The sequence below is a fragment of the Stenotrophomonas testudinis genome (assembly GCF_024499815.1).
Classification (GTDB): Bacteria; Pseudomonadota; Gammaproteobacteria; order Xanthomonadales; family Xanthomonadaceae; genus Stenotrophomonas.
Genome location: NZ_JAMOKY010000030.1, coordinates 1 through 47,774, shown reverse-complemented (window position 1 = coordinate 47,774; position 47,774 = coordinate 1). Strand labels below are relative to the sequence as shown.

35 protein-coding genes are annotated in these 47,774 nt (G+C 66.3%); 15 read left to right on the top strand and 20 right to left on the bottom strand.

From position 1 onward, the window contains the following. Nucleotides 1-67: 67 nt before the first annotated feature. Nucleotides 68-901 (bottom strand): DUF3025 domain-containing protein, encoded by an 834-nt coding sequence (locus NQ204_RS14915; protein ID WP_256644287.1) that lies wholly within the window; start codon nt 899-901, stop codon nt 68-70. Further along, entirely contained in the window at nt 898-2,259 is a 1,362-nt protein-coding gene (rimO, locus tag NQ204_RS14910; protein WP_256644286.1) for a 30S ribosomal protein S12 methylthiotransferase RimO, read from the bottom strand. The genes NQ204_RS14915 and rimO overlap by 4 nt, the downstream gene beginning before the upstream one ends. 205 nt (nt 2,260-2,464) lie before the next feature. Between rimO and NQ204_RS14905 the strand changes: the two genes are divergently transcribed. From NQ204_RS14905 to NQ204_RS14895, 3 genes are read left to right on the top strand one after another with little or no spacing between them, the layout of a single operon-like run. After that, the gene (locus NQ204_RS14905; protein WP_079222645.1) at nt 2,465-3,136 is read left to right on the top strand and encodes a dienelactone hydrolase family protein; all 672 of its coding nucleotides are present in this window, start codon (nt 2,465-2,467) and stop codon (nt 3,134-3,136) included. Continuing rightward, nucleotides 3,133-3,555, top strand: a complete 423-nt coding sequence (locus tag NQ204_RS14900) for an HIT domain-containing protein (protein WP_256644285.1) — start codon at nt 3,133-3,135, stop codon at nt 3,553-3,555. Before NQ204_RS14905 ends, NQ204_RS14900 begins: the two co-directional genes overlap by 4 nt. Nucleotides 3,556-3,570: 15 nt before the next feature. After that, on the top strand, nt 3,571-3,738 hold the full coding sequence (locus tag NQ204_RS14895; protein WP_165835665.1) for a LiaI-LiaF-like domain-containing protein: 168 nt from the start codon (nt 3,571-3,573) through the stop codon (nt 3,736-3,738). Nucleotides 3,739-3,822: 84 nt separating this feature from the next. On the opposite strand, the gene dcd is transcribed toward NQ204_RS14895, so the two are convergent. Next, nucleotides 3,823-4,395, bottom strand: coding sequence for a dCTP deaminase (gene dcd, locus NQ204_RS14890; protein WP_079222647.1), 573 nt, complete (start codon nt 4,393-4,395; stop codon nt 3,823-3,825). Between the two features lie 79 nt (nt 4,396-4,474). Continuing rightward, the gene (gene apbC / locus NQ204_RS14885) at nt 4,475-5,371 is read right to left on the bottom strand and encodes an iron-sulfur cluster carrier protein ApbC (RefSeq protein WP_305888434.1); all 897 of its coding nucleotides are present in this window, start codon (nt 5,369-5,371) and stop codon (nt 4,475-4,477) included. Nucleotides 5,372-5,514: 143 nt separating this feature from the next. Here apbC and NQ204_RS14880 point away from each other — a divergent pair, with 143 nt between their 5' ends. The 5 genes from NQ204_RS14880 (at nt 5,515) to NQ204_RS14860 (ending at nt 18,439) form a co-directional block, all read left to right on the top strand. Then, entirely contained in the window at nt 5,515-7,536 is a 2,022-nt protein-coding gene (locus NQ204_RS14880; RefSeq protein ID WP_256644283.1) for an alpha/beta hydrolase family protein, read from the top strand. Between the two features lie 188 nt (nt 7,537-7,724). Next, a complete protein-coding gene (locus NQ204_RS14875; RefSeq protein ID WP_256644282.1) occupies nt 7,725-10,604 on the top strand; it encodes a TonB-dependent receptor domain-containing protein in 2,880 nt (959 codons plus the stop codon). Between the two features lie 379 nt (nt 10,605-10,983). Then, nucleotides 10,984-13,956, top strand: coding sequence for a TonB-dependent receptor plug domain-containing protein (locus tag NQ204_RS14870; protein WP_256644281.1), 2,973 nt, complete (start codon nt 10,984-10,986; stop codon nt 13,954-13,956). A 187-nt stretch (nt 13,957-14,143) separates the two neighbouring features. Beyond that, complete coding sequence (locus NQ204_RS14865) at nt 14,144-16,249, top strand: M13 family metallopeptidase (protein ID WP_256644280.1); 2,106 nt, start codon at nt 14,144-14,146, stop codon at nt 16,247-16,249. Nucleotides 16,250-16,432: 183 nt separating this feature from the next. Next, nucleotides 16,433-18,439, top strand: a complete 2,007-nt coding sequence (locus NQ204_RS14860) for a M13 family metallopeptidase (RefSeq protein WP_256644279.1) — start codon at nt 16,433-16,435, stop codon at nt 18,437-18,439. Nucleotides 18,440-18,565: 126 nt separating this feature from the next. On the opposite strand, the gene NQ204_RS14855 is transcribed toward NQ204_RS14860, so the two are convergent. The 3 genes from NQ204_RS14855 to NQ204_RS14845 form a co-directional block, all read right to left on the bottom strand. Continuing rightward, the gene (locus NQ204_RS14855) at nt 18,566-21,604 is read right to left on the bottom strand and encodes a TonB-dependent receptor (protein WP_256644278.1); all 3,039 of its coding nucleotides are present in this window, start codon (nt 21,602-21,604) and stop codon (nt 18,566-18,568) included. A gap of 465 nt (nt 21,605-22,069) precedes the next feature. Further along, entirely contained in the window at nt 22,070-25,099 is a 3,030-nt protein-coding gene (locus NQ204_RS14850; RefSeq protein WP_256644277.1) for a TonB-dependent receptor, read from the bottom strand. Nucleotides 25,100-25,412: 313 nt separating this feature from the next. Beyond that, nucleotides 25,413-27,068 (bottom strand): saccharopine dehydrogenase family protein, encoded by a 1,656-nt coding sequence (locus tag NQ204_RS14845; protein ID WP_256644276.1) that lies wholly within the window; start codon nt 27,066-27,068, stop codon nt 25,413-25,415. A gap of 135 nt (nt 27,069-27,203) precedes the next feature. Here NQ204_RS14845 and NQ204_RS14840 point away from each other — a divergent pair, with 135 nt between their 5' ends. Beyond that, nucleotides 27,204-27,686, top strand: coding sequence for a VOC family protein (locus NQ204_RS14840; protein ID WP_116862728.1), 483 nt, complete (start codon nt 27,204-27,206; stop codon nt 27,684-27,686). Further along, the gene (locus tag NQ204_RS14835; protein ID WP_256644275.1) at nt 27,683-29,269 is read left to right on the top strand and encodes a phytoene desaturase family protein; all 1,587 of its coding nucleotides are present in this window, start codon (nt 27,683-27,685) and stop codon (nt 29,267-29,269) included. The genes NQ204_RS14840 and NQ204_RS14835 overlap by 4 nt, the downstream gene beginning before the upstream one ends. Nucleotides 29,270-29,332: 63 nt before the next feature. Here NQ204_RS14835 and NQ204_RS14830 read toward each other — a convergent pair whose 3' ends face one another. The 6 genes from NQ204_RS14830 to NQ204_RS14805 form a co-directional block, all read right to left on the bottom strand. Then, a complete protein-coding gene (locus NQ204_RS14830; RefSeq protein ID WP_116862726.1) occupies nt 29,333-30,007 on the bottom strand; it encodes a rhomboid family intramembrane serine protease in 675 nt (224 codons plus the stop codon). A gap of 93 nt (nt 30,008-30,100) precedes the next feature. Then, the gene (locus NQ204_RS14825) at nt 30,101-30,529 is read right to left on the bottom strand and encodes an MGMT family protein (protein ID WP_488192368.1); all 429 of its coding nucleotides are present in this window, start codon (nt 30,527-30,529) and stop codon (nt 30,101-30,103) included. Continuing rightward, entirely contained in the window at nt 30,436-31,356 is a 921-nt protein-coding gene (locus tag NQ204_RS14820; RefSeq protein ID WP_116862725.1) for a DMT family transporter, read from the bottom strand. The genes NQ204_RS14825 and NQ204_RS14820 overlap by 94 nt, the downstream gene beginning before the upstream one ends. 188 nt (nt 31,357-31,544) lie before the next feature. Continuing rightward, entirely contained in the window at nt 31,545-32,903 is a 1,359-nt protein-coding gene (gene gorA / locus NQ204_RS14815; RefSeq protein ID WP_256644274.1) for a glutathione-disulfide reductase, read from the bottom strand. A gap of 111 nt (nt 32,904-33,014) precedes the next feature. Beyond that, the gene (locus NQ204_RS14810; protein ID WP_116862723.1) at nt 33,015-34,259 is read right to left on the bottom strand and encodes a DUF418 domain-containing protein; all 1,245 of its coding nucleotides are present in this window, start codon (nt 34,257-34,259) and stop codon (nt 33,015-33,017) included. Nucleotides 34,260-34,358: 99 nt separating this feature from the next. Next, complete coding sequence (locus tag NQ204_RS14805) at nt 34,359-34,841, bottom strand: FKBP-type peptidyl-prolyl cis-trans isomerase (protein WP_116862722.1); 483 nt, start codon at nt 34,839-34,841, stop codon at nt 34,359-34,361. Nucleotides 34,842-34,952: 111 nt separating this feature from the next. Here NQ204_RS14805 and NQ204_RS14800 point away from each other — a divergent pair, with 111 nt between their 5' ends. From NQ204_RS14800 to NQ204_RS14790, 3 genes are all read left to right on the top strand, one after another. After that, entirely contained in the window at nt 34,953-35,492 is a 540-nt protein-coding gene (locus tag NQ204_RS14800; RefSeq protein ID WP_116862721.1) for a C40 family peptidase, read from the top strand. Nucleotides 35,493-35,623: 131 nt separating this feature from the next. Next, nucleotides 35,624-36,394, top strand: coding sequence for a C40 family peptidase (locus tag NQ204_RS14795; RefSeq protein ID WP_116862720.1), 771 nt, complete (start codon nt 35,624-35,626; stop codon nt 36,392-36,394). Nucleotides 36,395-36,634: 240 nt separating this feature from the next. After that, nucleotides 36,635-37,987 (top strand): sigma-54 interaction domain-containing protein, encoded by a 1,353-nt coding sequence (locus NQ204_RS14790; protein WP_116862719.1) that lies wholly within the window; start codon nt 36,635-36,637, stop codon nt 37,985-37,987. Between the two features lie 127 nt (nt 37,988-38,114). Here NQ204_RS14790 and NQ204_RS14785 read toward each other — a convergent pair whose 3' ends face one another. From NQ204_RS14785 to NQ204_RS14755, 7 genes are all read right to left on the bottom strand, one after another. Beyond that, entirely contained in the window at nt 38,115-39,410 is a 1,296-nt protein-coding gene (locus NQ204_RS14785) for a transporter (RefSeq protein WP_256644273.1), read from the bottom strand. Between the two features lie 45 nt (nt 39,411-39,455). Further along, on the bottom strand, nt 39,456-40,205 hold the full coding sequence (locus tag NQ204_RS14780; RefSeq protein WP_256644272.1) for a hypothetical protein: 750 nt from the start codon (nt 40,203-40,205) through the stop codon (nt 39,456-39,458). 13 nt (nt 40,206-40,218) lie between these two features. After that, the gene (locus NQ204_RS14775; protein WP_116862716.1) at nt 40,219-40,923 is read right to left on the bottom strand and encodes a C39 family peptidase; all 705 of its coding nucleotides are present in this window, start codon (nt 40,921-40,923) and stop codon (nt 40,219-40,221) included. Nucleotides 40,924-41,062: 139 nt separating this feature from the next. Next, on the bottom strand, nt 41,063-42,445 hold the full coding sequence (locus tag NQ204_RS14770) for an adhesin (RefSeq protein ID WP_256644271.1): 1,383 nt from the start codon (nt 42,443-42,445) through the stop codon (nt 41,063-41,065). Between the two features lie 45 nt (nt 42,446-42,490). Continuing rightward, nucleotides 42,491-43,114, bottom strand: coding sequence for a hypothetical protein (locus tag NQ204_RS14765; RefSeq protein WP_116862714.1), 624 nt, complete (start codon nt 43,112-43,114; stop codon nt 42,491-42,493). Beyond that, nucleotides 43,111-43,650 (bottom strand): hypothetical protein, encoded by a 540-nt coding sequence (locus NQ204_RS14760; RefSeq protein WP_108769515.1) that lies wholly within the window; start codon nt 43,648-43,650, stop codon nt 43,111-43,113. The genes NQ204_RS14765 and NQ204_RS14760 overlap by 4 nt, the downstream gene beginning before the upstream one ends. 232 nt (nt 43,651-43,882) lie before the next feature. Continuing rightward, nucleotides 43,883-45,217: a dicarboxylate/amino acid:cation symporter gene (locus tag NQ204_RS14755; protein ID WP_116862713.1), complete on the bottom strand. Its 1,335-nt coding sequence runs from the start codon at nt 45,215-45,217 to the stop codon at nt 43,883-43,885. A gap of 153 nt (nt 45,218-45,370) precedes the next feature. Here NQ204_RS14755 and NQ204_RS14750 point away from each other — a divergent pair, with 153 nt between their 5' ends. Both NQ204_RS14750 and NQ204_RS14745 read left to right on the top strand, forming a co-directional pair. Then, nucleotides 45,371-47,077, top strand: coding sequence for an alkaline phosphatase (locus NQ204_RS14750; protein WP_256644270.1), 1,707 nt, complete (start codon nt 45,371-45,373; stop codon nt 47,075-47,077). Further along, nucleotides 47,074-47,619 (top strand): WG repeat-containing protein, encoded by a 546-nt coding sequence (locus NQ204_RS14745; RefSeq protein WP_116862711.1) that lies wholly within the window; start codon nt 47,074-47,076, stop codon nt 47,617-47,619. Before NQ204_RS14750 ends, NQ204_RS14745 begins: the two co-directional genes overlap by 4 nt. The last annotated feature ends 155 nt before the right edge of the window (nt 47,620-47,774 follow it).

The window sequence follows — 47,774 nt, the reverse complement described above, 5'->3', positions numbered from 1 at the left end:
CCCCCCCCCCCCCCCCCCCCCCCCCCCCCCCCCCCCCCCCCCCCCCCCCCCCCCCCCCCCCCCGACTCTACAAAGGCAACAGCGGCGGCGGGTACTGGCGGCCGGCGCGCAGCGGGCGGAAATAATCCGCATTCCCGTAGAAGGCGGCATCCTGCACCTCATGCCAGCCGGGAATACCGGCCAACGGCAGCGGCCGCAGCTGCAGCGGATCGCCCAGCACCCTGCCCTCGTCGATGGCTCGGGTGACCGTCTCGATGCATCCCGCTTCACCATCGCCCTGGACCACCACGCACTTGCCGACCAGCAGGCGCCCGGGCAGCAGCGCCTGCTCCATCAGCGCATGGCCGAACACGGCCACCACGGAAACATCGCCGTCGCGCCAGTGCGATGGAGCGAACAGTGCGCGCCAGTCATGCGCGTCCCACGCAGCCAGCACGGCAGCATCGCGCACCTGCACGACCACGCCGGTTTCATCGAACTGGGTCAACGCGGCCTGCGCGCGGTTGCGCTGGCCGGGCGCCATCGCCGCGATGTGCAGGCACTGCCGTGCATTGAGCACGCGCTTGAGCGGCAGCAGGCTGGCCCAGACCAGAGCGTTGAACAGGTCGTGCCAGTTGTCCGCGCGGGTCGCGAGGCGGCCTTGGGCGATGCGGGTTTCGTAGTGCAGGCCATCGGCCAGCAGCGCTGGATCCTGCTCGACCAGTTGCAGCCCAGGCAGGGCCAGCCGGGCATCGAGCGCAGCGACGGTCGGCCAACCAGGCCCTGCCAGCAGATCGGCAAAGCCACGCACGCCATCGAACAGCGGATGCTCGAACACCCTCGCATCGACCGCCGCACGCAGCGGCGGGATGAAGCGACGAGGGCCGCCTGCGTCGCCGCCGGCGGCCGTCGCTGCGGTCACAGCACCTTGAGGTCGAACGCCGGACGCGTGGCGCTGGCCAGCGCGTCACCGTACAGATCGTGCTCGTCGCTCTCGGTGATCTCCACGTCGACGAACTCGCCCACGCGCAGCGGCACCTGGTCGGCGTTCTGGATGTGCACCAGGCCGTCGATCTCCGGCGCATCGGCCTTGGAACGGGCCACGGCGATATCGCCTTCGATGGCATCGACCAGGCACTGCTGCACGGTGCCGATCTTGGCTTCCAGGCGCGCGGCGGAGATCTGCGCCTGCTTCTCCATGAAGCGCGCCAGGCGCTCCTGCTTCACTTCTTCCGGCACGGCGTCGGGCAGGTCGTTGGCGGTGGCACCCTCGACCGGCGAATAGGCGAACGCGCCCACGCGGTCCAGCTGCGCTTCGTCCAGGAACGACAGCAGTTCTTCGAACTCGGCCTCGGTCTCGCCCGGGAAGCCGACGATGAAGGTCGAACGCAAGGTGATGTCCGGGGCGATGCGGCGCCAGTTCTGCACGCGCTCGAGGGTCTTCTCGACCGCGCCCGGGCGCTTCATCAGGCGCAGGATGCGCGGGCTGGCGTGCTGGAACGGGATGTCCAGGTACGGCAGGATGCGGTTCTCAGCCATCAGCGGCACCACTTCGTCCACGTGCGGGTACGGGTAGACGTAGTGCATGCGCACCCAGGCATCGAGCTCGGACAGGCCTTCGCACAGCGCCTTCAGGCGGGTCTGGTAGGCCTTGTCGCGCCACATCTTCTCGGCGTACTTCACGTCCACGCCGTAGGCCGAGGTGTCCTGTGACACCACCAGCAGCTCGCGCACGCCGCCGCGCACTAGGCGCTCGGCTTCGCGCAGCACCTCATCCACCGGGCGCGAGACCAGCTTGCCGCGCATCGACGGGATGATGCAGAAGCTGCACTTGTGGTTGCAGCCCTCGGAAATCTTCAGGTAGGCGTAGTGGCGCGGGGTCAGCTTGATGCCGTAGTCGGGCACCAGGTCCACGAAGGGATCGTGCTTGGGCGGCAGCGCTTTGTGCACTGCTTCCATCACGCTCTGGTAGTCCTGCGGGCCGGACACCGCCAGCACGTTCGGGTACGCCTCGCGGATCTGCTCCGGGCGCTTGCCCAGGCAGCCGGTGACGATGACCTTGCCGTTCTGGTTCATCGCCTCGCCGATGGCGTCCAGCGATTCGGTCACCGCCGAATCGATGAAGCCGCAGGTGTTGACCACCACCACGTCGGCCGAATCGTAGGACGGGACGATGTCATACCCTTCCGAACGGAGCTGGGTCAGGATGCGCTCGGAATCGACAAGGGCTTTCGGGCAGCCAAGGCTGACGAAGCCGACTTTGGGGTTCAGCTGGGACATGGAAATCGCGGGACTCTGGGGGCCTGGGCCCCTGCCAGCATGGCAGGGGGTCCTGGGGGCCGGGGCCTGAAAGGGCGCCAGTATAGCGGGGTTGGTGGCCGGGCTCTGAACGGCCAGCCGCCTGATCGCGCACAGCCGCTGACACGCCGCTAACCCGGACAGCGTCGACAATGCAGGCCTGTCCCCTGCAACGAGGTACCCGACGATGTCCGAATGGATCACCCTGGATACGCATCATGGCCCGGTCCGCGCCTGGCAGGTCCTGCCCGAGGGCAAGCCGCGCGCGGCGCTGGTGGTCATACAGGAAATCTTCGGGGTCAACGCCCACATGCGCGGGGTGGCCGAGCGCTTCGCCGCCGAAGGCTACGCGGTGCTGGCACCGTCGTTCTTCGACCTGGTCGATGGCCCGGAATCCGACCCCGATGCCCTGCCCTACAGCCCCGAGGGCGTGAAGGACGGCCTGGAGCGGGTCAACACCCTGGGCATGGAGAAGGCGCTGGAAGTGGTGCGCGCCGCGGCGACGCGCCTGGCGCCCTACGGCAAGGTCGGCACCGTCGGCTACTGCTGGGGCGGAAGCGTGGCCCTGCTGGCGGCGATGCGCCTAGGCCTCCCCTCGGCCAGCTACTACGGCGGCCGCAACGTCAATTTCCTCGACGAAACGCCCAAGGCCCCGGTGATCTTCCACTTCGGCGCCCAGGACAAGAGCATCCCGCCGGAAGCCGTGCAGGCCCACCGCGAAAAGCTGCCGCAGATGGCCACCTACGTCTATCCGGCCGACCACGCCTTCAACCGGGAGGTCGGACATGCGTATGATCCAGACAGCGCCGCCCTGGCGCTGCAACGCACCCTGGACTTCTTCACGGAGCATCTTGGATGAGCGATTTCGAACTGGATTCACGCCTGGCCACCGACAGCGTCCTGATAGCAGAAGGCCCGTTGTCGCAAGTGCGGTTGATGAACGACGAACGATTCCCCTGGCTGGTGCTGGTGCCGCGCCTGGCCGGGATCACCGAATGGATCGAGCTGGACGGCGAGCAGCAGGACAAGCTGCGCACCGAACTCAACCGCGCCTGCAAGGCCCTGCACGGCACGGACGGGGTAGAGAAGATCAACATCGGCGCGCTGGGCAACATCGTGCGCCAGCTGCATTTCCACGTGATCGGCCGCCACGACGGCGATCCGGCGTGGCCGGGCCCCGTCTGGGGCAGTGGTCCGGCGCACCGCTACGAGCCGGCCGCACTGGACCAGCATGTCGCCTACTGGAAGGAACGGCTAGGATATCCGGCCCACCCCTGAGCCTTTGACGACCCGATGCGCTTCAATCTCGTCGCCGCCATCCTGCTGATCCTGATCGGCTTGTTCATGCTCGCCAGCAACCTGGGCTGGACGCACCTGAACCTGTCCAAGCTGTTCCTGACCTGGTGGCCGGTCGGCCTGGTCGGTGTCGGCATCGCGATGCTGTTCGGGCGCGGCAAGTAAGGCAGCGCCGGGCCATGCCCGGCGAATGCACAACGCGACCCATACGAAAACGCCGGGCATGGCCCGGCGCTACCCATCTGTTGCTCAGGTGCGCGGCAGGGTCACGCCGGTCTGGCCCTGGTACTTGCCGCCGCGGTCCTTGTACGAGGTCTCGCAGACGTCATCGGCCGCCGCCTGGAAGAACAGCATCTGGGCCACGCCTTCGTTGGCGTAGATGCGCGCCGGCAGCGGCGTGGTGTTGCTGAACTCCAGGGTCACGTGGCCTTCCCACTCCGGTTCCAGCGGGGTCACGTTGACGATGATGCCGCAGCGGGCATAGGTGCTCTTGCCCAGGCACACCACCAGGGTGTCGCGCGGGATGCGGAAGTACTCCACCGTACGCGCCAGCGCAAAACTGTTCGGCGGGATGATGCACTCATCACCGACGATGTCCACGAAGCTGCCCGGGTCGAAGTGCTTGGGGTCGACGATCGTGGAGTTGATGTTGGTGAACACCTTGAACTCGCGCGAGCAGCGCACGTCGTAACCATAGCTGGAGGTGCCGTAGCTGACGATGCGCTCGCCGTTGGCGTGCTTCACCTGCCCGGCCTCGAACGGCTCGATCATGCCGTGCTGCTCGGACATACGGCGGATCCAACGGTCACTCTTGATGCTCATGCTTTGTCCTGGGTACGAGGGGGCGCGTGGATTCTAGCAGGGGGCCGGGCACGCACGCCGCAGCCCCGCAAGCCTGGCCTTACAGCAGCGAGGACAGGATCTGGATCGAGGCACGCGGGCGCTTGCCCACCTCCTCAACCAGGCGCTCGGCGGCGCGGCGGTAGGCCTGGGCCACGGTCGACTCGGGCTGGGCGACGGTGATCGGGCTGCCGGCATCCCCCTGTTCGCGGATGTCGATCTGCAGCGGCAGCGACCCCAGCAGCGGCACGCCGTACTGCGCGGCCATGCGCTCGCCACCGCCCTCGCCGAACAGATGCTCGACATGGCCGCAGTTGCTGCAGGTGTGCACGGCCATGTTCTCGACGATGCCCAGCACCGGCACCTCCACCTTCTCGAACATCTTCAGCGCCTTCTTTGCATCCAGCGTGGCGATGTCCTGCGGCGTGGTGACGATGACCGCACCGGCCAGCGGAATCTTCTGTACCAGGGTCAGCTGGATGTCACCGGTACCCGGCGGCAGGTCGATCAGCAGATAGTCCAGGTCGTCCCACAGCGTGTCTTCGAACAGCTGGGTCAGGGCGGCGGTCGCCCGCGGTGCGCGCATGATCAGCGGCGTCTCGTCTTCCACCAGGTAGCCGATGGACATGGTGTCCACGCCGAACGCGCGCATCGGCTCGATGCTCTTGTTGTCCGGGCTTTCCGGGCGCCCGGACAGGCCGAGCATCGCGGGCACGCTGGGGCCGTAGATATCGGCGTCGAGCACGCCCACGCGGGCACCGAGCTGCTGCAGCGCCACGGCCAGGTTCACCGAGGTGGTGGACTTGCCCACGCCTCCCTTGCCCGATCCCACCGCGATCACGTTGCGGATGCGCGCATGGGGCGAAAGGCCCTTCTGCACCTGGCTGGCATGGGGACGACGGGCGGGGCTGTTCACTGCGGACTCCGGAAGCGGTTCATGGGGCGGGCAACCTCCCATCATACAAGTTGGACCCGCCGGGCCAGGCGATCAGCGCGCTCCGGTTGGCACTGACGCGCCTACCGAACATCTGCTACCGTCCGAATCCGTTCACCAATCAGTCAGCTTTCGACCTCGATCAACGCGCAGCCCAAGGACAAGAAATGCACGTGATTCCCCGCTTCCGCCTTGGTACCGCCCTGGCCCTGGCCCTGGCCGGCACCTCTGCCCACGCCGCCCCCGTCCCTATTGAAGACCTGGCGCGCCTGCCCGCGCTGCAGTCGGTTTCGATGAGCCCTGACGGCAAGCACCTGGTCGCACTGATCCCGTCCCCGGCCAACCCGGAAGAAACCGCGCTGGCCAGCTGGGACACCGACAGCCTGTCCGGCGGCCCGAAGGTGGTCACGCCATCCGGCGACCGCATGAAGTTCATCGCCGCCGCGGCGCTGAAATCCGACCGCATCCTCGCTGTCGGCCGCCAGGAATGGACCGGCCAGCTGGGCGGCTGTGGCGAAGGCAGTGTTTCCGGCGCGACCAAGACCTTCGTGGTCAAGACCTACCTGACCGACACGACCCAGAAGGACTTCGGCGAAGCCTTCGCCGACAACACCCGCAAGCTGGGCGTCAGCGAGCAGACCCAGCGCTGCCTTGAACTGGGTGGCACCGCGTCGCTGGTCAACATGCTGCCGCTGGATCCGGACCGGGTGATCATCCGCCAGCTGAGCGAAATCTCGCTGACCGCCAACTACTATCTGTACAACCTCAAGACCAAGGAAACCGAGCTGCTGTTCCGCGGCGGCACGCGCGCCCAGCCCGCGCTGTTCGACGCGCGCACCGGCAAGGTGCTGGCCAAGGCGCAGATCGAACCGGTCAGCGGCGACTACGAGCAGCAGGTGCTGATCCTGGACCCGTCGTCCGGCCAGTTCGTGCTGCAGAAGCCCCTGCTGTCCAAGCTGTCCAACCGGCACACGGTGGAGCTGGCCGGCGTGGATGACGCCACCGGCAAGTACTACATCCTGACCGACCTGTTCTCGGACAAGGTCCAGGTCCATCTCTACGACGCAAAGCTGCAGAAGTTCGACCCCGAGCCCGTCCTCGCCAACCCGAACTTCTCCATCGCCAGCCTGGTGTTCAGCACCCAGCCGAAGACCTTCAACCAGGTCGTGGGCTTCACCATCGATGGCCCCAGCGCGCAGACGGTGTACGTGGACCCGACCCTGAAGTCGATCCAGGACACACTGAAGCAGGCCGCTGGCGGCCGCCAGGTGGAAATCGCCCGCTACAACGATGATTTCTCGCGCATCCTGTTCCGCGCCGTCGGCCCTGATGCGCCCACCAGCTACTTCCTGCTGCTGGACCGCAAGAATGTGGTCAGCCTGGGCAGCGAGCGCCCATGGATCGCCAAGGGCGCCACCGGTGAAGAGCGCTGGGTCACCTACAAGGCCCGCGACGGGCGCGAGATTCCCGCCATCCTGGACCTGCCGCAGGGCTGGAAGGACGGCGACCCGGCACCGCCGGCCATCGTCAACCCGCATGGCGGCCCCTGGGCGCGCGACTACGTGCAGTGGGACGCCTCGGGCTGGATCGCACTGCTGACCTCGCGCGGCTACGCGGTGCTTCGCCCGCAGTACCGCGGTTCGTCGGGCCTGGGTCGCGCGCTGTGGATCGCCGGCGACCGCGAATGGGGCCAGAAGATGTCCGACGACAACGACGATGGTGCCGCCTGGCTGGTGTCGCAGGGCTTCGCTGCCAAGGACCGCATCGCGATCTTCGGCTACTCCTACGGTGGTTTCGCCGCTGCTGCGGCGACGGTGCGACCGAACTCGCCGTACCAGTGCGCCATCGCAGGTGCGCCGGTGACCGACCTGGCCCGTCTAGGCACGTCGTGGAGCGACAACCGCCTGCAGCGCATCCTGCAGGGGCAGACCGTCAAGGGCATGGATCCGATGCGCAACACCGCGTCGGCCAACATCCCGGTCATGCTCTTCGTCGGTGACCGCGACGTGCGCACGCCCTCGTTCCACGCACAGGGCTTCTACGACGCGGTCAAAGGCAAGGTGCCGGCGAAGTTCCACCTGATCGCCGACCAGCAGCACAGCATGCCGTGGTACCCGCGCCAGCAGCGCGAGACGCTGGGCCTGATCGAATCGTTCCTGAAGAACGACTGCGGCCCCGGCGGCCTCTGATTTCACCGCTAACACAAAGATGTGAAGAAAAACCCTCTCGCTCCTGAACCGAGAGGGTTTTTTGTTTCAAAAGCCAAAGATGTCTTTTAAAAACAACGCGTTATAAATTTTCGTATTCATATTGCATTTAGCTAACGTCCTACTTACACTCGCTTAACCGAAGCATAACAAGTGGGGATCCAACCGAAATGCGCACAGCCAATCGCCAGATCAAGCCAAGCCGCGTCCCATTGACCCTCGCCGTCCTCGCATGCCTGCAGGCCGCGCCGGTCTTTGCCCAGGAAGCGGAACCGCAGCAGCCGACGACCACGTCGAGCAGCGCGTCCAAGAACGCCACCAACCTGGATGCCATCAGCGTCACCGGTTCGCTCATCAAGCGCCCGGAGTACGAAACCACCTCGCCGGTGCAGGTCATCTCGATCGACAAGAGCATCGCCTCCGGTCAGTTCGACACCGCTGATTTCCTGCAGACCTCGGCGATCGCCGCTGGCTCGACCCAGATGAACAACCAGTTCGGCGGCTTCGTCGTCGAAGGCGGCACCGGCGTGCAGACCGTCTCGCTGCGTGGCCTGGGCGCCAACCGCACCCTGGTCCTGCTCGACGGCCAGCGCCCCGGCCCGGCCGGTACCCGCGGCCAGGTCGGCTCATTCGACCTGAACGTCATTCCGCAGGCCATCCTGCAGCGCATTGAAATCGTGAAGGACGGCTCGTCCTCCATCTACGGCTCGGACGCTCTGGCCGGCGTGGTCAACCTGATCACCAAGAAGAGCATCGACCGCCCGGAGATGACCTACTCCATGAGCGTCCCGCAGCACGGCGGCGGCGAGCAGTTCTCTGCCTCGATCGCCAACGGCTGGAACTTCGAAAAGGGCAGCATCGTTGCTGCGGCCCAGTGGGACCGCCTGAACGCCCTGACCGTGGGCGACCGTGACTTCTTCTCCTGCGCCCAGGACATGGTGTGGGGCACTGACGGCAAGCGTATCGACCGCGAGGATCGTTCGATCCTGGCCGGCACCGACCTGGCAGGCTGCAGCACCGGCAACCTGTACGCCAATACCATCATCAACTACAACAACTCGGCGATCCGCTACGTACCCTCGCCCGATGGCAGCACTGTCGGTCCGTTCCCGGGCTACCGCCCGCGTCCGCGCCCGACCCCCACCTACGCCAACGGTGGTACGGCCTATTACGAGGACGTACTGAACTACCCGTTCTACCATAACCAGGAAGTGATCAACCAGCGCGAACGCGCCACGCTGTACGCCGCCACCGATTTCAGCTTCGACAGCTTCAACTGGAAGACGCAGTTCCTGTACAACCGCCGCGAGACCAAGGCGCACTCCTGGCGCCAGTTCTTCCCGATCGTGTACAGCGAAGCGGCCGATGACCTCTTCCAGGTCATCATGCCGTTCCCGAGCGACCAGAAGATCACCGTCGACTACTTCTACGGCACCACCAAATTCGATGGTCAGTTCAAGTCCACCGACAGCTGGGCCTGGGAAATCAATGCCGGCTACAGCCGCTCCAGCGGCGATTACGGCGGGCTGGCCATCGATGCGAGCCGCACCGGTGACCTGTCCTACGACAACAGCGGCGACATGCCGGTTGACTACTTCAACGCCGGCTTCCTGAGCGGCCAGCGCATGGACGAGCTGGTGAACGCGATCGGCCAGTACCACACTGGCAACACCGTGTACGAACAGACCAGTGCGAACGCCATCCTCAGCGGCAACCTGTTCACGCTGCCAGCCGGCGACGTCGCCTCGGCCCTCGGCGTCGAGTTCCGCAAGTACAAGATCAACGACACCCCATCGGAGTTCTCGCGCTCGGGCAACATCTGGGGTTCCAGCACCGCCGACATCACCAAGGGCACCGACAAGGTAAAGGAAGCCTTTGCTGAAGTGGACGTGCCGCTGCTGAAGGGCATTCCGGGCATCGAATCGCTGTCGGTCAACCTGTCCGGACGCGTGTTCGAGTATGACTCCGTGTCGGGTTCGGACAAGGTCTGGAAGACCGGCGTGAACTGGCAGATCGTGCCCTCGCTACGCGTCCGCGGCACGATGGGCACGTCCTTCCGCGCCCCGGGCCTGTATGAGCTGTATCTGGGTAACCAGACCGGCTTCCTCGCCCAGAACCAGATCGATCCCTGCATCCTGTGGGGCGACAGCAACAACGACTTCCTGCGCGCCAACTGTGGTGCTGCGGGCATTCCGTCCGACTACGCCGGCGGCGGCGGCAGTGCCACCATCTACTCCGGTGGCGGTGCTGGCCAGCTGAAGCCGGAAACCTCCAAGGCCAAGACCCTGGGCCTGGTGTGGAGCCCGACCTTCGCCAACCTGAACATCGCGCTGGACTACTTCGACTACGACGTGCGCGGCGAAATCACCCAGCTTGACGAATACGACATCGTGTTCGGCTGCTACGGTTCGGCCGTGTACCCGAACTCGTTCTGCAGCAACCTGGTACGCAACAGCCCGACCGATCCGGCCAATCCGAACCAGATCACCACCGTCTACAACCAGTACGTGAACATCAACCGCGAGCGTACCCGCGGCTACGACCTGCAGATCAACTACGACAACGACTTCGCCTTCGGCAAGCTGTCCGCCGAAGCGCAGGTCACCTACACGCTGGAAGACACCTACCAGCTGTTCGACTCGGCAGCTGACAGTGGCTTCACCACCTCAGACCAGGTGGGCTACATCGGCCGTCCGAAGACCGTCGGCCTGGCCAGCGTGAGCCTGGAGCGCGGTGACTGGGCCTTCAACTGGCAGGGTGTCTACAACAGCAGCACGCAGAACAAGGACCTGGACCGGACCTTCACCTACTCCGGCTACCAGAACGCAACGCGCGACATCAAGGCCGGCTGGCAGTTCCGCCACAACGTCTCGGTGGCCTACAACATGGACGACTGGAGCCTGATGGTCGGCGTGCGCAACCTGTTCGACAAGGCACCGGACCTGATTTCCAACACCGCCGGTACCCGCTACGGCAACACCCCGCTGTACGCATCGCAGTACGACTGGTACGGCCGCACGTTCTTCGCCCGGGTTTCCTACAAGTTCTGACCGGCGACAACGTCAACATGAAAAGGGCGGCTTCGGCCGCCCTTTTCTTTTGTCTTCAGCCCGGCAGCCGGCACGGCGCGGGCAGACGCGCGAAATGCCAGCTTGCGCAAAGCCCACGCCACTTCTGCGCAAAGCGTCGCTTAATACCCTATTCATCTCCATCATCGGCTCACAGACGTAACCATCACAACTGAGACTAAGCCACTGTACTTGTTGCAATTTGATGAACAACTGGGACACGAAGTGCGTCAATGCGTGACGGAAACATGCATTTCTCGTTAAGACCGTGTTAGGTTCGAGTCGAGTCAGGACGACACATGAACGCACACAGAACTACGGCACGGAAGCCAGCATTCACATCCATTAGGGGGTTTCACGCATGACGATTCACCGCACGCCCGGTCGCCACCCGCTGACCTGCGCCCTGTTGGCCGGCCTGATGGCCGCCGCTGCAGCACCGGCCTTCGCCCAGGACGCCGAGTCGACCGGCAACAAGGCCGTCGACCTGGACAAGGTCACCGTTACCGGCTCGCGTATCGCGCGTACCGGTTTCGTCACCCCTTCGCCGGTGACGGCCATCTCGGCCGAGGAAATCCGTGGCACCGGCGCGGTGAACATCGGCGATCTGATGTCCAAGATGCCGCAGCTGACCCCGACCTACACCCTGGGCAACTCCACCCGCTTCATCGGTACTGCCGGCCTGGGCCTGATGGATCTGCGCGGCATGGGTCCGTCCCGCACGCTGGTGCTGGTCAACGGTCGCCGACATGTCGGCTCCAGCCCGGGTTCGACCTCGGTGGACGTCAACACCATCCCGGTCGAGTGGATCGAGCGCGTTGAAGTGATCACCGGCGGCGCCTCGGCCGTGTACGGCGCCGATGCCGTCGCTGGCGTGGTCAACTTCATCATGAAGAAGAAGTTCGACGGGTTCGAACTGCGCGCCCAGCGTGGCGCTGCTTCGGAAGGCAGCTTCGACCGTTCCTTCATCGCCTTCTCCGGCGGCAAGGAGTTCGCCGACGGCCGCGGCAACGCCGCCATCGCAATGGAGTACAGCACCCAGGGCCGCTACGGCCGTGGCGACCGCGCGATCGGCCGTGAGTTCCTGACCACGGTCAACAACCCGGACTATGACCGCACCAAGCCGCCGAGCGAAAGCAACCCGCAGACCATCCTGCAGGGTCCGGGCGGCAACCATGCGCTGTCCTACGGCGGTACCTTCACTCTCGGCGCATTCCGTGCGGATGGATCGAACCGCTACCTGTTCAATCCCGATGGCACGTTCCGCAAGAACCGCTATGACGGCACGATCGTCAGTGCGAACACCTGCACGAACTGCGATTTCGCCGATCTGAATGCCGTCGCGGATCTGGAGCCGGCATTCAACCGCTTCAGCTTCAACACCGCCGTCAACTTCGATCTGAACGACGACCACCGCCTGTTCTTCGAAGGCAAGTACACCAAGACCGAATCGGAGTTCTTCGGCCAGCCGACCTTCGACCAGGTGGGCACCGTACGCGCCCTGCGCATCCAGCGCGACAACGCGTACGTGACCCCGGAGCTGGGTGCCCTGATGGACGCCAACGGCCTGAGCACCCTGCTCCTGTCGCGCTTCAACGTCGATTCCGGCCGTCGTGGCGAGAACGTCGAACGCGCAACCGCACGTGCCGTGCTGGGCCTTGAAGGCAACCTGGGCGCCGACTGGACCTACGAGGCTTCGGCCAACTTCGGCCAGACCACCATCGACCGCGTCAACGTCAACAACCGAATCGAAGAACGCTGGCAGGCAGGTCTTGATGCGGTCATCAATCCGGCCAATGGCCAGATCGTCTGCCGCTCGACGCTGAACCCCAACGCCATCAACCCGTATACCGGCCGCGCCTACTCGGCCGCCCTGGTCGCCGGCTGCGTTCCGTTCAACGTGATGGGCAACGGCAAGGTCAGCCCGGAAGCAGCTGCATGGTTCAACACCAACTCGCTGAACCAGTCCAAGCTGAAGCAGCAGGTGTTCAGCGCCTCGGTGGCCAACGGCTCGCTGTTCTCGCTGCCGGCCGGTGACATGGGCATCGCAGCAGGCGTGGAGTACCGCAAGGAACAGAGCCAGGAAAACACCGATCCGCTGTCGGCGATGGGCCTGACCTTCCTGAACGCCATCCCGAGCCGTGGTGGCGAGTACGACACCAAGGAAGCCTTCGTGGAAACCTCGGTGCCGCTGCTGGCCGACATCCCGGGCATCCGCCGCCTGAACCTGGATCTGGCCGGCCGTTACTCGGACTACAGCACCATCGGCGAAACCAAGACCTGGAACGTCGGCCTGGATTGGGAAGTGCTGAGCTCCCTGCGCTTCCGCGCCAGCCTGGCCAAGGCCGTCCGCGCGCCGAGCATCGGCGAACTGTTCAACCCGCAGTCGCAGAACTTCGCCACCATCAACGACCCCTGCAACACGCTGTCGACCAACTCCAACCGTCCGAGCACGGCGAAGGACCCGGCGCTGCGTGCCGCAAACTGCGCGGCACTGGGCATTCCGAACAACTGGGTCGACACCTACACCGCTACCCGCCCGGGCGTGAGTGGCGGCAACCCGGACCTGAAGCCGGAACGCTCCAAGTCGGTGACCATGGGCTTCGTGTGGCAGCCTGAGTTCTTCGAAGGGTTCGGCATGTCGATCGACTACTGGCGCATCACGCTGGAAGACGCGATCGGTTCGGTGTCCGCGCAGACCAACGCTACCCGTTGCGTCGACTCGCCCGGCGGCGTGCAGAACAACTCGTTCTGCAACACGGTCGTCCGCGCCAGCGGCACCGCAGGCACGCCGTACAGCATCATCGGCTGGACCGCGTTGGCCGAGAACCTGGCCAAATCCCGCCGCGTCGGCGTCGACCTGGAAATGGACTACCGCTTCCAGCTGGCAGGCGGCAACACCACCCTGCGCCTGGTCGGTACCCGCCTAATCCAGTCGCGTGAGTGGGCCTTCCAGGCGTTCCCGGATGAGTTCACCGAGTACGTCACCTACTACAGCGATCCGCGCTGGCGCGGCCAGTTCAATGTCAACTATGACCTGGGCAACTTCCGCGCCAAGTGGGACATGCTCTACGTCGACGGCAACCTGCGCGTGACCCCGGACAGCTACAAGTCCAACCCGGGTTCGCAGAGCCCGATCCGCAACCCGTCGTACCTGTACCACAACATGCAGGTCGGCTATAAGATCGCGGACTCCGGCGTGGAGGTCTACCTGGGCGTGGACAACGTGTTCGACAAGGATCCGCCGGTGAACTACTTCGGCACCGATCTGGGCTCGTCCTACTACGACATGGTCGGCCGTTATGCCTACGTGGGCGTGACCTACAAGTTCTGATCCCGTCAGGACCGCAATACCCCGACAGGCCCGGCTTTTGCCGGGTCTGTCTTTTTATGGGCCCCGCCCGGCCCTTGCGCCCGGCCATGACCTTCGACACCCTTGCATGACGGGCCGGCGGCGTATCGTTCGGCCCACGGCCGTCCTGCGGCCCTTCCCTGACTCACTCGGCCTGGAGGCCATACAAGTGACCCGTACTCCCAAGATCGTGCTGCTGACCCTGGCCGTTTCGGCCGCGCTGGTCGGCTGCGGCAAGACCGATACCCCGGCAAAGGACGCCGCCGCCTCCACGCCGGCCGCCACCGAGCAGGCCACCGCCTACACGCTCGACGAAGCCAAGCTGCCGGCCTACAACGCCTTCCAGGCCAGCGACCTGGACAGCAAGCTGGACGCCTGCGGCGCCTTCGGCGACTACGTCAACGGCAAGTGGCTGGCCGCCAATGAGATTCCGGGCGACCGCACCAGCTGGGGCGCCTTCACCATCCTCGACGAGCGTTCGGTAGCGGTGCAGCACCAGCTGGCCGAGCAGGTCGCCCAGGTCAAGAACCCGAACCACATCGAGAAGATCGTCGGCGACCTGTGGGCCACCGGCATGGACGAGGCCAAGATCAACGCCCAGGGCATCGAGCCGCTGAAGGCCGACCTGGCCGCCATCGACGGCCTGCAGGACAAGGCCGCCATCGCCGATTACCTGCGCACCAGCGCCGCCAAGGGTGAGAACATCCTGTTCGGCTTCGGCGCCGAAGCCGACTTCAAGAACTCGGCCGTGAACATGGCCTACGCCAGCCAGGGCGGCCTGGGCCTGCCGGACACCACCTACTACACCGATGCCAAGAACGCCGACAAGCTGAAGGCCTACCAGGCGCACGTCGCCAAGGTGCTGGAGCTGTCGGGCGTGGCCGCTGCCGACGCCGCCAAGCAGGCCGAGGACGTGGTCAAGTTCGAGACCCGCCTGGCCAAGGCCTCCAAGTCGCGCGTGGAACTGTCGCGCAACGTGGAGCTGTTCTACAACCCGCTCACCCTGGCCGACGCCGACAAGCTGACCCCGAACTTCAGCTGGACCGAGTTCTTCAAGTCGCAGGGCGTTGCCGCGCCGGAGAAGTTCTCGCTGGCCATGCCGGCCTTCCACGAGGAAGTGAGCAAGGCACTGGGCGACACCGATCCGTCGGTCTGGCGTGCCTACCTGCGCTTCCACACCGTTGACGGCGCCTCGCCGTACCTGGCCGATGCGTTCGTGCAGGAGAACTACGAGTTCTACGGCAAGACCCTCAATGGCCAGAAGGAACAGAAGCCGCGCTGGAAGCGCGTGCTGGGCACCATCGAGAATGATGCCGGCGAAGCCTTCGGCCAGCTGTACGTGAAGGTCGCCTTCTCGCCGGAAGCCAAGGCGAAGATGGAAGAACTGGTGAAGAACCTGGCCGCGTCGCTGAAGGAACGCATCCAGGGCCTGAGCTGGATGAGCGACGAAACCAAGGCCAAGGCCATCGCCAAGTGGGAAACCTTCACCCCGAAGATCGGTTACCCGGACAAGTGGCGTGACTGGGCCGGCCTGCAGACCCAGCGCGACAGCTACCTGGGCAACGTGCGCGCGGCCAACGAGTTCAACTACAAGTTCAACCTGTCCAAGGTCGGCAAGCCGGTGGACAAGACTGAGTGGGGCATGACCCCGCAGACGGTCAATGCCTACTACAACCCGCTGCAGAACGAGATCGTGTTCCCGGCCGCCATCCTGCAGCCGCCGTTCTTCGACCCGAAGGCCGACGACGCGTTGAACTACGGCGGCATCGGCGCGGTGATCGGCCACGAAATGACCCACGGTTACGACGACCAGGGCGCACGCTTCGGGCCGAGCGGCAACCTGGAAGACTGGTGGACCCCGGCTGACAAGAAGAACTTCGAAGGCCTGACCGGCAAGCTGGTCAAGCAGTTCGACCAGTACAAGGTCGACGGCCAGGCCGTGAATGGCCACCTGACCCTGGGCGAGAACATCGCCGACCTGGGTGGCCTGGCCACCGCCTACGACGCCCTGCAGAAGGCTACCGCCGGCAAGGAAGATCCCAATGTCGACGGCTTCACCCGCGACCAGCGCTTCTTCTTCAACTGGGCCACCGTGTGGCGCACCAAGTACACCGCGGAAAACGCCAAGGTCCGCCTGGCCACCGACCCGCACGCCCCGGCGCAGTTCCGCGCCATGGGTGCGCCGTCGAACCTGCCGACCTTCGCCGCTGCGTTCCAGTGCAAGGCCGGCTCGCCGATGGCCCGCACCGGCGACCAGCAGGTGGTGATCTGGTAAGCCGCGGCTGACGCAAAGGTGACCCCTCAAAGGCCCGGGATTTCCCGGGCCTTTGTTTTTGCATGCACACCACCCGGTAGCGCCGGGCCATGCCCGGCGAACGCCGCATGACGCGTGCATCCCGTGTCCATGCACGGCTTGCTATAGTTCGCCCGCCCTCAATCCATCACGGATTCGTTCTACATGCCCAATTTCCGTCCGCTTGCCGTCGCCCTGGGTATCAGCCTGGCGACCCTGGTCCCGACCCACGATGCGTTCGCCGCCAAGAAGAAGGCCGTGCGCGCCCCCGCCGTCAGCGCCCAGTGCAGCGATTTCTACGATGCCACCAACGCGGACTGGCTGAAGGCCAACCCGGTGCCGCAGTCCGGCGCCGCCACCGCGCTGGGCCAGCTGGTCGACCGCAGCCGCCAGCAGCAGCGTGAACTGCTGGACGCCTCGATGAAAGCGCCGCAGGGCAACGTGCAGAAGCTGCTGGGCGACTTCTGGGCCAGCGGCCTGGACGAAGCCGCGGTGGAAGCCGATGGCTCCAACCCGATCGCCCCGCTGCTGACCCGCATCAACGCGATCAAGAAGGCCAAGGACGTCCCGGCCTCGATCGCCGCACTGCACCAGGTCGGCATCCCGGTGGCCTTCAACTTCGGCCCGGACGTGGACCTGAAGGCGCTGGACCGCCACATCGGTTACTTCATGCAGGGCGGCATGGGCCTGCCCGACCCGGCGTTCTACACCCGTACCGACGCCGACACCGTCGCCCTGATGGGCCGCTACCGCAACTACGTCAAGCAGATCCTGGCCCTGACCGGCACCCCGGCAGCCAAGCTGGATGCCGAGTCGCAGTCGGTGATCGAACTGGAAACCGAACTGGCGCGCAACGCGCAGTCGCTGGCCGGCATCAACAATCCGTTCAACAACTACGCGCCGATCTCGACCAAGGATCTCAACAGCCGCTACCGCAACCTGCAGCTGGATGCCTTCCTGAAGGCGCAGGGCGTGAACGACGACCTGGTCTCGCTGGCCGACCCGGGCCTGTTCAAGCAGCTCGACACGATGGTCACCAAGCTCAAGCCGGAGCAGTGGAAGGCCTACCTGCGCTGGCGCGTGGGTGACTCGATGGCACCGTACCTGTCCAAGGCCTACCGCGACGCCGAGTTCGAATTCCGCGGCCGCGTGCTGCGCGGTGAAACCCTGCCCGCACAGCGCTGGGAAAACGTGCTGGATGCCATCAACGTGGCCGCCGGCCCGATGGTCGGCCGCGAGTACGCCGCCCGCTACCTGTCCGCCGAAGATCGCCGCCAGGCAGCGTGGATCGTCGACAAGGTGCGCGAAGTGCAGATCGAGGCGGTCAAGAACAGCACCTGGATGAGCGCCGAGGCCAAGGCCGAAGCACAGGCCAAGCTGGCCGCACTGAAGATCGAGATCGGCACCCCGCTGCGCGACCTGGATTACAGCGTGCAGCCGATGGGCCGTGGCTCGTTCGGCGGCAACATGCTGATCGCTTCGACCTGGCGCCATCGCGAGGAAATGAAGCGCATCGGCAAGGGCAACGCCGACCGTCGCTGGGACGTGCTGCCGCAGCAGCCGTCGCTGGCCTACGACCTGGCGCAGAACCGCCTGATCGTCACTGCCGCGATCCTGCAGGGCCCGGTGTTCAACGCCAAGGCCGACGCCGCCGACAAGTTCGGCAGCTTCGGTGGCCTGGTCGGCCACGAACTGAACCGTGCCGTCGACGCCAAGGGCGCCCTGGTCGATGCCAAGGGTGAACTGCGCAGCTGGTGGACCCCGGCCGACAAGACCGCCTGGACCCTGCTCGGCAGCCGCGTGGCCGCGCAGTACGGCGCCTATGAATTCCCTGGCGTGAAGGGTGCCAAGGTCAATGGCACGCTGACCCAGGAAGAGAACCTGGCCGACATCGCCGGCCTGGAACTGGCCTGGGCGGCGTATGCCGCGCAGGAACCGAAGGCCAAGCCGGCGCAGCAGCAGGGGTTCTTCCGCGCCTGGGCCGCCCTGTGGCCGCAGCAGCTGTCGCCGAACGAGGCCGCACGCCGCCTGACCGCCGACATCCGTGCACCGGGTCGCTGGCGCACCAACGGCCCGCTGTCGAACCTGCCGGCCTTCGGCGCGACCTTCAGCTGCAAGGCCGGCCAGCCGATGCAGCGCACCGACGCCGAGCAGATCAAGGTCTGGCGCTGAGCCTGGCCGTGGTGCGGTAACGGAAAAGGCGCCTGAGGGCGCCTTTTTCGTCGGCGGCGCCTACAAAAAGAAGACCCCGGCAGATGCCGGGGTCAAATGTCCTGCTGAAAGAGAGCGGTTTCTACATCAGAAGTCGTAGGACGCGGTCAGGCGAACAGAGCGCGGCGCGGTGTAGTAGGTGCCGATTCCATAGGTGTTGGAGATCGTGTGCTGACCGGATTCATACGACGGATCGGACTGCAGCTGGCGACGCTGGTTGAGCACGTTGAACACGTCCAGGCCGAAGGCCAGCTTGTGATCGGCAAAGGTCGGGCGATACATCACGCCCAGGTCCAGGCGATAGGTCCAGGGCTGGCGGCCGGCATCACCCGGACGCGACGGCTGGCCGTTGCAGTAGTGGTACGCAGACTCATAGCCGATCGGATCGCTGCCATCCGCACCGTAGTAGCCCAGGCAGCTCTTCGGCATGCCCGACGAGATGAGCATGGTGGCCGACGCCGTCCACTCATCGTTGAACTGATACGCGCCGTAGCCCTTCAGCTGGTGGCGACGATCGTTGGCCAGGTAGCCACCGGCGTACTCCATCAGGTAGTAGGAATCCCAGTCCTGGGTCTTGGACACGTCGTCCTGGCCGATGTCCGACTTGACCTGGCCCTCGGTGTTGCCGAAGTTGCGCGACCAGGTGTAGTCCAGGCGGCCGTACCACTTGTCGCTCAGCGGATGTTCGATGAACAGATCGACGGCGACGTAGCTGCGCTTGGCCTTGTTGCCGTTGTAACCCCAGTCCGACGAGCTCATCTGCACCGGGGTGTAGCCCGAACCATCGGCGTGCTTGACCATGAAGGTGTTGGTCTTGCCCGGGTTGAAGATCACGCAGCCCGGCACTTCCATGCCGCTTGAATCGATACCCATCGACTCGAGCTTGGCGTAGATCTGGTCGGAGTCGCAGGTGTCGTCGATTGCTGCCTGCAGGCGACGATAGGTGAACTTGGCACCAGAGTTCCAGGACGAACCCAGGGTCTTCTCAAAGCCCACGATGAACTCGTCCTGGTACTGCGACTTCAGGTCGGTCGGCGCCACCGACAGCGGGTCAGGCGCAACGCCATACTCGTTGTTGGTCGACACCGGGCCCGGGCCCAGCGCTGTCAGGTCGGTAGGGTTGCCGTTGGCATCGATGCCACCGTAGGTGAAGTATTCACGGGTATAGGTCGATGCCGACGCGCCACGGATGGCCACGCTGTTCGGCAGGGCCAGGTAGTAGCGGCCCAGGTTGGCGAACACCTTCATCGACGAATCACCGAAGACATCCCAGCTGGCGCCCAGGCGCGGCGCCCACTGGTCACCGCTCTCGACATAGGCGATGGCCGAGCTGTTGTAGTTGGTGAACTTGTCATTGCGCAGGCCCAGGGTCAGCAGCCAGTTCGGGCTGACCTGCCAGCGGTCTTCCAGGTAGTAGGCCTTCTGCTCCACCGACATGCTGGTGGTGGTGGAGAAGATGTACTTCTGCACGTAGTACCCATCACCACCCGGCGCGGCGATATCGAAGGCCGGCGCCGGCGACGAACCCGGTGCGATGCGCGAATAGATCCACGCGTAGCCCGGGCCGGTCATGGCCTGGCCTTCGCTGTTGCCCTGGTAGGTCATGTTGTCGATGCCGGCGGTCAGCTCGTGGCTGCCGATGCGGTACTGCAGGTCCGCACGCAGGCCGCGGGTCTTGCTGCCAGCATCCGACGCCTTGGTGTAAAGCGCGGTCTGGTCGTTGCGGATCGGCGTGCCGCCGGTGATCGACGGATCCTGGTTGGTCGGACCGCTGATGTAGGCGTTGGCCGAATCGAGCGGATTGAACTCCAGGTTGCTTTCCTTGCTGCGGCCCCACACGGCGCTCAGGGTCAGGTCATCGGTCAGGTAGCCGGTGTACTTGAATACGTCGAATTGGTCCTTGAGCTTGGTCGTGTTGGCGAAGGTCCCGTTGCGCTCGCCCTCGCTCATCGTCTCGTAGTCGAAGTCACGGTAGTAGGCGCCGTAGCGGTCCGTGTTCTCGACCCGGGTGTACTCCAGTGTATTGCTGTCGTTGATGTTCCAGTCGATCTTGCCGTAGAACTTCGGCGTGTCGTAGGCGTAATGGCTGCGGACCTGCTGCGCGGCTTCACCGGCGCTGGTGGAAACGCCTTCAGTGCGATCCTTCTCGGCGGCGAGATGGATGAACAGACGGTCCTCGACCAGCGGGCCGCTGACATAGCCGCTGTAGGAGGTGCGGGTCGCCTTGTCGCCCTTGCGCGAGCGATACAGGGAGCCGGCCACGGTGCCGGTATCATCCTCGAGCTCGAACCCCTGCGGCGCAGTGTGATCGGGGTAGTAGATGTCGCGCGGCGATTCCGCCAGCGAGTCGGGCGACCAGGTGGTCTGGAAGCCGAACTTCCATTCATTGGTGCCGCGCTTGCCGAGCTGGTTGATCACGCCACCGGTGGAGCGGCCGTAGCCCGCACCGTAGCCACCCATGAAGGTTTCCTGCTGGTCGATCGAGCCGTACGGCAGGCTGACACCACCCATCGCGCTGAGCGGATTGGTCGCGTTGAAGCCGTTGAGGTAGTAGGCGTTCTCGGTGACGCTGGAGCCACCGAACGACAGCACCGCGCGCGAACCATTGGAGAACTCACCACTGCCGGCGACAACGCCCGGCGCGAGCAGCGCGATGGCTTCGGCGCTGCGGCCCAGCGGCAGCACGTCCAGCTGTTCGGAGGTGATGACCGACTTGGAGACCGTGTTGGTCACGTCGATCTTCGGAATGTTGGCTGCAGTGACGTTCACTGCGTCGAGGTTGGTGGCGCCGCCGGTGGCGGACTGGCCAAAGGAAACTTCCGTGCCGACGCCGACCTTCAGCAGCACGTTGTCACGCTTCTCGACCACCTGCCCGTCACGCTCGAGGCTGATGGAGTAACGGCCCACCGGCAGCGAGCCCAGGGTGTAGCGGCCGTTTGCATCGACGTTGGCGCTTCGCTTGAGACCCGAATCGCTCTGCACGACCACCGTGGCGCCTGCAGCGGCCGGGGCGTTGCCATACAGGGAACCGGTGGTGCTCTGCGCCGCTGCGGCGCCGACGAACGAGGTCAGGACAACGGCCAGTGCCGTGCGCTTCAGCCGGATGGCCGTCTTGCTGTAGGTCATGGAATTTCCTTGTTTCGTGAAAAGACACACTTACGTTTCAGGCTCGCTGCATCGATGTTCGATCATGAAAACAGCTGAATAGGATATTAATTTCATAAAAGTTTAACTTGCAAGGCCTACCGGACAATATTTTATGTGTTTGATTTTATTGACTTTGTTTTGATACAAATCAAAACATTCATTTACATTTCATTTAACTGAGACATTCCAGCATTCATTTGACCGCTTATGCGCGGCGCGGGCGCGCTGATCCCGAAAGGTCCGCCGATCATTTACTTTCGATTTCCCGCAGCGGGCGGCAGGGCGAGACGACAACGAAAAAGGCGCCCTGGGGCGCCTTCGCTGGTATGACCGGGTATCCGTGCCTGCCGTGGATCCGTGCAGGGCAGGTCGCTGGAAAAAGGGCCCTGACGGATCAGGGCCAAGCCAACCCTTGCGGAGAGAGAGAGCCGTTGTTCGCGCAGGTCAGAAGTCGTAGGAAGCGCTCAGGCGCACCGTCCGCGGAGCCATGAAGTAGTTGCCCATGCCGTAGAGGTTGGAGACCGTGTCCGGCCCGGTCTGGTACTTGGCGGTCGACTGAAGCTGGCGCCGCTGGTTGAGCACGTTGAAGACGTTCAGGCCCAGGCCCAGCCGGTTGTCAGCAAACCCGGGGCGGTACATCACGCCCATATCCAGCTGCGCCGTCCACGGCTGCCGACCCGCGTCGCCGGGACGCGACGGCTTGCCGTTGCAGTAGTGGTAGGCCGAGCCGTAACCATTGAGAGGATCGCTCTGGTCACTGCCGTAGTAGCCGAGGCAGTTTTTCGGCATGCCCGACATCACCCGCACCGTGGCAGATGCGGTCCATTCGTCATTGATCTGATAGGCGCCGAACGCCTTGAACTGGTGCCGCCGATCATTGGCGAGGTAGCCACCGGCGTACTCCATCAACGCCGCCGCATCCCAGTCCTGGGTCTTGGACACATCGCCCTGGCCGATATCCGATCTCACCTGCCCTTCGGTGTTGCCGAAGCTGCGCGACCAGGTGTAGTCCAGGCGGCCGTACCAGCCGTCGGACATCGGGTGCTCGATGAACACATCCAGCGCGACATACTGACGCTTCGCCTTCTTGCCGTCGTAGCCCCAGTCGGTCGAACTCATGCTGACCGGCGTGTAGCCGGAGCCATCACGGTGCCGCAGCTGGAACGTGTTGGTGGCACCTGGATTGAAGATCACGCAACCGGGCAGGTCGAAGGTGTCGGCATCCAGCCCCATGCCTGCCAGTCGGTCGACGAAGCGGTCGGCATCGCAGGTATCGTCAATGGCCGACTGCAGTTGCCGGTAGGTGACCTTGCCACCGGTGTTCCAGCGGCTGCCCAAGGTCTTCTCGAAGCCCAGGATCAGTTCGTCCTGGTACTGCGACTTCAGGTCGGTCGGCGCCACCGCCAGTGGATCGGGTGCCTGCCCATACTCGCCATTGGCCGACACCGGCCCCGGCCCCAGCGGCGTCAGACCGGTCGGATTGCCGTTGGCATCGATGCCGGTATAGGTGAAGTACTCACGCGTGTACGTCGATGCGGAAGCGCCACGGATGGCCACGCTGTTGGGCAAGGCCAGGTAGTAGCGGCCCAGGTTGGCGAACAGCTTCAACGAGGCGTCACCGAAAACATCCCAGCTGGCGCCCAGTCGTGGCGCCCACTGGTCGCCGCTCTCCACGTAGGCGCGGCCATCGCTGTTGAAGTTGGTGAAGCGGTCGTTGCGCAGGCCGAGCGTCAGCAGCCAGTCGGGCGTCAGCTGCCAGCGGTCCTCCAGGTAGTACGCCCGCTGCTTCACCGACATGCTGGTGGTGGTGGAGAAAATGTACTTCTGCACGAAGTAGCCATTTCCTCCCGGGGGTGCGATGCCGAAGCCCGGGCTGGGCGAGGCGCCGGGATTGCCGCGGGAATAGATCCAGGCATGGCCGGGGCCGGTCATGGACTGGCCTTCGTTGTTGGCCCGATAGGTCATGTTGTCGACGCCAGCGGTCAACTCATGGTTGCCGATGCGGTACTGCAGGTCCATGCGCAGCCCGTGCGTCGTGCTGCCCGCATCCGGGGCCTTGTTGTAGAGATCGGGCTGGTCGTTGCGGATCGGCGTACCACCGTTCAACGCGGGATCCTGGTTGCCGGCGCCACTGATGTAGGGGTTGCCCGAGTTCAGCGGATTGAACTCAAGGTTGCTGGTGCGGGCGCGCCCCCACACGGTACTGAAGGTCAGCGCGTCGTTGAGGTAGCCGGTGTACTTGAAGATGTCGACGTCGGTGGTCGATTTGCTGATGTTGGGGAAGGTGCCCGTGCGATCCCCCTCGGACAATGTCTGGTAGTCGAACTCCCGGTAGTAGCCGCCGGTACGATCCGTGTCCTGGAAGCGCGTGTATTCCAGCGTGTTGCTGTCGTTGATGTTCCAGTCGATCTTGCCGTAGAACTTCGGCGTATCCACACCGTAGTGGTTGCGCACCTGCTGCGCGGCGGCCTCGTTGGCGGTTGCAACCCCCTCGCGACGGTTCGACTCGGCGGCAAGGTGGATGAACAGCTTGTCTTCGATCAACGGGCCGCTGACATAACCGCTGTAGGTGGTCGTGGTGGCCTTGTCACCGCGCCGGTAGCGGTACAGCGTGCCCGGCTTGCCCTCGTTCTCGTAGGCATATCCTTCCGGCAGGGTCATGTCCGGGTAATTCACCGATGCCGGTGACTCGGCCAGCCCGGCCGGTGACCAGGTGACCTGCGCGCCAAACCGCCACGCGTTGGTGCCACGCTTGCCGACCTGGTTGATGACACCACCGGTGGAACGGCCATACGCCGCGCCATAGCCGCCGGTGAAGGTTTCCTGCTGGTCGATGGAGCCATACGGCAGACTGATGCCACCCAGGTAGTTGAGTGGATTGGTAACGTTGAAGCCATTGAGGTAGTACGCGTTCTCGGTGACGCTGGAGCCGCCGAACGAGAGGACCGAGCGCGATCCGTTGGAGAAGGCACCGCTGCCGGCCACCACGCCCGGCGCCAGCAGCGCGATGGACTCAGCGCTGCGCCCCAGCGGCAGCACGTCCAGCTGCTCGGAGGTGATGACCGACTTGGAGACCGTGTGGCTCACATCGATCTTCGGCAGGTTCGCCGCGGTGACATTGACTGCTTCCAGCGTTGTGGCCGGGCCATGTGCAGCGAAGCTCACTTCGGTACCGCTGCCCACGCGCAGCTGCACGTCATCGCGCTGTTCGAGGATGCGCCCGTTGCGCTGCAGGCTGATGCTGTAGCGACCCACCGGCAGCGCGCCGAAGCTGTAGCGTCCCTGCGCATCGACGGCGGCCGTCCGCTTCAGGCCGCTGTCGCTCTGGGCGACGACGGTCGCGCCTTCGGAACCGGCGGCGGTGCCATGCAGCGTGCCGGTGGTGCTCTGCGCGGCGACGCTGCCAATGATGGAAAACAATACTGCCGAAAGCGCGCTGCGCTTCAGCACACGATGTGCGGATGCAAATGCCATGAACTCTCTCCGGTGATGGAACTGCCGGAGCGTTATAGGCACGGACCTGGCGTGCGGGGCAGTGCTGCAACGGGTGATGAATCGGGCGAAATACGTCACGACCAACGTTCGACGTAGGCCAAACCCTCCGCCATGCGCTTGAAAAAGCTGAGGATTCAGCAGGTCATGCAGCCGCTCGCATCGCTGCCCAGATCGCCTCACGACAGGTGAAATACGTCACCCAAGAATAGGCAACGCGCAGCGGACAGTGTCCGAAGCGACAGCGCACCATTCCGATTCCGACACACCCGCTGCATGCACGCAGCGGAAATCCTCACGCCGGCTCCAGCGTCCCCCGGTAATGCACGATGCGGCCGACCAGCGGCGCACCGATCTCCACGTCGAACACGAAACGTCCATCCACTTCGTACTCGAAGCTGTCATCTCCCGGCAGCAGCGCGCGCGGCAGCGGGATGCCCAGCAGCGACCAGCGACGCGGCACCAGCTGCAGCCGACCGCCCTCGACCACCACGGCCAGCGCCACCGACACGGCACCGAAGCGCTCGACCAGCAGCGCCTCGTTGCGGCCACGCCCTTCGGTCTGCAGCGAGGAGAAACGGCGCCCGGCAAACGTGCGCGTCCAGCGCTCGCCGCCCGCTTCCGGCGCAAAGGCGACGCTGACCGGCACCTGCTCGCCCGCAGACGGGAAACCAAACACCACGCCCAGCAGCCGCGACAGCAGGCCATTGCCTCGCTGCACCTGCGCCCTGCCCTGCCAGCACCGCGCCGCACCCGGCGCATGCAGGGCCTGCACGGCTGCGGGCAACTGCGAATAGGCCTCGCCGAGCACGCGCTGGTACAGGCTGGCGCCGGGCATGTCCTGGCGGAAACCGGTATGGATGGTGCGGCCGGCAAACACCTGGTCGTAGTCGGTCAGTTCCAGCGCGTGCGTTGCCGGGCGCGCGCCCGGCACCGGCCGCTCGCCGGCAAGCTGCTTGCGGATCAGCGCCTCGATGGCCATTGACGGAATGTAGGGACCGTCATCGGCTTCGGCCAGCAGGTGCCAGCTCTGCCGCACCGGCGCGCCGTCACGCACGCCGAGCGCGCGCACGATCATGCCGCCGCGATGCTCGCCGAACTTCATCAGGTTCAGCACGGTGTAGAACAGCCGCGAGCACGGCTCCAGCGACGGCAGTCGCAGGTGCTGGCGGGCCTTGGCCAGCAGGTTGAGGATGCGGTGCAGGATCTCCGGCACCGGCCCGGCACCGATCCAGACTTCGGTGAGCGTCGGGTGCTCCGGCGGCAGCACCTGCAGGTCGGGCACGTCCACCAGCGAGAAATGCAGGTTGCGCAGCGGTATCCGGCCCGGCACCGCCACGGTGAAGCGGCGGCTTTCGGCCAGGCCCACGCCGTGGCCATCACGCCCACCGCGACGCAGCTTCACCGGTGACCCGGCATAACCGACCACCGCGCGCATCACGTTCAGGCCGATGCCGGCGTAGGGCGACGGCGCGATTCCGCCTTCCACGCTGAGGATGTCCATGCGCGTGGCCATCACCCGCAGCACGGCGGCGGTCAGCACCGGGAAGCTGCTGACCCCGGACAGCACGTAGACGCCGGCCGCGCGCGCCTGCGCGTCGAACTGTGAGACACCGAACACGAAGTCGGCGGCGTCGGCGAAATCCAGATAGTCGATGCCGGCGGCGATGCAGGCCTCGATGGCCGCATAGCGCTGGCTGCCGTACTCCTGGAAGGGACCTGACGCATCGATCACCAGATCGGGCCCTTCGGCCAGCAGGGTCGGCGCCAGCTCCTGCCGGTCCACCCGCAGCGGCCGCACGCGCGCTTCGCCGCGGTAGTCCGCGCAGAAGGCCTGCGCCGCCGCCAGGGTGCGCCCGGCCACCAGCAGCTCCAGCTGCGGCAGGTCCGCCAGCAGCTGCACCAGGCGCCCTCCAAATACCCCATATCCGCCGAGGATCAGGATCTTCACGCGTCGTCCTTGTCGTACTGCGATGGAAGGGAACTGCTCTGCCATCGCATGGTAGCGCGGTCCTGCAGTGCAGCACGATCCCGCATTAACACCGCCCGTGCTATCGCTGCGCCTTCGCCCGCTGCGGAGCCGATCATGATCGTCAGGAACATCATCTGCGTGTGGTACGACAAGGAGGCGCTGGAAGCCGCCACCTTCTACGCCAGCACCTTTCCCGACAGTGCGGTGACCGCCGTGCACCATGCGCCCGGCAACTACCCCGCCGGCCAGGAGGGCGCGGTGCTCACCGTCGAGTTCACCGTCTGCGGCGTGGCCTGCGTCGGCCTCAATGGCGGCCCGGCGTTCAAGCACAACGAAGCGTTTTCGTTCCAGATCCAGACCGAGGACCAGGCCGAGACCGACCGTCTGTGGAATGCGATCGTCGGCAATGGCGGCCAGGAGAGCGACTGCGGCTGGTGCAAGGACCGCTGGGGCGTGTCGTGGCAGATCAGCCCGCGCATGCTCATCGAAGCGGTGACCAGCCCGGACAAGGCACTGGCGAAACGCGCCTTCAACGCCATGATGCCGATGAAGAAAATCGACATCGCCACCATCGAAGCGGCGATTGCCGGCGCATGAGCCACTGGGACGCGATCATCGTCGGCGGTGGCCACAACGCACTGGTGTGCGCCGCCTACCTGGCCAAAGCCGGAAAGAAGGTGCTGGTGCTCGAGCGCCGTGGCGTGCTGGGCGGCGCAGCGGTTACCGAGGAGTTCCACCCCGGCTTCCGCAACTCGGTGGCGTCCTACACCGTATCGCTGCTGCAGCCGAAGGTGATCGACGACCTGCAGCTGCACGCGCATGGGCTGCGCATCATCAACCGGCCAGCCAACAACTTCCTGCCGCTGGACGATGGCCGCTACCTGCTGTCGGCACCGGGCCGTACCCAGGCCGAGGTGGCGAAATTCTCCGAGCGCGACGCGCTGCGGCTGCCCGACTACGAAGCGCGGCTGGAGATCTTCGCCGACGTGCTGCGTGCATGGGCGCTGCGTGCGCCGCCCGACCTCGGCGTGGCCGGCGGATGGCGCGCCCTGCCCGCGCTGTGGCAGATGGGGCGCCTGGGCCGCGAACTGGCCTCGCTGGATGCGTCGCTGCGGCAGGAGCTGCTGGACCTGTTCACGCTGTCGGCCGCCGAGTACCTGGACCGCTGGTTCGAGAGCGAACCGATCAAGGCGCTGTTCGGCTTCGATGGCATCGTCGGCAACTTCGCCAGCCCGTACACGCCGGGCAGTGCCTACGTGCTGCTGCACCACGTGTTCGGCCAGTGCAACGGCGTGAAGGGAGCCTGGGGCCACGCCATCGGCGGTATGGGCGCGATCAGCCAGGCCATCGCGGCGGCAGCGCGCGCAGCCGGCGCGGAGCTGCGCGTGGATGCGGGTGTGCAGCGCGTGCTTATCGAGCAGGGGCGCGTGGCCGGTGTCGTGCTGGCCAGCGGCGAAACCCTGCGTGCGCGCAGCGTGGTCGCCAACGTCAATCCCAAGCTGCTCTACGAACAACTGCTTGAGCCGGCGCAGGTACCGTCGGCCACGCGTGAACGCATGGCGCAGTGGCGCTGCGGCTCAGGCACATTCCGTATGAACGTGGCGTTGTCGCGTCTGCCGGACTTCACTGCCCTGCCCGGCCCTGGCGACCACCTCAGTGCCGGCATCATCATGGCGCCCAGCCTGGACTACATGGACCGCGCCTGGCTGGACGCACGGCGCGATGGCTGGTCGCGCGAACCGATCGTGGAGATGTTGATTCCCAGCACGCTGGAAGATTCGCTGGCCCCGCCCGGGCAGCATGTGGCCAGCCTGTTCTGCCAGCACGTAGCGCCGGTGCTGCCCGGTGGGCGGCACTGGGATGACCATCGGGACGAGGTGGCCGACCTGATGATCGCCACCGTCGAGCGCCATGCGCCGGGCTTTGCCGGAAGCGTGCTGGGCCGGCAGGTGCTGTCACCGTTGGATCTGGAACGAACCTTTGGCCTGATCGGCGGCGACATCTTCCATGGCGCGCTCAGCGCCAATCAGCTGTTCTCGGCACGGCCGATGGTCGGCCAGGCCGGCTACCGCGGTGCGCTGCCGGGGCTGTACCTGTGTGGTTCGGGCACGCATCCCGGTGGTGGTGTGACCGGGGCGCCAGGGCACAATGCCGCGCAGGTGGTGTTGCGGGATCTGTGACGGTGTGAAAGCCTGCGGACCAACGGTCGACACCTACCCGCGTGACGCGAGGCGCGACGCGCCTCACTTCACGCTGCGCAGGTGATTCGGGCGCTTGGGCGGGCCGGGGGGGCGGCGCTTGCTGAAGGGAGGCTGCCCACGCCAGTAGCGGATCAGCAGCCAGCCGAACAGCATGCCGCCCAGATGGGCCAGATGGGCGACGCCCGGTTCCCAACCGGTCATGGCCATGACGATTTCCGTCACGCCCATCAGGATCACGAAGGTACGCACGGTCATCGTGATCGGCGGGAACATCAGCCGGATGACCTGTTTGCCGAAGATCATGCCGTAGGCCAGCAGCAGGCCAAAGATACCGCCCGATGCACCCAGTACCGTGGCGGGGTTGTCCAGCAGGGTGCCCACCAGCAACTGGCAGACACCGGCACCGGCGACGCACACCAGGTAGTAGGTCAGGAAGCGCTTTTCACCCCACACCTGTTCCAGCGGCGCGCCCAGCATGAAGAGCAGCATCATGTTGAAGAACAGGTGGCCGAAGCCTGCATGCAGGAAGCCATACGTCAGCAACTGCCACGGCTGGAAGTTGCTCCCCGGCGAGAACGCATCGAAGCCCTGCTGCAGCGGCTGCAGCATGAACGGCTCGAAGGTCTGCATGCCAAGCAGGAACGGCTGCTGCAGCAGGAACAGGATCACGTTGGCGATCAGCAGCGCCTTGGTGACAGGGGTCAGTCGCGGGAACATGGGAGCACCTGCATGGAACGGCCTCCATCATAGCCGCAGCACTACGGCAACGTCGCGACCGCCCAGCGCCCGGCGTTCAGACGGCAGCGGTGATCAGCCCGGGCCCCATAGGGCCGCGTCCAGTGCAGCAGCCGGGTCGATGGCCGGCATCCGCACCCGGCCGTTCTCGACCACCACACCTTCGGCGCGAAGCCGCTGCGACTGCTCGCGCCAGCCGGCCGAGCCTTCGGCCATGGCGATGCGACCGTCCGAGCGCAGCACACGGTGCCAGGGCAGGTCCGGATCATCATTCTGGCCCAGGATCCGCGCGGTCAGGCGTGCGCGCCCGGGCAGGCCGGCACGCATCGCCACCTGGCCATAGCCCAGCACCTGGCCCGGCGGGATCGCACGGATCACCGCCAGGATGCGGTCAAGCGCCTGCTCCGGCGTCAGCGCCGCAGGCGCGTCACCAGCAGTACGCCGATCAGCACCAGTACGGTGCCGACGATCTGCGCCGGCCCCATCGGCTCGTCGAGCAGCCATAGACTCATCACGATGGTGGAAACCGGCCCCAGCATACCCACCTGCGCGGCCAGCGACGAGCCGACGCGCTGCACCGCCAGCATGATCGCCAGCACCGGCAGCACGGTGCATACCGTGGCGTTGACCAGCGACAGCCATTGCACCGGCGCCGGTGCCTGCCACAGCAGCGGCAGCGGATGGGTGATGGCGAAATGCAGCAGCACCAGCACGCCGGCCACGCAGCTGGCATAGGCGGTCAGCCGCACCGCACCGATGCGCGCGACCACCTGGCCGCTGCCGAACAGGTACAGCGCGTAGCTGAGCGCGCTTCCCAGCACCAGCAGGCTGCCGACGATGATCTGCCCGCCCTCGCGCTGCAGATCATGGCCGAAGGCCAGCAGCACGCCCAGGTAGCTCAGCACCAGCGCCGCGACCTGCCAGCGGCCCGGGCGCTGCCGCGCCAGCAGCACGTTGATCAGCAGCACCAGGGTCGGGTTCAAGTACAGGATCAGCCGTTCCAGGGTCACGCTGATGTACTGCAGGCCCTGGAAATCGAGCAGGCTGGACAGGTAGTAGCCGGTGAAGCCCAGCCACAGCACGCGGGCACGGTCGGCCCAGGACAGCGTTTCGGCACGCCGCGCCGACCACAGGGCCATCAGCACGAACAGCGGCAGCGCCATCAGCATGCGCAGGGCCAGCAGCGTAGTGGCATCGACGCCGTGGCGCAGACCGAGCTTGACGATGATGGCCTTGCCGGACGCGGCGATGGCACCCACCGCCGCCAGGCCGATACCGCCCAGGGCAATGCGCGGGGAGGCAGTAGCGATGCGGGGGGAAGGGTTGGACATCAGGACGACGGCAGACCGCAGGGGGCGGCCATGGGGTATGTGGGGACGCGCATTGTCGCATGCGGGGGCGCGCTGCCCGCCTTGTTGAGTCGAGCCATGCTCGACTGACTTCCCACCGCAGTCGAGCATGGCTCGACTCTACAGATGGGCGCAGCCGAGCATGGGCTCGGCGCTACAGCAACTGCAGATCAGCGCATCAGCACCACTTCCTCGGCCGAGGTCGGGTGGATGGCCACGGTATCGTCGAACTGGGCCTTGGTCGCGCCCATCTTCACCGCCACCGCGAAGCCCTGCAGGATCTCATCGGCTGCTTCACCGAGCAGGTGGATGCCGACCACGCGCTCCTCGGCACCGGCGCAGACCATCTTGAACAGGCTGCGCTGGGTGCCGTTGGCCAGCGCCTGCAGCATCGGCCGGAACCGGCTGTGGTAGACCGTCACCTGGTCGAAGCAGGCACGTGCTTCTTCTTCGCTCATGCCCACCGCGCCCAGCGGCGGGTGCGAGAACACCACGCTGGCCACGTTGCTGTAATCCATCTTCGCTTCAGGGCGACCACCGAACAGGCGGTCCATCAGGCGCCGTGCCGCGGCCACGGCGACCGGGGTCAGGCCGACCTTGCCGGCAATGTCACCCACCGCATGCACGCTGGGCACCGCTGTGGTCTGCCACTCGTCCACTTCCACCTGCTGGTGTTCGCCAATGCCGATGCCCAGCGCTTCCAGGCCGAGGTCGCGGCTGTTGCCACGGCGGCCGGTGGCGAAGAACACCGCATCGAACACGCTGTCCAGCGGGCCGTCATGGCCGAAGGCGCGCACGCGCTCACCGTCGCGCTGCAGTTCACGCAGGCGGTAGTCGAAATAGATGCGCACACCCTGCTGTTTCAGGTTCTCGGCCAGCTGGTCGGTCAGTTCATGATCGAAGCGCTCCAGCAGCCGGTTGCCGCGCACCAGCAGGCTGACCCTGCTGCCCAGCGCCTGCAGCAGTCCGGCCAGCTCCACCGCGATGTAGCCGCCACCGATGATCGCCACTTCGGCCGGCGCACTGCGCAGGTCGAAGAAATCATCGGAGACCAGGCCCAGCTCCGCGCCGGGAATGTCCGGCCGCTGCGGGTGCGCCCCGGTGGCGATGAGGATGTGTCCGGCGCTGTAGCGCACGCCATCGCTGCAGGTCACGGTATGCGCGTCGACCAGTTGGCCGCGCGCGGGGATGCGCACCACGCCGGTTTCGTCCAGGCGCTTGTTGTAGCTGGTATGGATGTTGGTGATGTAGGCCTGACGATGGATCACCAGTTCCTTCCACGACAGCGCCGGGCGTGCCGGCACATCGAAGCCCATCGCACTGGCCAGGCCGATGCGCTCGTGCAGGTCGGCCGCCAGCCACATCGCCTTTTTCGGCACGCAACCGACGTTGACGCAGGTACCGCCCAGCGCGCCGGGTTCCAGCAGCGCCACGCGCTTGCCGTGCTGGGCCGCGCGGATGGCGCCGGCCAGGCCGGCGGAACCGCCGCCAAGCACGATCAGATCGTAGTCAAAGGTTGCAGTGCTCATCGGAATCGCTCGAAGAAAAGAGGAGTCGTGGATCCACGCGATGCGTGGAGGCCGCCGCCGTTGTGGGCGAGCATGCCATGGGGATGCGCAGCGTGAGCGGTGCGGGCGGGGTCATCCCTGCGCGACCTCGCGGCGCATCGGCGGCCATTGCCGGTAGGTCATCGCACGCCACAGCCATTCCATCGGGCCGAAGCGGAAGCGCCGCAGCCACAGCTGCGAGATGCCCACCTGCAGCGCGAACAGCAGCAAGGCGAACACCAGCTGCCATGCGCGCGGCATCAGGTCGAACCAGCCCAGCCCGTAGTGGTTGAACAGCCAGGTGCAGACCAGCGACTGCGCCAGGTAGTGGGTCAGCGCCATGCGCCCCGCCGGTGCCAGCCAGCCCAGCCACGCGCGCCAGTGCACGATCCACGCCAGGTAGCCCAGGCACATCGGCACCGCGCCGACCGACACCAGCGACATCACCGCGGTGGTTTCAAAGGTGTATTCGCCCGGCGCCAGGTACGGCTTCCACAGCACCCCGCCCAGGGTGACCAGCAGGCCCAGCGGCAGCGCGACCCAGCGCAGGCTGGCATACAGCCGCGGGAAGCGCCCCGGCTCGGTCAGTGCACCACTGGCGGCGAACCAGCTACCGATCAGGAACATGCCCAGCACTTCCGGCCCGGTGATCACCAGCGCGCCCAGCGAGCTGCCGAACTCCTGCAGGCGCTGCACGTTGCCCTGCATCCACGTGCCCTGGCCGTACACCAGGCGCTGCTGGTCGATGGCCTGCTGCGCGTCCACCAGCATCTTCTGCAGGTCCTGCGGCGGCGAGATCGTCACCATCGCGCCGATCAGCAGCATCATCGACACGCCAGCCAGGTAGACCACGATGCCCATCCACGGCAGCCAGCTGCGCGGCGCTTCGCGGCAGGCCAGCAGAGGCAGCGAGACCAGCGCGTACATCACCAGGATGTCGCCGGACCAGACCAGCAGTGCGTGGCACAGGCCGATCAGCGCCAGGCCGAGGCTGCGCCGCAGGTAGAACGGCGCGAATTCACGCCCGGCCGCCTGCGCGCGTTGCGCCATGACCGCAAAGCCGGCACCGAACAGCAGCGAGAACAGGGTGAAGAACTTGCCCTGCACGAAGATGTAGACGAAGGCATCGGCCGCGTAGTCCAGCCCGTGCCAGCGCGTGTCGATGCCGGTGAAGGCCAGGTCCAGCGGTCCGCTGAGGGCCTCGATGTTCATCAGCAGGATGCCCAGCAGGGCCACCCCGCGCAGCACGTCCAGCACCGCGATGCGTTCGCCGGAAGCTACCGGCTGCAGGGAAAGGGAAGCGGCGTTCACGGGGCATCCGGCAGGCAGGTCCGCCATTATGCCGCCGCCCTGCACGCCATGGACGGCCGCGCCCTGTCCCAGAAACGCAACGACCCGCCGAAGCGGGCCGTTGCTGCCATCACGATCGCGTGGCGATCAGTGCTGGTGACCACCGTCGCCATGGACGTGGCCGTGGTCGATTTCTTCCTTGGCGGCTTCGCGCACTTCAACGATCTCGACGTTGAAATGCAGGTCCTTGCCGGCCATCGGGTGGTTCAGGTCGACGTCGACCACGCTCATGCCGACCTTCTGCACGGTGACCGCGCGCGGGCCGAAGTTGGTCTGCAGCACGACCTGCTGGCCCGGGACCAGCTTGGCGGTGCCGAAGTGCTTCTTCGGCACGCGCTGGGACAGGCCCTCGCGGCGCTCGCCGTAGGCATCGGCCGCCGAGACGTCGACGTCGAAGGTCGCGCCGGCTTCCTTGTCCATCATGGCGTTTTCCAGGCCCGGGATGATGTTGCCGTGGCCGATCAGGATCGACAGCGGCTCACCGCGGTCCTTGGACGATTCGATCGGCGCCTGGCCGACCTCGGAGACGGTGTAATGGAAGCGGACAACGCGGTCTTTTTCGATCTTCATGCGCAACTCTGTCTGGATCTGCCGGAGGCAGGCGGGTTGGGGCGGGTTGTCGCCCGGCGGGGACGCCGCCATCATGACGGCCAATCCAAGGTGGCGCATTATCCGGAGAACATGCACAACACGCCAGTTTCGTCCGGCCTGCGCCGGATCCTCGCGCCCGCCCTGCTGCTGGCCCTGCCCCTGCTGCTGGCCGCCTGCGGTGGCGGCAAGGCCGTCCGCCCCGCCACGCCGCCGCCCACGGCGCACTGGCCGGCCACCACGCCGGACAACCCAGAGGCTGCCAATTCGGTGCTGATGCGCGCCATCAGCCTGGTCGGCACGCCCTACCGCTATGGCGGCAACACCCCCGATTCGGGCTTCGACTGCAGCGGCCTGGTGACCTACGTCTACCGCGAGATGGTCGACCTGAAGCTGCCGCGCACCTCGCGCGACCTCGCCGCCGTGCAGGGGCCGAAGATCGATCCCCAGCGCCTGGCCACCGGCGACCTGGTGTTCTTCGGCAGCCGCGGCAACGTCACCCATGTTGGCATCTACGTCGGCGAAGGCCGGTTCGTGCACGCGCCAAGCACCGGCGGCACGGTCCGCCTGGACTCGCTCAGTGGCGCCTACTGGAAAGACCACTACACAGGAGCGAAACGCGTTCTTCGCTAAAATGAACAGGCGATATTTTCAAAACTGTGATTGAAGTCACTATGGAAATAACGGTTTATTAACGGAATTTTTAACTTATTGACGCTTTTACAGGGCATGATGCCCCATCGTTTTTTTCCTGTGACCGACGCGTGACGACTGACGACCTGCAAGGCCAAGGCCAGACCGCCGCTTCTTCACGTAGTGTCCGCCCGCTTTTCCTGGGCCTGGCGCTGTGTCTGACCAGCCTTCCGGCCTGGTCGCAGAATGCCCCCACCAAGACCGACGCGACCCCGGCCACCGTGGCCGAGACCGCCCGGCCGGCCGCCAAGGCCGACGCTGCCGCTCCCCAGCGCAGCCGTGCCGATGCCGCCGCCAGCGCCACCCTGGCCGCCCTGCTGCCGCATCTGGCCGCCAATGACACCATTCCGCTGATGGACCGCTCGGCGATGGTCGCCGGCGACCTCAGTCGCCTGCTTGCCAACTACGACACCAGCAGCGCCGCCAACGGCAGCGTCGTTGGCACCGAGGCCGACAACGGCAAGGTGCAGTCCCTGCTGCGCCGCGCGATGACCCTGCTGGGCACCCCCTACCGTTGGGGTGGCAGCAACCCGGACAGCGGCTTCGACTGCAGCGGCCTGGTCGGCTACGTGTTCCGCTCGGCGCTGGGCATCGAGTTGCCGCGCGTCTCGCGCGAAATGGCCCATGACAACAATGCCGAACTGATCAACGATCGCGCCGCGCTGGCTGCGGGCGACCTGGTCTTCTTCGGCCGCAAGGGTCGCGTCGACCACGTCGGCATCTATGTCGGCGAAGGCCGCTTCCTGCACGCACCGAGCACCGGCAAGGATGTCCGCGTCGACACCCTGCTCAGCGGCTACTGGGGCAACAAGTTCATGCAGGCCCGCCGCGTCGACCTCTAACCCGGACGCCCTGCACCCGCACTGGAAGCCGCTGCCCTGCAGCGGCTTTTTTGTTGTCCGCCTCCCCTGAAGTGCAGATGCGTGGCCGCTGGCCGCCGTTGCCTGCGTTGGTCACTGATGTCACGGCGAGATACATGCCGCGACCGGCCGCTGGACGCGGCCATGGCATCCCGGCGTGGGGCGGCACGCGCGATGCCCGGTCTGACACCGCCCGCGTTGCCCGGATGCTTGGGGGAAGGCATGGCGGCAAGCCTGCAGGTTCCATCACGCTGTGTGATCTGGTTCGGCCAGCCACTGGCGAGCGAGCGCGACGCCCTGGCGGCGGCCGGCTGGCAGCTGCGCTGCGTCAGTCCCTCGCCGGCCATGGCCGTGGGCCTGCGCGGCCGCGACCATCTGGTGGCCGTGCTGGACCTGCGCCACCTGGATGCGGAGGCGCTGCAGCCCATGCTGCCGTGGGTCGAGCAGCACCACCACCTGCCCTGGATGGCCGTGCTGCCGGGCGGCCTGGATGTGCCGCCACCCAGCTGGGCGCCGCTGCTGCGCGCCTGCCAGGATCAGTTCACCCTGCCCCGCGAGCTGCAGGACCTGCTGACCGCGATGCAGCGCGAATGTGGCGAGGATGATCCGCCCGCAGCGGCGATACGCGACGGCGGCGGCCTGCCCGCGCTGATCGGCGACAGCCCGGCCCTGCTGGCCGTGCGCGCGTCCCTGCACAAATTCGCTCCGGTCGAGCTTCCGGTGCTGGTCACCGGCGAAACCGGCACCGGCAAGGAACTGGCCGCGCAGGCCCTGCACGCCCTGTCCGGGCGTGCCGGCCGGTCCTTCCTCGCAGTCAACTGCGGGGCCATCCCGGCCAGCCTGGTGCAGTCGGAGCTGTTCGGCCACGAGCGCGGCGCCTTCACCGGGGCTGCCCAGCGCCGGGTCGGCCTGTTCGAAACCGCCAACGGCGGCACCGTGTTCCTGGACGAGGTGGGCGACCTGCCTGCCGACGCACAGACCAGCCTGCTGCGCGTGCTGCAGGAAGGCACGCTGGAGCGGGTTGGCAGCAACCAGCCGCTGCGGGTGGATGTCCGCGTGCTGGCGGCAACCCACGTGGACCTCGAACAGGCCGTCGCCCAGGGACGGTTCCGCCGCGATCTGTACTACCGCCTCAACGTGCTGCGGCTGCCGATGCCGGCGCTGCGCGACCGTGGCAACGACGTGCTGCTGCTGGCCGAGCACTTCCTGCGGAGCTTCCGCCACCGCCATCCCGGCCGCGCCCGTGGCTTCGATCCCGGTGCGCGCGTGGCGATGCGCCACTTCGACTGGCCGGGCAATGTGCGCGAGCTGTTGAACCGCGTGCAGCGCGCGGCGATCGTCAGCGAACACGAGCTGATCAGCGCCAGCGATCTGGATCTGGCCGACGCCGACGCCCCCTCGCCGCGCGCGGTGCTGCAGGACGCGCGCGGCCAGGTCGAGCGCGATGTGCTGCTGCGGACGCTGAAGATGCATGGCTACAACGTGTCGGCCTGCGCGCGGCACATGCAGGTGTCGCGGGTGACGGTGTATCGGTTGTGCCGGAAGCACCGCCTGGAGCTGCCGCCGGAACGGTAGTGCCGGATCCTGCCCGGCAGGAAGTCAGCCGAGAATGGCTCGGCTCTACCGGGAGCGTGAGCGTCGCTGCGAGAAAAAGAACGCCGGGCGAGGCCCGGCGTTGCCGATGCAGGATCACCGCAATCAGCTACAACATGTACGGCACCTTGAACGACAGCGTGAAGTCCGGTGCATCCGGGGTCAGGCCGATGCCCAGCAGGGTCACCATCGTCGCGTGCTGGTTCAGCGCATAGGTCACGCCGAGGTTCAACGACGCCGCGTTGGCATCGCTGCCGATCACCTTCACCCACTGCCCGCCTTGGAACCGCGTCGACGCGCGTGCACTGATCTTGTCGCTGAAGGAAATGCTCAGGCTGGTGCGTTCGTTGAAGGCGAAGGCCACGCCGGCACCGAAGTACACCGACCCGCCCAGCTTCACATCGCCGGGGTTCACGGTGTCCGGGTTGCTGTCGATATCGTCGAAGCCACGCGGGAAGGAATGGATGTAGCCGGCGTTGGCGAACAGGATCGCCGGATCGGCGGTCTTCACCATCGACACGCCCAGGTTGGCCTGCCAGACGCCATTGCCGGTCGGCTGTTCGCGCGGTACCGCGAAGCGGATGTAGTCATCGTCATCGCGCTCGATCACCCGCCAGTCCAGGCCATACGGTGCGCGGCCGGTCGGTGCGGTGACGCCGCCGGTCAGCACCGTTTCCGGGCGCCAGCCACGCTCGCCGAACAGGCGGTAGTTGGCGCTCATGCTGACATCGCCGATGCCGTTGCCGTTGGTCTCTTCCTGGGCGATGGCCGCCGCCGCGCCGCCCGCACCGCCCTTCTGGTACACGGTGCGCCGCGCCAGGTAGGGCACGTCCATGTTCAACGTCAGGTTCGGGCTGACACCCCAGCGCGCGGCCAGGTTGTAGGTCAGCGAATCGGACTCGACATTCTCGATGGCGATGTTGCCGAGGAAGATCGCATCCAGCGCCAGGAAGCCGTTGAGGGAGAGCTGCTTGCGGTCATAGCGCGCATAGGTGAGGCTGTTTTCTACGGTGAACTTGCGAGAGAACAGCGCGGCCTGCTGCTGCTTCACATCGTCCACGCTGCGCCGCGCCTCCTGTTTGGCCTGCTGGGCCTCAGCCGCGGTACTGGCATAGCCTTCGCTGCTCGGTGGCATGGCCGCCGCCGCCGCAGGCGCCAGGGGCGCCGCCGGGGTCGTGGCGCCGCCGGCCCGTCCGCTCAGGCGGGCCTGCATGGCCTGCACCTGCATGTCCAGTTCGCGCAGGCGTCGCACCTCCTGCGCATAGTTGGCCTTGAGCTGCTCGAGCTGGGTGATCAGTGCCTGTACATCGGCACCGTCCTTGGCCTCCGCCGCCGGTTGCTGGGCGAAGGCATTGGCCGCCAGCGCCGCCAGCGCCAGCGGGGTAAGACGCAAATAGGTGTGCATGTTGTTGGCCTGCGTTGTCCGTCCTTCCCCCTTGACCGGGCCGTGTTACTGGCCCGGGCCCATGCCGCGGTTCAGCGCGATCGCCTGGGCCACGCTCTGGCTCAACGGCTGGTTGCTGGCCACGGTGTTGCGTACCAGCTCAAGCTGCAGCCGGTTGCTTGCTACCTGCCCATCACCGGACAAGGCGATGCCCTGGCCGACGCTGCCATTGCGGATCCACTGCTGGACCAGGCCCTGGCCGTCGATCTGCAGCATCAGGCGCGCCTGGTTGCCATCGAGCACCGCCGTGGCACTGGTCCCACCCTGCTGCATCTGGGCGATGCGGTTGCCATCGTCGGTGGTGGTCGGCACCGCGCCATCACGTACGGTCAAGGTGGTCACGTTGCGTGCGGTGTTGCCATCGCCGGCCACCTGCACCGCCTGCACCAGGCCGGTGGCGTTGGCCAGGCCAACGCTGTCGATGCTGCGTCCGTCCGGGGTGGGCATCGGCGCATCTGCGTTGGTGACCTGCACGTGCGGCTGGAACGTCAGCCGCGGCGTACTGCCCTGGCGGAAGTCCATGCCCAGGGTCAGCGCGCCCTGCACGCTGCTGCCGTTGGCGCCCTGCCATTGCGAAATCATCGTTACCCCGAACCAGGCCACGTTGTTGCCGCCCACGGTGTAGCGGCCACGCATCAGGTTCAGTTCGGGATCGGGTATTTCCTTCAGCCCGCGCCCTGGTGCGCCTTCAGCGGCCCAAGCGGGCAGCACCGGCAACAGCAGCAGCGTGGCGATCAACAAACGTTGGCACAGCATGATCGGGCCTCCTTCAGAACAGGTCGGCATGGCTGAAGCCGAAATCGACCAGTTCGGCATCGGTGATCGGGCCCTGCCGCGCGTACAACGCACGCGCACTGGGCCGCTCGCTGGGTTGCAGAAGAACAGTGTTGCGATCGAAGTCGCTGCCGATCACGACGAAAACAGCGCGCGACGGCCACGCTTCGTTGAATTCGGCCAGGGACAGGCTGCGGTTGCCGAGGATGGGGTCGGCCACCTCGACGATGCCGCCGCGGACCTGCTTGAGCACCACGAAGTGGCGGAACCCGCGCACGTCCATCAGCACCAGGCCGGGCACGCGCAGGTTGCGCAGCCGGCTCTCATCGATGCGGTAGCCACGCCCGCGCATGCCGAGTGATTCGACATAGCGCTTGATGTCCAGCAGCGAGAAACCGCGTTCCTTCACCAGCTGCGGATCGGAGACGCCCATCATCCCTTCGATCACCGTCGCCTCCGTGGTGTCCAGGTGGTAGGCGTAGCGCAGGATGGTGGCCAGTGCGGCCGCGCCACAGCTGTAATCGGTGTGTTGCCGCACCAGGTTGCGGTAGCGCCGCTCCTGCATGCTCTCTACCTTCTGCTGCATCAGCGCGCCGTTGGGCAGTATGCCGGTGAACTTGACGTCGCCCGCCCATGCGTGGGCGCTGCCCAGCAACAGCAGGCAGGACAGCAGGCGGATCCAGCAGCGGTGTGCGGCCATGGTGCCCTCCAGCAGAAGGAAGGAGCCCCTGCCCCAAGGGGGAGGAGGAGCAGGGGCTCCCGGGGGACCCGGCCATTGGCGGATGACCGGGCTTGTTGCACTCAACGCAGCTTCGCTGCGAAAGCGGTCACGCCAGGTGTTACTCGCCGCCGCCGGCGCCGCCACCGCCACCGGTGCTCGGCTGTGCCACGGCTAGGGCCAGGCTGTTGGCCTGCAGGTTGCCGGTGCCCGAGGCGACGTTCACGCCGATGTTGCCGGAGGCGCCCGAGAACGCACTGCCCGACAGCGCCGAGGTGTTGGTCGCATTCACGTTCACCCAGCGGGTGGTCGTGACGGTGCCGCTCAGGCTGGCGTACAGGTCGGCGACGCCCAGTTCGACGAACTGGCTGGTGCCGCTTTCACGCGTATCGAAGCCCAGGCCACCGACGCCCTGACGGTACGGGTTCGGCGTCGCGTTCTGGATCTCGTTGTCCAGATCGATGTGGCCGGTCGCGTTGCCACCCGGGTGCGGCAGGTCGCCACTCCAGGTATCCAGATAGTAGTTGGCCATCTGGTAGGCATTGCCACGGCCGCTGTAGGTGCCGGCGCCATAGGCCAGGGTCAGGCCGCTGACACCGCCGCTCATGCCGACCTGCACCGTATCGGTGTAGGACTGCACGAAGCCGGCATTGCTCACGGCATTGCCGCTGGACACCTGGTTGGAGCTGATGCTGGACTGGGCCATCGCGCTGGTGGCCACCGACGCAGCGAGCGCGTTCTTCTGCTCGTTGTTGTTGCCCGACGCGATGTTCACGCCGATGTTGCCGGACGCGCCGCCGAAGGCATTGCCACCGAGGCCGGCGGCGTTGGTGACGCCGGAGTTCATGGTGGTGTTGCCCATGCCGGACTGGTTGACGAACACCTCGGCGTCGGCCATGCCGAAGCTGAAGGATGCGTCAGCGGCGGACAGCGAAGCTGCATTGTCCTGCGCGTTGTTGTCACCGGCCACGACGTTGAAGCCGAGGTTGCCCGAGGCACCCGAGCCGACGTCATCGGCGATCGAGGCGCTGTTGGTGACCAGGCTGTTGGACGCGGCGTTGTGGCTGATCGACTGGCGGTTGTCGATGACCGCGATGGCGGCCGAATCCAGGTCGATGTCACCGGTGATGGTCGGATCGCCGGAGAAGTTCACGTCGCTGCTCAGGCGCAGGTCCTTTTCCAGGTTCACGTCGACGCCGTGGTTGTTCTTTTCCTTGCGCTCGTCGGCCTGGATGTTGCTGTTCTTCTGCACCTGCTCGTTGACCGTACGGTTGCGGGTCACGCTCGAGCTGTCGGTGTTGTTGCGTACCGTGGTGTTGGTACGGGTCCAGTTGCGGACCTCGTTGTCGGTGTGGTTGTGGGTGTCGTTACGGATTTCGGTCACGACATGGTTGTGGTTGATGTTCGCGTTGGCGTTCTGGTTGTCCCAGCCATTGGCCGCGGCGGCGGTCGAGGCAGAAGCAATTGCCATGGCGAGCAGAGACTTTTTGAAAGTCGCGTTCATGGTGTCCTCTCTCTCATCAGTGATACATCGGGTGGTGGGTACTGCTCACGGGTTGCCCTGGACGACCATGCCAAGCACGTTGGCCGTGTCGTTGCGGGCTCCCGCGATCTGATTGAGTTGCAGGACACCGTCGAAGCCCCGCAGTGCCGAGGCGGAAACCCCAACGCTGCGGATACCCGCCGCAACACCGTCGCCGGCGTCGCCCTGCCCCCCTGTTGACGCGATGTCCGACGCCGCCAAAGCCGCGTCGTCGGTCTCGCGTATCCCTTGCCGGGCCAGCGTCGCGCTGACGACGTTGAGCGTCGTGTTGGCGATGCCACTGGCCTGGTTGATCGATGCGATGCCACTGGCGCCGTTCAGCGCCTGGCCTTCGATATGTGCGGTGGCCTGCAGCGGCCCCGAGAGCACCACGTCGGCATGGCGCTGCTGGCGTGCGGCGATGGCGACGTTGGCCTGGTCGCCGGTGGCCATGCCCTGCAGGTTGGCCTGGATGTTGAGGTCGCCGCTGGCCTGGTTGACCATGATGGCGCCGCTGGCACCGGCCAGCGCGCGGTCGCCAATGCGCGCCACGTCCAGGTAGGACAGCATGCCGCTGTAATCGTCTGCCCAGGCCAGTGCGGGCGCACCCGCCAGCACCAGCAGCAGCGCGCCACGCGCCGCGCGATTCACTTGCCACCTCCCTGCGGTGCCGCGCCCAGCGGGAACTGCGCCAGTGCGCCGCGCACGGTATCGCCGATGCCGCGGGTGGTGTTGCCGACGGCGCCGAGCGGGCCGCTCATCGCACCACCCAGGCTGTTGCCGCCGAGCGCGCCGTCACTGGAACGGCCCAGCGTGCCGCCAAGGGCCTGGTGGGTCACCCGCTCCACGGTGGTGCCGCCCGGCGCGGCCATGCGGCCGGTCTGCCCCGCCCCCAGCCCGGCATAGTCGTCATCGCTCAATTCATCCATGCCGCTGGAGCCGCCGCCGCTGCCGAGTGCGGTGGCGATCTCATGCTGCGGTTTGGGATCGGCGATCAACGCCATGCCGGGCGGCGCCATGCGATAGGCCGGACGTGCGGCCACATCCCGCAGCAGGACGATCTCGCCCGGCTGCGCCTTCACACCCTGGCGCGCACCGGAGGCGGCGGCCGCCAGCGGGCAGGCCAGGGCCAGCAGCAGCGCCAGCTGCCGGACCGAGGAACCGAGATGGGTGCTGCTGCTGTCCATGCCGCTCTCCCGTTGCGTATGCGCAGGGACAGAGCAGCTTCCGTGCCAACTTCCAAACCGCTTGGTAGCAAGCGGTTCAGCCAGTCGAGGGGGCGGCGCGTTGCGAGCAGGGTGTTACAGAGGCATTCGGATTTCGTTTGCCTTAACGTGCAGGAAACGATGCTGCACAAGGCTTGGCAGGGGCTGTATCAGCGGCGTTACAGCTGCTGATACAGCCCGTTGCAGTGCCGCTTCAGCTACGCGGCGGGGTCGGGTCGGGATCGTCCAGGCCGACGTTGGTCGACGGGTTGTCGTACACCGACTGGTCGAGCAGGCCGGTTTCCTTGGCCACCAGCACCGGTACCAGCATCTGGCCCGTCACATTCGTCATGGTGCGCATCATGTCCAGGATGCGGTCGATCGCGTACAGGTAACCGATGGTTTCCAGCGGCAGGTTGGCCGCACTCAGCACCACGGTGGCCATGATGACCGCCGTGCCCGGCACGCCGGCCGTGCCGAAGCTGCCCAGCACCGATGCGATCAGCACCACCACGTACTGCTCCGGCGACAGCGGCACGCCGCTGTACTGGGCGATGAACACCGCGCACAGCGCAGGGTAGATCGCACCGCAGCCGTCCATCTTGATGCTCGCGCCCAGCGGCACGGCGAACGAGCCGTAGTCCTTGTTCACGCCCAGGTTGTGGGTGATCGAACGCAGCGCCACCGGCATCGCGGCGAAGCTGGACGAGCTGACGAACGCCACCTGCATGCCCGGCGCGGCACCGCGGAAGAACTTCAGCGGATTGAGGCCGTGCGAGAGCAGCAGGGCACTGTAGACCACGATGATGTGCAGCGCGCAGGCCACGTACAGGGCCAGCACGAAATGGCCCAGTGGCAGCAGCTTCTCGAAGCCGTAGCTGCCGACCAGGCCGGCGATCAGGCCGAACGTACCGATCGGGGTGACTTCCAGCACGAAGCGGGTCACCTGGATCATGATGTCGCTCATCTGGCCGACCAGCTTGCGCGCCTCGGCCACCTTCTCGCCGAGCTTGACGATGGCGAAGCCAACCAGGCCGGCGAAGAAGATCACCGGCAGGATCGAACCGCGGCCTGCGGCCAGCACTGTCTCGCCGGCGGCATTGACCTTGGTGCCGATGCCCGACAGCGCGTAGAACACGTTGGACGGCACCACGTCCAGCAGCACCTGCACCGCGCTGGGCACTTCGCGCGGCACGTAGTTGTTGGCCATCGACAGCTGCAGGCCACCGGCGCCGGGCTGCAGCACCGTGCCCACGCCCAGGCCCACGCACACCGCCAGCGCGGCGGTGATGACGAACCACAGGAACGTGCGGCCACTGAGCGCGGCGACCGATTTCTGGCCGTGCAGCGAAGAGATGGCGTTGATGACCGCGAAGAACACCAGCGGTACCGCGATCATCTTGATGAGGGTGACGTACAGTTCGCCGAGCGGGCCGAACCACGTTTCAGCGGCCGGGCCAAGCGCCCAGCCGGCCAGCGCGCCAAGCACGAAGCCACCGACCACGCGCTGCCAGAATGGAATCCGCAGCCAGGCAGAGACCAGTTTCATAGGCAATCCAGGGGGGAAGGAAGGGATGCTGGCACGATAGCCCAAGCGGGCAGGCGGTACGACCGCCCTACCGGCAAACAGTGTGTCATCGGCGTGCATTGCAGGGTTGGGCATAATGAACGCCCCGTTACACTTTGTGAGATCCCAGCGTCCATGCGTCGTTCCGTCTCCCTGTTGGCCGCCTGTGCCACCACCCTGCTGCTGGGCGCCTGCGCCAGCACCACCCCCGCCTCCGCCCCGGCCGGCCTGAAGGTCGCTGTTGATCCCATCGCACATCCGGCCGGCGAGACCCCGCAGTGGTGGTATCGCAGCGGCGCCGCCCAGGCGGCCGCCAATGGCGCGATGGCCGGCAAGGCGAAAAACGTCATCCTGTTCCTGGGTGACGGCATGAGCCTGACCACCGTCGCCGCCTCGCGCATCTACGAAGGTCAGCAGAAGGGCGGCTCGGGCGAAGAGAACCTGCTGTCCTGGGAGCGCTTCCCGGCCACGGCGTTCAGCAAGACATACAACACCGATTCACAGACGCCGGACTCGGCCGGCACGATGACCGCCATCACCACCGGCGTGAAGACCCACATGGGTGCGATCGGCGTCAGCGCCGGCAGCCGCAGCGACTGCGCCGACAGCCTGTCCAAGGGCATGCTGACCTGGCTGCAGCTGGCAGACAGCGCCGGCCTGGCGACCGGCATCGTCTCCACCGCACGCCTGACCCACGCCACCCCGGCCGCGACCTACGCGCACTCGCCCGAGCGCAACTGGGAAAACGACACCGACCTGACCGACGCCGCCAAGGCTGCCGGCTGCAAGGACATCGCCCAGCAGCTGCTGTCGACCTCGCGCTACGGCCGTGGCCCGCTGGTCGCCCTCGGCGGTGGCCGTGGCGAATTCACCACCGTGGAAGAACGCGACCCCGAGTACGACGACAAGGTCGGCCAGCGCCTGGACGGGCGTAGCCTGGTGCAGGAATGGCAGCACTCGCATCCGCACGGCGCCTACGTCTGGAACAGCACGCAGCTGGCGGCCGCGGCCACCGCGCCGGCCATTCTCGGCCTGTTCGAGCCGGACCACATGCGTTACGAGTACGAGCGCCCGCAGGACCCGGCGGGTGAGCCGAGCCTGGCCGAGCTGACCGCCGCGGCGATCAAGAACCTCCAGCAGCATCAGGAAGGCTACGTGCTGATGGTCGAAGGCGCGCGCATCGACCACGCCAACCACAGCGGCAACGCCTACCGCGCCCTCACCGAAACCGTCGCCCTGTCCGACGCGGTGCGCGTGGCCAACGAACTGACCTCGGCCGACGACACCCTGATCATCGTCACCGCCGACCACTCGCACACCCTCAACTTCGTCGGCTACCCGGCGCGAGGCAACCCGATCCTTGGCAAGGTGAAGGACAAGGGCGGCGAAGATGGCGCTGGCAAGCTGGACTACGCGCTGGATGGCAACGGCCAGCCCTACACCACGCTGAGCTACGCCAACGGCCCGGGCCACACCGGCACGACCAACCAGCAGCCGGCCGGCCCGAAGGTCTACCCGCACAACCCGAGCAGCTTCGAACAGGCCAACGGCCGCCCGAACCTGCATGACGTGGACACCGAGCACCCGGACTACATGCAGGAAGCACTGGTGCCGATGAAGTCCGAATCGCACGGTGGCGAAGACGTGGGCATCTGGGCACGCGGTCCGGGCAGCAAGGCCATCCGCGGCACCCTGGAACAGAACGCGATCTACCACATGATCGTGCAGGCCACCCCGGCCCTGCGCGAGCGCCTGTGCCAGGCCGGCACCTGCGACGACAAGGGCGTGCCGGTGCAGCTGCCGGCCCCGACCGCCTTCGAGCGCAAGGCCGAGGCGCAGTGACGGCACGGTCTGAGCGGCCGTCTTCTGCCAGCGGCCGCCTCGCGCGGTCGCTGGCACTGTGCGGTCTGCTGGCCAGCGGTGCCGCGTGGGCGCAGGCACCGGCGTGCACCCAGCTGACGGAAGAACACGGCCTGTTGGCCCTGCCCGGCTGCGAGGTGGACGGACACCAGTTGAAGCTCAGCGCCAACGTGCTGAAGGGCCTGCAGTACGACGCGCAGGGCCTGGCGGTTGTGCATGCCGATGGCGGCTTCCACTACGTGGCCCGCAGCGGCCGCAGCCTGCCGGTGCTGGCGTGGGACAATGGCGCGGACACGCCGCAGGAAGGCCTGCTGCGCGGGCGCGTGGGTGACCGCGTCGGCTACTTCGACCTGCAGTTCCGCCAGGTGATTCCGGCGCTGTTCGATTTCGCGTGGCCGTTCGAGGACGGCGTGGCGGAGGTCTGCAACGGGTGCAGGCGTGGCACGCCGGATGGCGATGGGCATACGCCGATGGAAGGTGGGGAGTGGTTCCGCATCGACCGCACGGGCCGTCGGCTGAAGTAGGTTCTTTTTGCAGGGCTGCGCCCTGCACCTGCTCAATGCAACGGCAACGTCAAAGGCAACAGCGGGCTATCCGTGGGTTGGCGGGGCGGTGTCGGATTGCGGGGACGCCGCAAGTACGTCCCTGTAGGCTTGGCCGCGGCATCCATGCCGCGGAC

Bases quoted from the DNA above. Each gene is read 5' to 3' on its own strand.
- rimO (WP_256644286.1), bottom strand. From the start codon at position 2,259: ATGTCCCAGCTGAACCCCAAAGTCGGCTTCGTCAGCCTTGGCTGCCCG.
- NQ204_RS14905 (WP_079222645.1), top strand. From the start codon at position 2,465: ATGTCCGAATGGATCACCCTGGATACGCATCATGGCCCGGTCCGCGCC.
- NQ204_RS14900 (WP_256644285.1), top strand. From the start codon at position 3,133: ATGAGCGATTTCGAACTGGATTCACGCCTGGCCACCGACAGCGTCCTG.
- NQ204_RS14895 (WP_165835665.1), top strand. From the start codon at position 3,571: ATGCGCTTCAATCTCGTCGCCGCCATCCTGCTGATCCTGATCGGCTTG.
- dcd (WP_079222647.1), bottom strand. From the start codon at position 4,395: ATGAGCATCAAGAGTGACCGTTGGATCCGCCGTATGTCCGAGCAGCAC.
- apbC (WP_305888434.1), bottom strand. From the start codon at position 5,371: ATGGGAGGTTGCCCGCCCCATGAACCGCTTCCGGAGTCCGCAGTGAAC.
- NQ204_RS14880 (WP_256644283.1), top strand. From the start codon at position 5,515: ATGCACGTGATTCCCCGCTTCCGCCTTGGTACCGCCCTGGCCCTGGCC.
- NQ204_RS14875 (WP_256644282.1), top strand. From the start codon at position 7,725: ATGCGCACAGCCAATCGCCAGATCAAGCCAAGCCGCGTCCCATTGACC.
- NQ204_RS14870 (WP_256644281.1), top strand. From the start codon at position 10,984: ATGACGATTCACCGCACGCCCGGTCGCCACCCGCTGACCTGCGCCCTG.
- NQ204_RS14860 (WP_256644279.1), top strand. From the start codon at position 16,433: ATGCCCAATTTCCGTCCGCTTGCCGTCGCCCTGGGTATCAGCCTGGCG.
- NQ204_RS14855 (WP_256644278.1), bottom strand. From the start codon at position 21,604: ATGACCTACAGCAAGACGGCCATCCGGCTGAAGCGCACGGCACTGGCC.
- NQ204_RS14850 (WP_256644277.1), bottom strand. From the start codon at position 25,099: ATGGCATTTGCATCCGCACATCGTGTGCTGAAGCGCAGCGCGCTTTCG.
- NQ204_RS14840 (WP_116862728.1), top strand. From the start codon at position 27,204: ATGATCGTCAGGAACATCATCTGCGTGTGGTACGACAAGGAGGCGCTG.
- NQ204_RS14835 (WP_256644275.1), top strand. From the start codon at position 27,683: ATGAGCCACTGGGACGCGATCATCGTCGGCGGTGGCCACAACGCACTG.
- NQ204_RS14830 (WP_116862726.1), bottom strand. From the start codon at position 30,007: ATGTTCCCGCGACTGACCCCTGTCACCAAGGCGCTGCTGATCGCCAAC.
- NQ204_RS14825 (WP_488192368.1), bottom strand. From the start codon at position 30,529: ATGGCTGCTCGACGAGCCGATGGGGCCGGCGCAGATCGTCGGCACCGT.
- NQ204_RS14820 (WP_116862725.1), bottom strand. From the start codon at position 31,356: ATGTCCAACCCTTCCCCCCGCATCGCTACTGCCTCCCCGCGCATTGCC.
- gorA (WP_256644274.1), bottom strand. From the start codon at position 32,903: ATGAGCACTGCAACCTTTGACTACGATCTGATCGTGCTTGGCGGCGGT.
- NQ204_RS14810 (WP_116862723.1), bottom strand. From the start codon at position 34,259: ATGGCGGACCTGCCTGCCGGATGCCCCGTGAACGCCGCTTCCCTTTCC.
- NQ204_RS14805 (WP_116862722.1), bottom strand. From the start codon at position 34,841: ATGAAGATCGAAAAAGACCGCGTTGTCCGCTTCCATTACACCGTCTCC.
- NQ204_RS14800 (WP_116862721.1), top strand. From the start codon at position 34,953: ATGCACAACACGCCAGTTTCGTCCGGCCTGCGCCGGATCCTCGCGCCC.
- NQ204_RS14790 (WP_116862719.1), top strand. From the start codon at position 36,635: ATGGCGGCAAGCCTGCAGGTTCCATCACGCTGTGTGATCTGGTTCGGC.
- NQ204_RS14785 (WP_256644273.1), bottom strand. From the start codon at position 39,410: ATGCACACCTATTTGCGTCTTACCCCGCTGGCGCTGGCGGCGCTGGCG.
- NQ204_RS14780 (WP_256644272.1), bottom strand. From the start codon at position 40,205: ATGCTGTGCCAACGTTTGTTGATCGCCACGCTGCTGCTGTTGCCGGTG.
- NQ204_RS14775 (WP_116862716.1), bottom strand. From the start codon at position 40,923: ATGGCCGCACACCGCTGCTGGATCCGCCTGCTGTCCTGCCTGCTGTTG.
- NQ204_RS14770 (WP_256644271.1), bottom strand. From the start codon at position 42,445: ATGAACGCGACTTTCAAAAAGTCTCTGCTCGCCATGGCAATTGCTTCT.
- NQ204_RS14760 (WP_108769515.1), bottom strand. From the start codon at position 43,650: ATGGACAGCAGCAGCACCCATCTCGGTTCCTCGGTCCGGCAGCTGGCG.
- NQ204_RS14755 (WP_116862713.1), bottom strand. From the start codon at position 45,217: ATGAAACTGGTCTCTGCCTGGCTGCGGATTCCATTCTGGCAGCGCGTG.
- NQ204_RS14750 (WP_256644270.1), top strand. From the start codon at position 45,371: ATGCGTCGTTCCGTCTCCCTGTTGGCCGCCTGTGCCACCACCCTGCTG.